This is a genomic window from Diaphorobacter sp., from assembly GCF_050251835.1.
GTDB lineage: Bacteria > Pseudomonadota > Gammaproteobacteria > Burkholderiales > Burkholderiaceae_C > JBFXIE01.
Map to the genome: position 1 here is coordinate 57,672 of NZ_JBFWLZ010000007.1, position 48,886 is coordinate 106,557.

General features: G+C 65.3%; 52 protein-coding genes, 1 tRNA gene and 1 pseudogene (1 of these 54 running past the window's edge). 17 read left to right on the plus strand and 37 right to left on the minus strand.

Annotated features, from left to right (window positions below; genetic code table 11):
• The 10 genes from clpA to AB7E35_RS04340 all read left to right on the plus strand — a co-directional run.
• Window positions 1-1,116, plus strand: partial view of an ATP-dependent Clp protease ATP-binding subunit ClpA gene (gene clpA / locus AB7E35_RS04295; protein ID WP_428163614.1) — the 3' end only. It extends 1,233 nt beyond the left edge of the window; 1,116 of the gene's 2,349 nt are visible here — the last part of the coding sequence; its start codon lies off the left edge, out of view; it ends in the stop codon at window positions 1,114-1,116.
• A gap of 354 nt (window positions 1,117-1,470) precedes the next feature.
• Entirely contained in the window at window positions 1,471-3,390 is a 1,920-nt protein-coding gene (gene thrS, locus AB7E35_RS04300; RefSeq protein WP_428163613.1) for a threonine--tRNA ligase, read from the plus strand.
• A gap of 78 nt (window positions 3,391-3,468) precedes the next feature.
• Window positions 3,469-4,080, plus strand: coding sequence for a translation initiation factor IF-3 (infC, locus tag AB7E35_RS04305; protein ID WP_428163638.1), 612 nt, complete (start codon window positions 3,469-3,471; stop codon window positions 4,078-4,080).
• Window positions 4,081-4,252: 172 nt separating this feature from the next.
• The gene (gene rpmI, locus AB7E35_RS04310; protein ID WP_011805603.1) at window positions 4,253-4,456 is read left to right on the plus strand and encodes a 50S ribosomal protein L35; all 204 of its coding nucleotides are present in this window, start codon (window positions 4,253-4,255) and stop codon (window positions 4,454-4,456) included.
• A 26-nt stretch (window positions 4,457-4,482) separates the two neighbouring features.
• A complete protein-coding gene (gene rplT, locus AB7E35_RS04315; protein WP_428163612.1) occupies window positions 4,483-4,842 on the plus strand; it encodes a 50S ribosomal protein L20 in 360 nt (119 codons plus the stop codon).
• 102 nt (window positions 4,843-4,944) lie between these two features.
• Entirely contained in the window at window positions 4,945-5,997 is a 1,053-nt protein-coding gene (pheS, locus tag AB7E35_RS04320) for a phenylalanine--tRNA ligase subunit alpha (RefSeq protein WP_428163611.1), read from the plus strand.
• A gap of 120 nt (window positions 5,998-6,117) precedes the next feature.
• Window positions 6,118-8,574, plus strand: a complete 2,457-nt coding sequence (pheT, locus tag AB7E35_RS04325) for a phenylalanine--tRNA ligase subunit beta (protein WP_428163610.1) — start codon at window positions 6,118-6,120, stop codon at window positions 8,572-8,574.
• Window positions 8,571-8,921, plus strand: a complete 351-nt coding sequence (locus AB7E35_RS04330; protein ID WP_428163609.1) for an integration host factor subunit alpha — start codon at window positions 8,571-8,573, stop codon at window positions 8,919-8,921. Before pheT ends, AB7E35_RS04330 begins: the two co-directional genes overlap by 4 nt.
• 107 nt (window positions 8,922-9,028) lie before the next feature.
• Window positions 9,029-9,436 carry a MerR family transcriptional regulator gene (locus tag AB7E35_RS04335; RefSeq protein ID WP_428163608.1) on the plus strand — a complete coding sequence of 136 codons (408 nt, stop codon included), beginning with the start codon at window positions 9,029-9,031 and terminating at the stop codon, window positions 9,434-9,436.
• A gap of 27 nt (window positions 9,437-9,463) precedes the next feature.
• A tRNA-Pro gene (locus AB7E35_RS04340) sits at window positions 9,464-9,540 on the plus strand.
• 261 nt (window positions 9,541-9,801) lie between these two features.
• Here the strand turns inward: AB7E35_RS04340 and AB7E35_RS04345 are convergent.
• On the minus strand, window positions 9,802-10,659 hold the full coding sequence (locus AB7E35_RS04345) for a S1 family peptidase (protein WP_016448312.1): 858 nt from the start codon (window positions 10,657-10,659) through the stop codon (window positions 9,802-9,804).
• Window positions 10,628-11,737 (minus strand): hypothetical protein, encoded by a 1,110-nt coding sequence (locus AB7E35_RS04350; protein ID WP_063460934.1) that lies wholly within the window; start codon window positions 11,735-11,737, stop codon window positions 10,628-10,630. The genes AB7E35_RS04345 and AB7E35_RS04350 overlap by 32 nt, the downstream gene beginning before the upstream one ends.
• 485 nt (window positions 11,738-12,222) lie before the next feature.
• Between AB7E35_RS04350 and AB7E35_RS04355 the strand changes: the two genes are divergently transcribed.
• Window positions 12,223-12,555 carry a hypothetical protein gene (locus AB7E35_RS04355; RefSeq protein ID WP_063460695.1) on the plus strand — a complete coding sequence of 111 codons (333 nt, stop codon included), beginning with the start codon at window positions 12,223-12,225 and terminating at the stop codon, window positions 12,553-12,555.
• A 4-nt stretch (window positions 12,556-12,559) separates the two neighbouring features.
• Here the strand turns inward: AB7E35_RS04355 and AB7E35_RS04360 are convergent, their stop codons facing one another.
• The 24 genes and pseudogenes from AB7E35_RS04360 to AB7E35_RS04475 form a co-directional block, all read right to left on the minus strand.
• Entirely contained in the window at window positions 12,560-15,334 is a 2,775-nt protein-coding gene (locus AB7E35_RS04360) for a conjugal transfer protein TraG N-terminal domain-containing protein (protein WP_016448309.1), read from the minus strand.
• A gap of 21 nt (window positions 15,335-15,355) precedes the next feature.
• A complete protein-coding gene (locus AB7E35_RS04365; protein WP_063460693.1) occupies window positions 15,356-16,804 on the minus strand; it encodes a conjugal transfer protein TraH in 1,449 nt (482 codons plus the stop codon).
• 9 nt (window positions 16,805-16,813) lie between these two features.
• Window positions 16,814-17,692, minus strand: a complete 879-nt coding sequence (gene traF / locus AB7E35_RS04370) for a conjugal transfer protein TraF (protein ID WP_063460692.1) — start codon at window positions 17,690-17,692, stop codon at window positions 16,814-16,816.
• Window positions 17,693-17,699: 7 nt separating this feature from the next.
• Entirely contained in the window at window positions 17,700-18,095 is a 396-nt protein-coding gene (locus AB7E35_RS04375; protein WP_016448308.1) for a hypothetical protein, read from the minus strand.
• Window positions 18,092-20,509, minus strand: a complete 2,418-nt coding sequence (gene traN, locus AB7E35_RS04380; RefSeq protein ID WP_428167156.1) for a type-F conjugative transfer system mating-pair stabilization protein TraN — start codon at window positions 20,507-20,509, stop codon at window positions 18,092-18,094. Before traN ends, AB7E35_RS04375 begins: the two co-directional genes overlap by 4 nt.
• Window positions 20,510-20,518: 9 nt before the next feature.
• The gene (gene trbC, locus AB7E35_RS04385) at window positions 20,519-20,956 is read right to left on the minus strand and encodes a type-F conjugative transfer system pilin assembly protein TrbC (RefSeq protein ID WP_374413561.1); all 438 of its coding nucleotides are present in this window, start codon (window positions 20,954-20,956) and stop codon (window positions 20,519-20,521) included.
• Window positions 20,957-21,142: 186 nt separating this feature from the next.
• Window positions 21,143-21,235 (minus strand): annotated as a pseudogene (locus AB7E35_RS04390) (type-F conjugative transfer system pilin assembly protein TrbC); the annotation flags it as partial.
• Window positions 21,236-21,257: 22 nt separating this feature from the next.
• Window positions 21,258-22,277, minus strand: coding sequence for a TraU family protein (locus tag AB7E35_RS04395; RefSeq protein WP_063460690.1), 1,020 nt, complete (start codon window positions 22,275-22,277; stop codon window positions 21,258-21,260).
• Window positions 22,274-22,903 carry a type-F conjugative transfer system protein TraW gene (gene traW, locus AB7E35_RS04400; protein ID WP_013722358.1) on the minus strand — a complete coding sequence of 210 codons (630 nt, stop codon included), beginning with the start codon at window positions 22,901-22,903 and terminating at the stop codon, window positions 22,274-22,276. Before traW ends, AB7E35_RS04395 begins: the two co-directional genes overlap by 4 nt.
• The gene (locus tag AB7E35_RS04405) at window positions 22,900-23,307 is read right to left on the minus strand and encodes a hypothetical protein (protein ID WP_428167157.1); all 408 of its coding nucleotides are present in this window, start codon (window positions 23,305-23,307) and stop codon (window positions 22,900-22,902) included. The genes traW and AB7E35_RS04405 overlap by 4 nt, the downstream gene beginning before the upstream one ends.
• An 11-nt stretch (window positions 23,308-23,318) precedes the next feature.
• Window positions 23,319-23,906, minus strand: coding sequence for a conjugative transfer signal peptidase TraF (gene traF, locus AB7E35_RS04410; RefSeq protein ID WP_013722356.1), 588 nt, complete (start codon window positions 23,904-23,906; stop codon window positions 23,319-23,321).
• Window positions 23,903-24,256, minus strand: coding sequence for a hypothetical protein (locus AB7E35_RS04415; protein ID WP_063460689.1), 354 nt, complete (start codon window positions 24,254-24,256; stop codon window positions 23,903-23,905). Before AB7E35_RS04415 ends, traF (AB7E35_RS04410) begins: the two co-directional genes overlap by 4 nt.
• A complete protein-coding gene (gene traC / locus AB7E35_RS04420) occupies window positions 24,253-26,835 on the minus strand; it encodes a type IV secretion system protein TraC (protein ID WP_428167158.1) in 2,583 nt (860 codons plus the stop codon). Before traC ends, AB7E35_RS04415 begins: the two co-directional genes overlap by 4 nt.
• 7 nt (window positions 26,836-26,842) lie before the next feature.
• Window positions 26,843-27,427 (minus strand): TraV family lipoprotein, encoded by a 585-nt coding sequence (locus AB7E35_RS04425; protein WP_428167159.1) that lies wholly within the window; start codon window positions 27,425-27,427, stop codon window positions 26,843-26,845.
• A gap of 62 nt (window positions 27,428-27,489) precedes the next feature.
• Window positions 27,490-28,335, minus strand: a complete 846-nt coding sequence (locus tag AB7E35_RS04430; protein WP_016448300.1) for a DsbC family protein — start codon at window positions 28,333-28,335, stop codon at window positions 27,490-27,492.
• The gene (locus AB7E35_RS04435; protein ID WP_428167160.1) at window positions 28,319-29,725 is read right to left on the minus strand and encodes a TraB/VirB10 family protein; all 1,407 of its coding nucleotides are present in this window, start codon (window positions 29,723-29,725) and stop codon (window positions 28,319-28,321) included. Before AB7E35_RS04435 ends, AB7E35_RS04430 begins: the two co-directional genes overlap by 17 nt.
• Complete coding sequence (locus AB7E35_RS04440; protein WP_227468466.1) at window positions 29,722-30,615, minus strand: type-F conjugative transfer system secretin TraK; 894 nt, start codon at window positions 30,613-30,615, stop codon at window positions 29,722-29,724. Before AB7E35_RS04440 ends, AB7E35_RS04435 begins: the two co-directional genes overlap by 4 nt.
• 85 nt (window positions 30,616-30,700) lie before the next feature.
• A complete protein-coding gene (traE, locus tag AB7E35_RS04445) occupies window positions 30,701-31,267 on the minus strand; it encodes a type IV conjugative transfer system protein TraE (protein WP_013722349.1) in 567 nt (188 codons plus the stop codon).
• A gap of 14 nt (window positions 31,268-31,281) precedes the next feature.
• Window positions 31,282-31,581 (minus strand): type IV conjugative transfer system protein TraL, encoded by a 300-nt coding sequence (traL, locus tag AB7E35_RS04450; protein ID WP_013722348.1) that lies wholly within the window; start codon window positions 31,579-31,581, stop codon window positions 31,282-31,284.
• A gap of 31 nt (window positions 31,582-31,612) precedes the next feature.
• Window positions 31,613-31,975 carry a hypothetical protein gene (locus tag AB7E35_RS04455; protein WP_016448297.1) on the minus strand — a complete coding sequence of 121 codons (363 nt, stop codon included), beginning with the start codon at window positions 31,973-31,975 and terminating at the stop codon, window positions 31,613-31,615.
• Between the two features lie 114 nt (window positions 31,976-32,089).
• A complete protein-coding gene (locus AB7E35_RS04460; RefSeq protein ID WP_016448296.1) occupies window positions 32,090-32,794 on the minus strand; it encodes an OmpA family protein in 705 nt (234 codons plus the stop codon).
• Window positions 32,791-33,306 carry a lytic transglycosylase domain-containing protein gene (locus tag AB7E35_RS04465; RefSeq protein ID WP_341274937.1) on the minus strand — a complete coding sequence of 172 codons (516 nt, stop codon included), beginning with the start codon at window positions 33,304-33,306 and terminating at the stop codon, window positions 32,791-32,793. Before AB7E35_RS04465 ends, AB7E35_RS04460 begins: the two co-directional genes overlap by 4 nt.
• Window positions 33,307-33,501: 195 nt before the next feature.
• Complete coding sequence (locus tag AB7E35_RS04470; RefSeq protein ID WP_063460933.1) at window positions 33,502-33,999, minus strand: hypothetical protein; 498 nt, start codon at window positions 33,997-33,999, stop codon at window positions 33,502-33,504.
• A 194-nt stretch (window positions 34,000-34,193) separates the two neighbouring features.
• Complete coding sequence (locus tag AB7E35_RS04475; protein ID WP_016448293.1) at window positions 34,194-34,502, minus strand: hypothetical protein; 309 nt, start codon at window positions 34,500-34,502, stop codon at window positions 34,194-34,196.
• A gap of 122 nt (window positions 34,503-34,624) precedes the next feature.
• On the opposite strand from AB7E35_RS04475, the gene AB7E35_RS04480 reads away from it, so the two are divergent.
• The gene (locus tag AB7E35_RS04480; protein ID WP_013722342.1) at window positions 34,625-34,870 is read left to right on the plus strand and encodes a helix-turn-helix domain-containing protein; all 246 of its coding nucleotides are present in this window, start codon (window positions 34,625-34,627) and stop codon (window positions 34,868-34,870) included.
• A gap of 14 nt (window positions 34,871-34,884) precedes the next feature.
• On the opposite strand, the gene AB7E35_RS04485 is transcribed toward AB7E35_RS04480, so the two are convergent.
• Genes AB7E35_RS04485 through AB7E35_RS04505 form a run of 5 tightly spaced genes read right to left on the minus strand, consistent with a single transcriptional unit; the run spans window position 34,885 to window position 40,196 of the window.
• Entirely contained in the window at window positions 34,885-35,508 is a 624-nt protein-coding gene (locus tag AB7E35_RS04485) for a DUF4400 domain-containing protein (RefSeq protein ID WP_016448292.1), read from the minus strand.
• Window positions 35,505-37,412: a conjugative transfer system coupling protein TraD gene (traD, locus tag AB7E35_RS04490; protein ID WP_428167161.1), complete on the minus strand. Its 1,908-nt coding sequence runs from the start codon at window positions 37,410-37,412 to the stop codon at window positions 35,505-35,507. Before traD ends, AB7E35_RS04485 begins: the two co-directional genes overlap by 4 nt.
• A 1-nt stretch (window position 37,413) precedes the next feature.
• Window positions 37,414-39,177 (minus strand): MobH family relaxase, encoded by a 1,764-nt coding sequence (gene mobH, locus AB7E35_RS04495; RefSeq protein WP_428167162.1) that lies wholly within the window; start codon window positions 39,175-39,177, stop codon window positions 37,414-37,416.
• A 53-nt stretch (window positions 39,178-39,230) separates the two neighbouring features.
• A complete protein-coding gene (locus AB7E35_RS04500; protein WP_016448289.1) occupies window positions 39,231-39,881 on the minus strand; it encodes a FlhC family transcriptional regulator in 651 nt (216 codons plus the stop codon).
• Window positions 39,882-40,196: a hypothetical protein gene (locus AB7E35_RS04505; protein WP_016448288.1), complete on the minus strand. Its 315-nt coding sequence runs from the start codon at window positions 40,194-40,196 to the stop codon at window positions 39,882-39,884.
• A gap of 311 nt (window positions 40,197-40,507) precedes the next feature.
• Here AB7E35_RS04505 and AB7E35_RS04510 point away from each other — a divergent pair, with 311 nt between their 5' ends.
• On the plus strand, window positions 40,508-41,194 hold the full coding sequence (locus AB7E35_RS04510) for a S24 family peptidase (RefSeq protein ID WP_227468464.1): 687 nt from the start codon (window positions 40,508-40,510) through the stop codon (window positions 41,192-41,194).
• A gap of 68 nt (window positions 41,195-41,262) precedes the next feature.
• On the opposite strand, the gene AB7E35_RS04515 is transcribed toward AB7E35_RS04510, so the two are convergent.
• The 6 genes from AB7E35_RS04515 to AB7E35_RS04540 all read right to left on the minus strand — a co-directional run bounded on the left by AB7E35_RS04515 (window position 41,263) and on the right by AB7E35_RS04540 (window position 45,090).
• Entirely contained in the window at window positions 41,263-42,327 is a 1,065-nt protein-coding gene (locus tag AB7E35_RS04515) for a DUF932 domain-containing protein (protein ID WP_016448286.1), read from the minus strand.
• Window positions 42,328-42,588: 261 nt separating this feature from the next.
• Complete coding sequence (locus tag AB7E35_RS04520; protein ID WP_016448285.1) at window positions 42,589-43,593, minus strand: DUF7146 domain-containing protein; 1,005 nt, start codon at window positions 43,591-43,593, stop codon at window positions 42,589-42,591.
• Entirely contained in the window at window positions 43,580-43,765 is a 186-nt protein-coding gene (locus AB7E35_RS04525; RefSeq protein ID WP_016448284.1) for a hypothetical protein, read from the minus strand. Before AB7E35_RS04525 ends, AB7E35_RS04520 begins: the two co-directional genes overlap by 14 nt.
• A gap of 62 nt (window positions 43,766-43,827) precedes the next feature.
• Window positions 43,828-44,157 (minus strand): hypothetical protein, encoded by a 330-nt coding sequence (locus AB7E35_RS04530; RefSeq protein ID WP_016448283.1) that lies wholly within the window; start codon window positions 44,155-44,157, stop codon window positions 43,828-43,830.
• Window positions 44,158-44,168: 11 nt separating this feature from the next.
• Complete coding sequence (locus tag AB7E35_RS04535) at window positions 44,169-44,417, minus strand: hypothetical protein (RefSeq protein ID WP_016448282.1); 249 nt, start codon at window positions 44,415-44,417, stop codon at window positions 44,169-44,171.
• Between the two features lie 70 nt (window positions 44,418-44,487).
• Window positions 44,488-45,090: a hypothetical protein gene (locus tag AB7E35_RS04540; RefSeq protein ID WP_016448281.1), complete on the minus strand. Its 603-nt coding sequence runs from the start codon at window positions 45,088-45,090 to the stop codon at window positions 44,488-44,490.
• Between the two features lie 493 nt (window positions 45,091-45,583).
• Here AB7E35_RS04540 and AB7E35_RS04545 point away from each other — a divergent pair, with 493 nt between their 5' ends.
• The 4 genes from AB7E35_RS04545 (at window position 45,584) to AB7E35_RS04560 (ending at window position 48,881) form a co-directional block, all read left to right on the plus strand.
• Window positions 45,584-46,363 (plus strand): DUF1845 domain-containing protein, encoded by a 780-nt coding sequence (locus tag AB7E35_RS04545; RefSeq protein WP_273624868.1) that lies wholly within the window; start codon window positions 45,584-45,586, stop codon window positions 46,361-46,363.
• A gap of 389 nt (window positions 46,364-46,752) precedes the next feature.
• Window positions 46,753-46,989 carry a helix-turn-helix transcriptional regulator gene (locus AB7E35_RS04550; protein ID WP_142085767.1) on the plus strand — a complete coding sequence of 79 codons (237 nt, stop codon included), beginning with the start codon at window positions 46,753-46,755 and terminating at the stop codon, window positions 46,987-46,989.
• Between the two features lie 498 nt (window positions 46,990-47,487).
• Entirely contained in the window at window positions 47,488-48,330 is an 843-nt protein-coding gene (panC, locus tag AB7E35_RS04555; protein ID WP_063460686.1) for a pantoate--beta-alanine ligase, read from the plus strand.
• Between the two features lie 128 nt (window positions 48,331-48,458).
• Window positions 48,459-48,881, plus strand: coding sequence for a GNAT family N-acetyltransferase (locus AB7E35_RS04560; RefSeq protein WP_428167163.1), 423 nt, complete (start codon window positions 48,459-48,461; stop codon window positions 48,879-48,881).
• Window positions 48,882-48,886 lie beyond the last annotated feature (5 nt).

Consider the following 48,886-nt stretch of genomic DNA (forward strand, 5'->3'; position numbering starts at 1 on the left):
GGTGCCGCGCAGCGCATTCTGGTCGCCAGTAAGCGCAAGAAGACCATCGGTAAGGCCGAAATCGAGGAAATCGTGGCCAAGATCGCCCGTATTCCTCCGGCCAACGTGTCCAACGATGACCGCAGCAAGTTGCAAACCCTGGAGCGCGACCTCAAAAGCGTGGTGTTCGGTCAGGACGGCGCGCTGGAAGTCCTCGCCTCGGCCGTCAAGATGGCGCGCTCGGGCCTGGGCAAGGGCGACAAGCCCATCGGCTCATTCCTGTTCAGCGGCCCCACGGGCGTGGGCAAGACGGAAGCCGCCAAGCAACTGGCCTACATTCTGGGAATCGAGCTAATCCGCTTCGACATGTCCGAGTATATGGAGCGCCATGCCGTGAGCCGCCTCATCGGTGCGCCCCCGGGCTATGTGGGCTTCGACCAGGGTGGCCTGCTGACCGAGGCCATCACCAAGAAGCCGCACGCGGTGCTGCTGCTCGACGAGATTGAAAAAGCCCACCCGGACATCTTCAATGTGCTGCTGCAGGTCATGGACCACGGCACGTTGACCGACAACAACGGGCGCAAGGCAGACTTCCGCAACGTCATCATCATCATGACGACGAACGCGGGTGCCGAAACCATGAACAAGGCCACCATCGGCTTTACCAATGCGCGACAGGCAGGTGACGAGATGGCCGACATCAAGCGCCTGTTCACGCCCGAATTCCGCAACCGGCTGGATGCCATCGTCAATTTCAAGGCGCTGGACGAGCAGATCATTCTGCGCGTGGTGGACAAGTTCTTGCTGCAACTCGAAACCCAGTTGTCCGAGAAGAAAGTGGAAGTCACCTTTACCGACAAGCTGCGCAAGCATCTGGCCAAGAAGGGTTTCGATCCGCTTATGGGAGCGCGTCCGATGCAGCGCCTGATCCAGGACACCATCCGCAAGGCCCTTGCGGATGAGCTGCTGTTTGGGCGCCTCACCGAGGGCGGACGTCTTACGGTGGATATTGAGCTCAAGACCGACGACAAGGGCGCCGAGACGTCCGAAGTGTTGCTGGATATCCAGCCGCTTCCCAAAAAAGAGCGCGCTACCAGATCCGAGCCGGCCGAGCCTGAGGAAGCCACGGCTGACTGAGGCGGGTGCGGCGGCGCGATCCGGTTCATCGCGCCGCCGTGCGGCTGATCTGATCACGTCTGCGGGCGCCTTCTTTATCTGGACGACCCGATCGGCCCTTTTCTGGTGCAGGGCGGAGTCACCGGCCTGGGGTTAAAATGCCGACCTCGTTGACCAACAAAGGCGAGAAAGGCATCTGGGTTATGACACCGCGAACTCGTACAAAGACAACTCACAGCCATTGGGGCTGATTGTTCGCGCCTGCACCAGATTGGCTCACGCCCCTTCCAAAGCGCGGATATCTACCGCGCTTTTTGTTTTCCAGATCCGGGACAAGCGCGGTCTGGCACCCGAAAAGACTCGACAAGGACTCCCATGATTCACATCACGCTCCCCGATGGTTCTCTGCGCGAATACCCTAGCCCGGTGACGGTGGCTGAGGTGGCTGCGTCGATTGGCACGGGCCTGGCCAAGGCTGCTCTGGCCGGAAAGATTGGGGATCAAGTGGTGGATACGAGCCACCGAATCACCCAGGACAGCGCGCTTTCCATCGTGACAGCCAAAGACCCAGAAGGGCTGGAGGTCATTCGGCACTCCACGGCTCACCTGCTGGCCTACGCGGTCAAAGAGCTTTTCCCTGACGCACAGGTGACTATCGGGCCAGTGATTGAAAACGGCTTTTACTACGACTTTTCCTACAAGCGGCCCTTCACGCCGGAAGATCTGGCGGCCATCGAGAAGCGGATGACCGAACTGGCTGCCAAGGACGAGCCTGTGGTGCGCCGTGTGTTGCCGCGCGATGAGGCGGTGGCTTATTTCAAGGGCCTGGGTGAGCATTACAAGGCCGAGATCATTGCGAGCATTCCGACCAACGAGGACGTCAGCCTGTATCGCGAGGGTGGCTTTGAAGACTTGTGCCGCGGCCCTCATGTGCCAAGCACGGGCAAGCTCAAGTTCTTCAAGCTCATGAAGGTGGCGGGTGCTTACTGGCGTGGCGATCATCGCAATGAGATGTTGCAACGCGTCTATGGGACCGCCTGGGCCACCAAAGATGAGCTGAACCAGTACCTGCACATGCTGGAGGAGGCTGAGAAGCGCGACCACCGCAAGTTGGGGCGTGAGCTTGATCTGTTCCACATCGATGAACACTCTCCCGGAACGGTGTTCTGGCACCCCAAGGGCTGGACGCTGTGGCAAGAGATCGAGCAGTACATGCGCCGCGTTTATCGCGACAACGGCTATCAGGAGGTCAAGGGGCCGCAAATCCTTGACAAGACGCTTTGGGAAAAGACCGGCCACTGGGATAAGTACCGTGACAACATGTTCACGACCGAATCGGAAAAGCGCGACTACGCGCTCAAACCAATGAACTGTCCGGGTCACATCCTGATTTTCAAACAGGGCATCAAAAGCTACCGTGACCTGCCGCTGCGCTACGGCGAGTTTGGTCAGTGCCATCGCAACGAGCCCACGGGCGGGCTGCACGGCATCATGCGCGTGCGCGGCTTCACCCAGGACGATGGTCACATTTTCTGCACCGAAGATCAGATTCAGCCAGAAGTGCTGGCCTTCACACAGTTGCTGCAAAAGGTCTATAAAGACTTTGGCTATGACGACATCATCTACAAAGTGGCCACCCGTCCAGACGCGCGCATCGGCTCTGATGAAAGCTGGGACAAGGCTGAAAGCGCCTTGATCCACAGCCTGGAGGCGTCCGGTTGTGTCTATGAAATTTCGCCTGGCGAAGGCGCTTTCTATGGCCCCAAGATTGAGTACACACTCAAGGACGCGATTGGTCGTCAGTGGCAATGTGGCACCATCCAGGTTGATTTTTCCATGCCCGAGCGGCTGGACGCGGAGTATGTTGGCGAGGATGGGGCGCGTCACCGTCCGGTGATGCTGCACCGTGCCGTCGTCGGTAGCCTGGAGCGTTTCATCGGCATTCTGATCGAGCAGCACGCCGGGGCGCTGCCCGTATGGCTGGCTCCGGTGCAGGTGGCTGTGCTCAACATCACGGACGCGCAGCAGGATTACTGTCGCGAAATTGCCGCAAAGCTGCAAAAAGCATTACCGAATCAAGACCTTAGGGTGACAACTGATCTGCGTAACGAGAAGATTACGTATAAAATCCGCGAGCATTCGCTGCAAAAGCTCCCTTATATCCTCGTTGCAGGTGACAAGGAAAAAGCGGCGGGCGCCGTGGCAGTACGTGCCCGGGGGAACAAAGACCTCGGTGTGATGTCGGTCGATGCATTTATTGGCCTGGTTTCACAAGACATTGCATCCAAAGCCTGACTCCAGATCGTAAAAACTGCTTAAAAGCGCGCCAAATGTGCGTGAGTGGCTATGCTTTTCATAGCTTTTTGATTGAAGGTGAGAACCATCGCTACCGAATTTCGTGATCGTCGCCAGCGCGAGGAGCGCAAGCACCGCTTGAACCGTGAAATCATGGCGCCCGAAGTGCGTCTGTCTGGCCCGGATAATGAGCCCCTGGGCATCGTCAGCCTGCAGGAGGCTCTGCGCATGGCGGGTGAGCTAGACGTGGATCTGGTGGAGATTGCAGCCACAGCCACTCCGCCAGTCTGCCGTTTGATGGATTACGGCAAGTTCAAGTATCAGGAGCAGAAAAAGGCGGCCGAGGCCAAGGCTAAGCAAACGGTCATCGAGATCAAGGAAGTCAAATTCCGCCCCGGTACGGACGACGGTGACTACAACATCAAGCTGCGCAACATCCGCCGGTTTCTGGCCGATGGCGATAAATGCAAGATCACGCTGCGTTTTCGTGGCCGCGAGATCACGCACCAGGAGCTTGGACTGGCTTTGCTCAACCGGCTTCGTGACGATTTGGCTGACAGCATCATGGTCGAGCAATTTCCCAAGCTGGAAGGCAGGCAGATGATCATGATGATCGCTCCCGCACGCAAGAAACCTGGTGGTAAACCAGCCGCCGACAACGCGGCGGCTACGGGCGATCACCCGGCATAACTGAATCAGGATTTGGCAAGCGCTTCTCGTGGGAAGTGCGGGCCGATAGGTGGTGCATATGCACCACCGCACGGCAGGCCAAGGCAGGCCGTTTGAAAAAGTGGCTCGGGGCCAACAAGGTTGCACAACGGTGTGCAAACGCCTCACGAGCACAATCAACAGGAGCATTTACATGCCCAAGATGAAAACCAAGAGCAGCGCGAAGAAGCGTTTTCGCGTTCGTCCGGGCGGCACGGTCAAACGTGGCCAGGCTTTCAAGCGCCACATCCTGACCAAGAAGACCACGAAGAACAAGCGCCACCTGCGTGGCATTGTGAACGTGCACGAAGGCGATATGGGTTCCATCGCAAAGATGTTGCCCTCCGCTGGCCTGTAATCAACTGACGAACAAGGAGAAAACATATGCCTCGCGTCAAACGTGGTGTAACGGCCCGCGCCCGTCACAAGAAGGTTCTCGCCCTGGCCAAGGGCTTCCGTGGTCGTCGCGGTAATGTCTTCCGCATCGCCAAGCAGGCGGTGATGAAGGCTGGGCAATATGCCTATCGTGACCGCCGCACCAAGAAGCGCGTGTTCCGCCAGTTGTGGATTGCCCGTATCAACGCCGCTGCCCGTGAACTGGGTCTGACATACAGCCAGTTCGCCAACGGCCTGAAGAAGGCGGCCATCGAGATCGACCGCAAAATGCTGGCCGACCTCGCGGTGCATGACAAGGCTGCCTTTGGCAGCATCGTGGAGCAAGTCAAGGCCAAGCTGGCCGCTTGAGTTCACGGTTGGTGGCTATTATTTGTATAGCTGCTAGCGCTCAAACAGCAAGGGCTAGAGCTTGAAAAGGCACTAGCCCTTGTTTCTTTTTCAAGAGTCGATATGAACGAATTGGATTCCTTGGTCGAAAGCGCGCGCGAGTCGTTCGCACGCTCCGCAACTCCCGCCGAGCTGGAAAACGCCAAGGCCCAGTTTCTGGGCAAGTCGGGCCGTCTGACCGAGCTCATGAAGGGCATGGCGCAGCTCTCGCCCGAGGATAAAAAGACCCGCGGCGCTGCGATCAACGTAGCCAAGCAGGCCGTAGAGGCCGCCTTGACGGCGCGCCGCCAGGCGCTGGCCGATGCCGAGCTGCAGGCGCAGCTCAAGGCCGAGGCGCTGGACGTGACGCTGCCCGGCCGCACGCAGGGGCGCGGCGGGCTGCACCCCGTGTCGCTCACGCTCGAGCGCATCGAGCAGATTTTCGGTTCCATGGGCTTCGAGGTGGCTGACGGCCCCGAGATCGAGACCGACTGGTTCAACTTCACGGCGCTGAATACGCCGCAAGACCATCCCGCCCGCTCGATGCACGACACCTTCTATGTGGAAGGCGGCACGCCGGACGCGCCCTATCTGCTGCGCACGCATACCAGCCCGATGCAGGTGCGCTACGCCGTTCAGCATGTCAAGAAACACCGCGGCCTGATCGACGCCGGCCAGGCCATGCCCGAGATTCGCGTGATTGCGCCGGGCCGCACCTACCGCGTGGACTCCGACGCCACGCACTCGCCCATGTTCCACCAGTGCGAAGGGCTGTGGATCGGCGAAAACGTGAGCTTCAAGGACCTGAAGGTCGTGTTCACGGATTTCTGCAAGACCTTCTTTGAAAGCGACGACCTGGTGCTGCGTTTTCGCCCCAGTTTCTTCCCCTTCACGGAGCCCAGCGCCGAGATCGACATCCAGTTCCAGTCGGGCCCGCTGGCCGGCAGGTGGCTGGAGGTGGCGGGCTCCGGCCAGGTGCACCCCAATGTGGTGCGCAACATGGGGCTCGACCCCGAGCGTTTCATCGGTTTTGCCTTCGGCATGGGGCCGGACCGGCTCACCATGCTGCGCTATGGCGTGAATGACCTGCGCCTGTTCTTTGACGGCGACATCCGTTTCCTGTCGCAGTTCCAGTAACGCAAGAAGTGAGCTGCCTGCGCTGGATTGCTCCGAGGATCAACCTGTTTTCAGGTTGAAAGACACGACAGAAAAGCGCGAAATGCTCTCTTTTTAATAGCACGCCAAAAAAGTCTGACTATGCAATTCCCCGAATCCTGGTTGCGCGAGTTCTGCAACCCGCCACTATCCACCCAAGAACTGGCCGACACGCTGACCATGGCCGGACTGGAGGTCGAAGGGCTGCAGCCCGTGGCGCCTCCTTTCACCAAAATCGTCGTGGGCGAGATCAAGGACGCCCAGCAGCATCCCAATGCCGATCGCCTGCGCGTGTGCCAGGTGGATGTCGGGCTGGGCGAGCTGCTCAACATCGTCTGCGGCGCGCCCAATGCCCGCGTAGGCATCAAGGTGCCCTGCGCCATGGTGGGCGCTGAACTGCCGCCCGTGGATGGCGAAGGTGGCGATGGCAAGCCCTTTGTCATCAAGGTGGGTAAGCTGCGCGGCGTGGAGAGCTTCGGCATGCTGTGCTCCGCGCGCGAGCTCAAGCTGTCGGAAGACCACGGCGGTCTGCTCGAATTGCCGCAGGACGCCCCGCTGGGCCAGGACATCCGCCAGTATCTGAATCTGGACGACACGCTGTTCACGCTCAAGCTCACCCCCAATTTGGCGCATTGCCTGAGCGTTTATGGCATTGCGCGCGAAGTATCAGCTCTGACGGGCGCGCCGCTGAAGACGCCGCAGTTTCCGCAGGCCGCGACCACCATCGACGACCGCCTGGCCGTGCGCGTGAATGCTCCCGACCTGTGCGGGCGTTTTTCGGGCCGCGTGGTACGCAACGTCAACCCGCGCGCCGCCACGCCGCAGTGGATGGTGGATCGGCTGGCGCGCTGCGGCCAGCGCAGCGTCGCGCCGTTGGTGGACATCTCCAACTACGTGATGTTCGAGCTGGGTCGGCCGTCGCACATCTTTGACCTGGACAAGATTCACGGAGACCTGGACGTGCGCTGGGGCCGGGCCGGTGAACAACTCAAGCTGCTCAACGGCAATACCGTCACCGTGGACGAAAAAGTGGGCGTGATCGCCGATGAGCGTGAGGTGGAATCGCTCGCCGGCATCATGGGCGGCGATGCTACGGCTGTGTCTGACGACACGCGCAATATCTACGTAGAGGCCGCTTTCTGGTGGCCTGAGGCCGTTGCCGGCCGTTCGCGCCGGTACAACTTCTCGACCGACGCAGGCCACCGCTTTGAGCGTGGCGTGGATCCCGAGTTGACCGTGGAGCACATCGAGCGCATCACGCAGCTTATCGTGCAGATCTGCGGCACGCCTGATACCGCCCTGGGCCCTATCGACGACCTGCGCGTGAACATGCCCGTGCAAAAGCCCGTGCGCTTGCGTGTGGCGCGTGCCGCCAAGGTCATCGGCATGCCGCTCACGCAGGCGCAGTGCGTGGACGCGCTCAAGCGCCTGGGCTTGCCGCTGGAAGAGGGCGATGGTTTCGTGACCGTGTTGCCGCCGTCGTTTCGCTTTGACCTGCGCCTGGAAGAGGACTTGATTGAAGAAGTGGCGCGCGTGGTGGGCTACAACAATCTGCCCACGACTCCGCCGCTGGCGCCCATCACCCCCAAGCTGCGTGCCGAGTCGCGCCGCAGCAATTTTGCAGTGCGCCGGGAGTTGGCGGCGCTGGGTTATCAGGAGACGATCAATTTCAGCTTTGTCGAAGAGCATTGGGAGAAAGAGCTGGCGGGCAACGCGGCGCCGATCAAGCTGCTCAACCCCATCGCCAGCCACCTGAGCGTGATGCGCTCGTCGTTGCTGGGCTCGCTGCTACAGGTGCTTAAGTTCAACCTGGATCGCAAGGCCAGCCGCGTGCGCGTGTTCGAGCTGGGCCGTGTATTCCTGCGCGACGCCAGTGTGCAAAACACCGACCGTACGGTGGAGGGTTTTGCGCAGCCCATGCGTGTCGCGGGCCTGGCTTACGGAGCGGTCGATGCGCTGCAGTGGGGGCGCAAGGACAAGGCGGCGGACTTCTACGACGTCAAGGGCGATGTACAGGCGCTTTTTGCGCCGCTGCGCCCCACATTCGAGCCCGCGACGCACCCGGCCCTGCACCCGGGTCGCTGTGCCCGGGTGCTGCTGGACGGGCAGCCCATCGGTTTCGCGGGCGAATTGCATCCGCAATGGCGCCAGTCGTGGGATCTGCCTGCGGCACCGGTGATGTTCGAGCTGGAGCTGGATGCCGTGGTGCAGCGCAAAGTGCCCAGCCTGCGCCCGGTGGCCAAGCGCCAGTTGGTGGAGCGCGACGTTGCCGTGGTGGTGGCCGAGCGCGTCACGCACGACGAAGTGATGCGCGCCATTGGCGGTGCGCTGGCGGCCGACCTGCTGCGTTCGGCGGTGCTGTTTGACGTGTTCCGTCCCCAGCCGCTGCGCGCTGGCGAGACTGCGCCTGCTGCCGGTTTGGCCCAGGGTGAAAAGAGCTTGGCGATTCGGCTGACGCTGGGCAGCGATGACGTTGCGTTGACCGATGCGGAGATCGAGGCGGCCGTGCAGGCAGTGCTACAGGCACTGACACATCAGACTGGTGCGAGGTTGCGATGACATCCGGTGCGCAGCCAGACGCGATCGAGTTAGCTGTGGAAAGCCTGGAGTCCCCTGCGCTGACCAAGGCGCAATTGGCGGATCTTCTGTTCGAGCACATCGGTTTGAACAAGCGGGAGTCCAAGGACATGGTGGACGCTTTCTTCGACCTCATCGTGCAAAGCCTGGTGGATGGGCGGGATGTGAAATTGTCGGGGTTTGGCAACTTCCAGATCCGCACCAAGGCGCCGCGGCCTGGTCGCAATCCTCGCACGGGGGAGGCAATTCCCATAGATGCGCGACGCGTGGTGACCTTTCATGCCAGTACAAAGCTCAAGGAGCAGGTGCAAACCCCGCCCAAAGCCTGATGTGGTTGCCTACGGCCCATGTTGATGGGTTGCGCCCTGATCAAGTGAGCGGTACCTGTAGTACTGCAGTACGCTAACCACTTCTTTTTCGCCCCTGCGCAACTGACATGAGTACCTCGCTGCCTTCCATTCCGGCCAAGCGCTATTTCACGATCGGTGAAGTGGCTGAGCTTTGTGGGGTCAAGCCGCATGTCCTGCGTTATTGGGAGCAGGAGTTCACGCAACTGCGGCCCATGAAGCGACGGGGGAATCGGCGCTACTACCAGCACCACGAGGTGCTGATGATCCGGCGTATCCGCGACCTGTTGTACGACCAGGGCTTTACCATCAGCGGTGCTCGCAATCGGCTGCAGGATCAATCGCTTGATGTCACTGACTTGCCCGCTATCGCGCAGCAAGAGTTGGCCACGCCCGCAGCCCAGCCGGGTGATGTACTGCTTGTCGGGGAACCACTGGGGCCGGTTCAATTAAGAAAAGAGCTGGAAGAAATTCGCTCTATTCTTGTCGAAGGCTGATTTTTCAGTATAGAATTTGCGTCTTGTCGGCGTGTAGCGCAGCCTGGTAGCGCACTTGCATGGGGTGCAAGGGGTCGCGAGTTCGAATCCCGCCACGCCGACCAATAACGATAAGGGCTCCTAGCTATCAAGTTAGGAGCCCTTTTTCTTTGTTCGGCAGCCAGGGGTCCACCCAGGGGTCCACCAGTTCTGGGACGGGATGGGCTTCCCTTGCGACATAGATGGGTGCAGAAACCCGAAGCGCACACGTATTCCCTGCATGCTGTAGAGGGTTTTGCGCTGGATGGGCTGGTGAACTGGTTACGTGCCCCGTGTCCGGTTTCGTTCTTGCGCGTTGCATTGGCCTGGTAAGAAGCGTCTCACCTTTAGCGCTGCTCGATTTCTCCGGGATCGGCGTGCTTGGCGCGCATTGTGGAGATCCAAGTGCTCAGGGCGCGAACTCGCGTGTAGATGCCGGCTCCCTGATGCTTCGCGCAGTCGACGCCGCGGCTGACGATGCCGATCACGAACTGTCGGCCGCCCAGCTCAGCCACGAGCGGTCCCCCGCTGTCGCCGCTGCATGCGTCCTCGACGTTCCCCCCTGCACAGATCATCAGCGTGTCCGCCAGCGGAGGTATCCCAGGACCCGATGCTTGGCATGTCGCGCCGGGATGGATGGTGACGTTCGCTGCCAGCAAGTCGGTGGAAAACACCCCCGATTCCGTGATACCCCAGCCGAAGACCTGGGCCTTCGCTCCTACGGCGTCCAGCGACGCTTCGGCCGCGGAGGCGAGTTCCAGCGGTTTTGCCGCGATGGGCTGGTCGAGCTTGAGCAGCGCGGCGTCGAAGCGCCGGGACGAGGCGCTGTATTCCAGTCCCTGGTGGTAGTAGGTCTCGAGTTCGTTGACCCGGCGCACGGTTCGCGCCGGATCATTGAGATTCCGCGTATTGGCGATGACGCGGACGTCGGAGGCGTCGATGCCATCAAAGCAGTGGGCGGCGGTGAGAACCCAGCGCGATGCAATGACCGCGCCTCCGCAGCGGATTGCATCGGGGGTCTTGCGCAGCACGATTGCCACTTGCCAGGATAGCTCCAGCGATGGATCGGGCTTGAAGCCCTTGTAGATATAGGGCTTGGTGCCTTCCTGCCAAGCGGCCGCGAGGGCGAGGCCGCCGCAGCCCGCCACAGCGAGGCCGAGGAACAGCCGCCTCCTATTGGTTGCGGGCCTTGTCGAAGGAGCCATACAAACTGTCCAATGCGCTCAGATCCTTGGTGGCAGCGAACAGCGCGTCAACCAACTCGCTGGGGCTTGACGGACCGGCCTCGATAGCCCGCGTGTAGGTCCAGTACCAAGTGCGCAAGCTGGCTAGAGTCCGGTCGGCGATCGTGAGAGCGCCCAGCACCTTGGCGTGCGCTGCTGCGGTCTCGGCGAACGCGTCTGCGGCCTGCAGGTTGAGAGTGCGGGGCAAGGCCGGGTTTCGTGCATCGCGTAGCAGTAGCAAGGCCTTGCGCTCAAGGTATTGAAGGTGCTCGCGCAGCATACGGGAGTAGGCGCTGCGCGCACCCGGTGGTACTTTGGACTTGCGCAGCTCCGGATCGTTGGCGATGGCGCCTTGGCTCGTGCTGGAATCGAGTTGGTCCAAGGCGACAGCCACCTCTGCCTTGTAGATGGCGACGTACTGGCGTAGCGCGGCAGCGCGAAGCTCGCGGTCCGCGATCTGCTCGATCTTGAGGATGAGCGCGCCGACTGCTTGGATCACAGCTACCGAGCCCAACGCCTTGACATCCGTGCCGAAATCAGGCCCAGTGATCTCCGCAGCAAAGTTCTGTCGGATCACAGTGCCGCAGTCCAATTCGCGCTTCACGATATCGGCCTCCTGCTCGGCCGCGTCCTTCCGGCGTTGTATTTCCCGGGCCTGGTAGTCGCCCAGTGCAGTGAGGCTGTTGAGCGTCTTCTGTGTGGTGGCGATGCTCTGCTGATAGCCCGAAAAGCTGGCATCGGGTTCCTTGCTGAGCACGGTCAGCTGCCGCTGGAATGCGTCCAGCGCATCGAGCGCTTCTGCCGGAATCGGTGGAGGCGGCGCGCACAGCGCGCTGATCATGCCATTTAGTTCAGTGGCGTCCACCTGGCTGTTGAGAATGGGCGCGGCTGCGTAGAACGCCATCCGGGCAGCGTCCGCCTCGGCCTGACGTTGTCGCAGTTGTGAAATGACGGGGCTCACTTTCTCCGTGAGCGCCTTCTGCTGGCTGAATGTGGCACAGCCGCTCGCTAGCAGCGAGAGACCAGCCGCCGCCGCTGCCTTTGAGATCCGCTTCATCATCCGCCCCTCCGTTGGTTGCATTTCCGATACGAAGGGAATGTAAACGTCATTGCCAAAAGCGACAAAGAGGATTTGTCATCGGGAAATCCGCCCGTTCACGCTCGCGGCACCTGTGCCATTCGCGGCCCGCGCAAGTGCCTCAGTCGATTCAAGCGGTTCGGCAGCGCTCTCAAGCTGTGGGGCACGCGCGAGCCATCGCAGTGACACCGTGCTGGCGGTCATCTGCCTGGACAACGCCGAGGTGATCTCCATCAAAGAGCGCAAGCGTTAGCCGACCGTGTGCCGACGGTCGCTTTCGACGTGATCGAGGCTGCAGTCCGCGAGACGCAGACGGCAGTCTAGGATTCGCAGGGCTCCCAGGAAGATTGAGGAACTCGGACATTCGACGGCGCCAGCCGACCATATCGTGTGGTGAGAGGCTGGAAGGCCCTTGGAGGTCTTGACATGAAGGTCGCCGCTGATAGGGTAACTGTCAGGAGGTGCTCATGCGAAAAGCCATCTTCCTCTTCTTCCTGCTGCTGGGCGTCGGCGCTGGGTACCTGCCTGCACGCAACGACGACTGGGGCCTGCGCATCGTCATGATGGCCGTGGGCGCGCTGTTCGGCGGAGCAATCGGCGGTGGGTTGTCGCAGGTCGGGAAGCGGCGACGGCGCCTTCCACTCCATGCGGAAGAAGAACTTGAACCGATTCCTGGAATGGGCACGTCAGGTCGAGATCTCGCTGCCAATTACTGGCGCGATGAAGGCCATCCACAGTTCATGAAGCCACCTCGGCCCGAGTATGGGAACCACATGCTCGACGCGGACAAGAACCTCTGATCAGCTATTTTTTCAGGGCCTTCTTTACAGCTTCTTTCGCTTCATCGATCAACGGCGCGGCATCCTCTTTGACCTGTTTACCCGTTTGCATCATCAGGGAGCGCTCGGACGCCAGGGTGCCGTCGGGCGTCCTCGTGATCTGTGCCTTGCGGTCGAATGTTCCCTGATCGGCCGAAGTGGTTGCCCGGATACGTTTGCCTTCCTCCCGAACCGTGCTGCGCATTGATGAAGCCGAACCCGCCGTCGGCGTGGGTGGCGTGGCACCGCCACCGAACCGGCGCACGTCACCCTGATTTGATTGGTGGCGTCCTGTGAGGTCGGGTGCCAATGCCGGATCGCCGGAGTTCCGCAAGTGCTGGGCCTGAAGGTCCCCAAAGGCCATGGGCACCGCAGTGCCGTCCGAGAACACGCTATGGGGGCGCAGGGACTGCCGGGCCAGTTCCGCTTCCATAAGCACGCGCGCCGAGGCGCTGTTGCCGCCGTACTGCTCGGCGTAGCGGGTGAACATGGCGAGGTTGTGCGGGTCCTGGGCGATGTCGATGGCGATAGTCTCGCCCCGTTCGTAGGCGGTCGAGACGCGCTCCGCAAAGGCGCTTCGCTCCGCGAGGCTTGCGTCGGCACGCTCCGAACGTGCCGCAGTCGAGGAAAGGCGGGCGGAAAGATCCTGCGCTTCGCGCGCATCGCTGGCGATGACGTTCATGAAGCTCCTGTCCTGGGAGGCTCGGTCGCCGAACTGCTTGAACTCGGCGAGTTGCTCGCTGTTCATTGACGTGAGGACTTTCTGTTCGGCTGCTGACAGGCCCGACATGTAGTTCTTGTCGGCTGAGGCTGTGCCGTTGAGGCTGGCAATGGGGGTGTTGACGCCCAGGCGGCCCGATGCGCCAAGAGCAATCCGCGCAACCTGCGATTGCGTGAGGCCGGTGGTATCCGCCACGCTCTTGCTGATTTGGTCGAGCCGGTTGAGCGTCTCGCCGAACTGCTCGAAGCTACTTGACGTGGAGCCGTTGCTGCTACGCGATGACCGCAGCTTGGCCACGCCTTTCGTGAATGCCTCCGCCAGCACGGACGAGCGCTCGCTGCTGGCTGCCACAGCCTCGCTGCGCGCGGCATCCACCTGCCGACTGGCGTCCTGCACGTCCTGTTCGGACACCCGCATCGACACGACCCGCGAGGCGTAGCCCTGGTTGCGCAGCAGGCTCACCGCCGTCATGCCCGTGAGAGCGTTCGACGAGAAGGTGTTGCCGCTCAGGTCGTGTTGCCAACTGCCCATGAAGGCCGAGGTGCGGTTGGGCGCGAGCTGCATCTGGTCCATGGAGACGTTGCCGAGCGACGTGTTGCCCACCGTAGCTGCCGAGGTCGAACCCGACAGCGTGGCCTGCAGCCCCGACAGCCCGCCCACCAGCGCCGTGCCGAAGTTCTCCATCCTCTTCAAGGCGGCCCAGGCCACGAACGGGATGCTAATCGCCAGGTACCCGACGATGGCCTCTCCCGACAGCGCACGTGAGTAAATCACCGAGGCCGTTTGCAGCGCCAGCGCTTTCGCGCCGGTACCCAGGTCCGCCGCGGCTGCCAGGTCGTAGGCCGCGTAGATCGAGGCCATGTAGTTGAGGATGGCGTACAGCGGCGGCCAGAGCTGGATCCAGATCAGGATCGACGCATACCCCTTGAACGCCATCATCGTCTCGCGGCCGCTGGTGAGCAGCAGCAGGAGCACGAACAGCGGGAACATTGCGTAGGTGACCGCTTCGATCACGTTGCGGAAGACGGGCAGCGCCTGCTCGGCCACCTTGCCGTAGTTCAGCCATGAAGCGTTCATCTGAGCCACGGCCTGGGCCCGCCCCACGGCCAGCACCATGGAGGCCGGGTCGTTGACCTTCTGCCCGACGATCTTGCCGGTGTCCTCCAGCGCGTTGAGCATCGCGTTTTGCCGGATGATGTCCGCGGCAGTGGCCGATGCGTTGGCGATGCTGTTCTTGAGGTAGGCCTGCTGGATCTGGCCTGCGATCGCGGCTGCCGCCGCGGTGCCGGGCAGCGTCGGGTTAAGCTGGAAGGCCAGGCGCCTCTGGATGCGCTGCAACTGTGCCGGCAGCCGACCATTGAGGCTCTGGTACACGTTCGGGCAGGTGTCCACGCCCACGGCTCCGCCTGCGCCCGTGAGCGTGCTGAATCGCGCAGGGTTGGGTGAGGCCATCAGCGGCCAGACATCGTTGGAGGCGGAGAATGTGGCCGGATCGAGCGAGCCGTCGATCAGGTCGTACATCGCGCAGTTGTGAATGAAGTTCACGAGGTCCGTGCGGAAGGCGGGATCCTGGAACACCACGTTGCCGGTCTCCCTGACGAGGCGGTTGCCGAACATCAAACCGTTCTGCTGGTAGGAGAGCTCCGAAGGCAAGGCCCCCGCTCCAGGGATCACCTGGAAGGCGGTCTCGAATAGCCCGGTGAGCGTGTGTCCGATGGTGCTGGTCAGGCTGCCCAGCAGCGCCACCCCGAAGGGCACGTTGTCCACGACCTTGACCGGCGAGCCGCCGGTCTTGTCGACGATGCCCACGGTGACCTTGGGCACAATCAGGATGCCGAAGACCAGCACCACGGAGGCGAGCCACTTCCAGCCTTGGAGCTTTTCAGGGGCAAACGCGTAGGCGATGAGCGCGGCGACGAAGCCGCAGAAGGCCACCGCCGCGACGGCTGAGGCGTAGTCGCCGGAGGCGTGAATCGCGGCGGACGCGTTGAATACTCCGAACAGGCTGTCCGCGTTCTGGTAGGCGTAGATCTCCCACATGGTCGTGCCCTACCATCGGCGTCAACGCGACAGGTGGGCCGCCTGCTGGCCCAGCATGTCCATCACATGCTGGGGCATGCTCGAGCGCAACTGGCGCTCCAACTGCTCCAGGTGGCTGGCGACGGCGCGGTAGGAACCGACCTTCGCATACAGGAGGTTCTTCTCCTGGGAGATCTGCAGCAGGATGGCCTGGGCGCGCTGGCGGATCTGGTTGGCCTGGTCGCGCTGCGTCTGCTGCAGCGTGTAGTCCTTCGCCAGGGCCGCCATGCCCAGGCGCAGGTTCCTTTCGAGAAAGACGTGGGCGTAGTCCGCCGCGATCACGTCGCGGTACTGGCCGATCAGGCTGTCGGCCAGACCCGAGCCCGGGATGCTGGTGCCCACCGAGAGCATCTTGTAGACCGGCTCGGTGGTCTGGTTGACGAAGCCGACCTCGGCGGAATTGTTGGGGATGGCCGTGCGGGTGGCGATGCGGTCGGCGATCGAGCGCATCATGGTCTCCACGCGCGCCGTGAAGGGCACGTGGTCGTAGGCGGTGTTGGTCGAGACGACGTCGCAGGTCGAATAGTCGTTGCAGCGCAGCAGGTGCTGGATGACGTTGTTGCCCGATCCGGCGGCCTGGCCGTAGAGCAACTGGCTGATCGACGTCAGGGTCGGTGCGATCGGCTCCGGGTCGCGTCCCGATTCCTCGGGGTAATAGATGACGGTGCCGACCATGCTCATGATCAATTCACGCCCTGCGTCGTCGAGGGAGGAGCCGGTGTACTGCAGCGCCTTCCAGGTCAGGTTGCCCACGAAAGGCGCCTTGTTGCGCACATTGGCATCGCCCGATGAGCGGGCAGAAGACAGGATGCTGGGCCGGTCGGTCCAGCAACGGCGGCGGGCAGCGTCGCGGTCGCTCTCAAGGCCCATCTCCATCGCCAGGTCCGAGCAGGTTTCCTGCGAGCTGTAGCCCACAGCCTCGGCCGCGCTGCTGACGATCGCCTTCGCGGTCTCGCAAGAATTGATGCGGGCATTGTTGATCCAGGTCTCCAGCCCCTTCGCCCACTTGGTCAGGCCCCCGAGGAGTGGGGACACGGCCTCGAGCGCGAGCTGGAACGCAATGCCGGGCAGCGCGGCCGTGATGTTGCGCAAGAGGTTTTTGAACTCCTGTGCGGAGATGTGCGAGAACGAGCCGCCGAACACGTCGATCCCGCCGCAGCCCGCCTTCACGCTCGGAAACTGGATCGCCGCGAGCTGATAGACCTTGTTGGGCGATCGCATCATGAGCGAGCCGCCGGTGTAGGTGTTGTAGGTCTGCCCGCGAAATGCTCCCGGTGCGGTGTAGTTGCCGATGGCGCCCAGGTTGTTGAACATGTCATTGACCTCGCTGTTGAGGTCGGCGCGGGCGGGCAGCGTGGCGGATAGCACGACCAGGGCCGCGGCCAGCGCGACGGCCTTGCGAGCACGGACAGGGCGGGAGGGACGGGACATGGAAACCTCCTAGGGCAGGGCCAGGTGCTGGGTCGCGCCGGGCAGCATGGCCTCGCCGGTGGGCGAGGAGACGATGGCGATGCGCTCGAGCAGCTGCGACTCGGAGAGCACGCCGGATCCGATCGGGGTGATCTTTCCGGTGGTGGGCTGGGCCAGGAAAACGGCCGGCACCTGGGTCACCTGCAGAGCCGTGGCGATGCCGTTGTCGGGGCGGGCGCGCGGGAAGCCCGGCATCGGGCCGCCGTCCACGCTCACGGGTACGACCTGGATGCCGTGGCGCGCCTCGAATGCCTGCAGGGTGGGCGCGAAGGCGTGGCAGTAGGGGCAGTCGCTGCGATAGAAGAAGATGATCACGTGGTCGCGGCCCAGCTCGGCGACCGAGGCGGAGCGGTCGGTCCGCTGCTGGCGCTCGAAGACCTCCAGCGCCTGGGCGTTGACGGGCCGGCCCTGCAATGTCGGATCGAGCTCGGGCGTGGCCCAGGCCACGCGCTGCGCCACGTCGGCGAAGTAGGAGGCGCGGTTCACCACCTGCATCTCCAGCTCCATGTAGCGCCGCACGTTGGACTCGGTCGGTCGCATGATCGCGATGTTGCGCAGGTCTTCGAGGGACTTTTGCAGCCGCTCGAATTCCACCAGCTCGGGCGGGCGGGGCGGATCTGCCGGTTTGGTTGGCCTTGCCGGGACGGCCTGCGCGCGTGGCGGCGCGGGCTCCTCCAGCGGAGGGTCTTCGTAGAAGTGCCAGCCGCGCCAGCGGTCGGACCAGTAGGGGCGGGGCTCGACCTGCCCAGCGGCAGGGGCTGCTTCCTGGGCCGCGGCCGTGACCAGCGCCATTGCCAGTGCCAGGATCGGCAACAACCGCAGGTACGCGTAAGTGGGGCAGCTCATCATGGCGTCCTCACAGCAGCGACTTCGGCGGCAGGCCGTCGAGGCAGTAGTTGATACCGAATTCGATGGTCTGCTTGCGCGGCACCGCAACGTCGGGCAGCTTTAAGCCCGCCTGCCAGAAGAGCACCTTGAGTCGGCTGCAGCCCGTCTCCCGGTAGCGCTTCACGGTGGACACATCGATATAGATCGGCGAGGTGGCCTGGAAATGCCGGGTGATCGCATCCGCCACTTTGCCGATGAGTACGCCGTGGGCTGCCCCGTCCGTGGACTGCAAGGCCGCCAGCAGGACGGGCCGTGCATCGGTCACGGGCGTGCGGATCGGCTCGGCATGCGCTCGCGTGGCGAGAAGGAGGATCACGACGATACCTGCGAAGCGGGATCTGGCGCGGGTGGCGGTATTCTTCATTGGCATCTTCCTTCGCCGTAGTAGCAGTTGCTCGCGCGACCGACGGCGCCGCCTTGCATCGCTCCTGCGCTAGGCAGGTTTGGCACGATCGACGCGTAGAACTCGGTGAGATCCATCTGCGCGAAGTTCAGGCTCTGCAACTGCGCGATCGTGAAGCCCGAACAGTCCGGCGCTTCGGCCGTGCCCCACCACTTCGCGACCTGCAGCCGACCCTGCTCATTGATGATCCTGGCCAGGGCCGAGTTGAAGCAGCACTTGGTCGTGGTGTGCGTGATGCAGGAGACGCATTTGCCCAGGATGCGGATGCAGGATGAGCAGTAGGTGCCGACCGTATGGCACAGCCGTGCGCCTTCCTTCATCGCCAGCTTGCCTTCCTCTTCGTCGCAGGAGATCGCAGACATCACCACGTAGATGACGATCGCGATGACCAGGCTCCATGGGTCGAAGGCCACCACCACGCTCTCTCCGGCATAGAGCACCGACGAGCCGGCAGGCAGGGCCGTGCCATTGATAGCCACCGTGACGCCATAGGTGGTAAAGCTGCCTGAGAATCCGCCGCTCATCAGCAGCGCCTGCATTCCGTGGTAGAGGAAGTCGCGGTTGCCGGAATTCATCAACACATCGAAAACCAGTCGCGAACCCACCCCGAATAGACTCTGGTTGCTCATGCCCCGGCCCGAGGCGTCCGACATGCAGCAGTTGTTGAGCAGGCGGTCGCGGCAGCGGTTGGCTTCGCCCCGGAATACCTGGAGGTTGTCCGTATCGAGGTAGACCCCTGCCTCGCGTCCCGCTTCCAGGAAGGACATGGCCCTCGCGAAGTCGGCGTCGTTGGTGTACGTGGTATTGAAGCAGCTGCCCGCGATGCAGAAGACGTCGATCGGGCAGTTGCGCGCCGTCACCGCCGAGCCCGGGGCCACCGGGCAGCTGTAGGTGTTCTCCGCGATTTCGCAGGTGCCCGTGGCCGGGTTCATCTGGCGGCAGACGGTTCCCGATGGCGTGCAGCCTGCCGCGGCCAGTGGCGCGCACTCGTCGGTGGGCGTCCCGTACTGGCAGGAGAGCGAGGTCTCGTAGCGCCAGCACGCGCGTGTGACCGAAGCCCCGTCGATCACCTTGGTGGCCGGCCCGTCGGCGCAGCGCGCCGCGCCGGTGACGGCGCAGCGGCCGTCGCTGTCGAGTGCGGGGCACTGCTCATCCCATTGGTCCGACTCGGTCACCGTGGTGTGGGGCCGCTCGAAGCTCAGCGTCATCTGCGGGATCGGGCCGTACAACGCGTTCAGCCGGAAGCCCACGATGGGGCGGTTGCTGCCAAACCGCCAGTAAGAGGCCGAATAGGTGCCCGTGACGTCCTGGCCCGGCGCGTCGTTCGGGTCGGTGCTGGGGGCATAGCAGCGGCCCTCGTCGAGGTAGGTGGTCTGGATGTCGCCGGCATCACCGCCCGAGCCGGTCGTGTGCGCGATGCGGTCGCCGCTCTGCGTGCCCGAAGGGCAGGCGCCATACACCTCCAGGAACGGCCGCTCGTTGGTGCAATTCATGTCCCCCGAGTCGCCCCCGCCGCCCGTGCAGACCTGGCGGTACTCCTGCGCGATGAAGCCGGTCAGCCGGCAGGCATCGCCATCACAGCGGTTGTTGACGACCCAGACACCGTTCTGGCCGCCCGGCGGCCAGGCGGGGTTGGGCAAGGGGGCCACCATCTGCGGGAACACCAGTCCCGAGCCCACATCGACGTCGAAGAAGGCCACCGGCACACCGGCGTTGGTCACCCGGAAGCGCTGGCCCGAGGCCGGCTGGTCGGGCTTGCACTGCACGCCCAGTGCGACGCTGCCGGAGGCCGCCTGGGCGAACCACTCGCCCGGCGGGCAACTGCTGGTGCGCGAGATCGATACCGACAGCGTGCGGGCGCACGACTGGGCAGTCGCGCCGCTGTACTGCCGGCACACGCGGGTCTCCGTCGCGGGCGTGGCCACGGTCTCCACCTGGCAGCCGCTGTAGTAGCTCGCGATGTCCTCCAGGGCCGTCGAGGGGTTGGCCGCCACGCGGCGCGCGTCGAGGACAGCCGGGTCGTAGGGCGAGACGGGCTCGCGCGGTGTGTTGGCCGAGGCCCGCGCGCCCAGCAGCGCCTGGCACACAGGATCGTTCGGGGTGGTCGCGCAGGCCGCGAGCCGGGCGCTGGTCTGGCCCGAGAGGTTGGGCTGGCCGTAGTAGCCGCGCTCGGGCGGCGTCGTGGTGTAGCCCGGCACCACCGCCGATGCGTCGGGGGCGTTGATCGTACCGCGGATCACCGGGTTGGCGGCCTGGCCCGCGGCTGTGCCCTCGGCATGCGGACCGGTTTGCGCGACCGTCTGCGTCGTGACGAAGCAGGCCAGCGTGAGCCAGACCACGGCACGGCGCAGGAGGAGGACGAGGGCGGGGCGCATGGCGGGCTCCTACTCCTTCAGCCGTTGCAGGAAACCCGCGGCATCGCCCTGGAACGCCGGGGCGGTGCGCACCATGTGCTCCAGCGCGTAGTCCAGGCTCACGTCGCCCGCCGTGCGCAGGAAGGCCTCGGGTGGCGCGCAGGTACCGCTGGCGCAGGACACCGGCCGCGTGCCGTCGCGCACGAGCACGAAGCTGGGCACGCGCACGATGGAAAAACGGTCGAATGCCGGGGGGTCGATCTGCACCGCCACCTGGCGCGTACCGATGAGCGGCTGCAGTTGCGCCACGGTCTCGCGCAGCGATCCCTTGACGAGGCCGCGTAGGATGACCGAGGCGCGGGCGCGCGCGGCCTGATCGATCAGGCGCTGCAGGGCGGGCCGTGGCATCGACAGGCTCACGAAGACGAACAGGCCCGGCCCGCGCGCCAGCCCTTCGGCGGCCTGCATCGCGTCGACCTGCGAGGCGTAGCCTCGCGCCAGCGCTTCGAGGTCTATCGGCGTGCGCGTCGCCGGCTGGGGCAGGGCCTCGATGGCCGGCGCCGACGGCACGGGTGCCGCTTTCAGCTCGGCCTCGCCCGGCTCGCGATGCCTGCGCCGCGCCTGCTCGATGTCCTGCTCGGTGACGGTGGGCTGCTCGCGGCGCACGCGCTCGAGGTCGGCCTCGGTGATGTCGGGTCCGGCGGCCGTTGCCGCCGTCGCGTGCAGCGCCAGCGCCAAGGCCGAGGCGATCCGGTGTCGCGAGAGAAGGTCAGTAGCCCACACAGCAGTTCCTCTTTCTGAACAAGATGAAGCTGAAGTCCTCGCCTCGTACCGGGTACTCCTTGCCAGCGCTCCAGGTGACGGTCTGGCGGCCGAAAGGCTGGCAGCACTTGCCGGTTTCCTTTGACGTGGCCGGGATTGGATGGGTGAGCTGGGTCTTGTAGGCGGCCTTGTCCATGACGGGCAGGAAGTACGGTCCGCACAGGCCGGGTGTGCCGTGCCAGCCCCAGGCGATCAGCTCGCGGTGCATCTTGGCCGTCAGCCGCTGTGCCATCAGCGCGGCGGTGCGCACGCCGCCCAAGTGGTACGGAACATGGCCGTTCATGGGATAAAGGCCGCCCTGGCAGCCGGCGCACCAGAACATCTCCCGGATCCCGAAGCCAAGCGAGGCCGCCACGCAGTCGGCAGCGCAGGCCGCGATGGCCACCGGATTGGCGAACAGCACGGCGTCCGGGTTGATGATCAGCGTGAGTTCGTCGTCGGCCCAGAGCGGGTCGACCTCCGTGAGGTAGGCCAGGTCGAAGCTGCCCTTTTCCAGGCAGGGGAAATCGGTGACCACCTCCAGGTAGTAGAGGACGGGGTTCACGTAGAAATGGGCCTGGTAGAAACTGCCACCATCGCCATCGCCCTCGGACCGTGTGAATCGCGCGGCCTCGGGTGCCGGGATGCCGGGATTGAGGTCGATGCCGCCGAGCGAGGTCAGGCAGAAGGGCTTGCGCACGGCCTCGACGTGCCGGGCCGGCTCCCAGAAGCCGACCGACAGGCCGATCACCGGGTTGACGCCGCAGGTGCACAGCGGGCTGCCGGGGTTTTCGATGTCTTCCTGCGAACCGAAGTCGCCGATGCGGGCGCTGCCGATGCTCAGCGGCAGGATGCAGCTCCAGCAGATGTCCGTGATGGGGTTGGGGAACTTGCCGGTGCAGGTGGTCGCGCCTGCGGCAGCGCCGCCTGCAGCCAGGGCCAGTCCGGACAGCCATCGGAGCAAGGAGGTGAACCAGGGGCGCTTCATTGCGTCACCTCCATTTCGTCGATGCGCAGCCGCTTGCCCTCCTGCGAGACGAGGGCGGGCACCTGTGTGATGCCCAGGCGCCGCGTGAGCATCCCCTGCTGGTCGTAGTAGACGGGGACGCGCCAGGACTTCATGAGATCCAGGTAGGAGCCGCCGGTCAGGATCGGCTTCACCTTGCCCTGGTAGTGCGTCATCAGCTCGCGTGCGCGGCGGACTTGGCGGCTGTCGCGTGCGTCGAAGAACAGCAGGTGGCGCGAGAGGGACACGATGTCCAGCGGATTGGCCTTTGTGCCCGCGGCGAACAGCAGCTCGCCCTGGGCGCCCAGGAGGTTGCGGTCGAGCGTGTACGTGGGGTTGAAGTAGAAGGTGCGCGGCGTGGCGGTGGTCCGCACGCTGGCTACCGGCACGGGATTCCTGACGATGTCGGTGCCGCGGGCGCGCGCCTCTTGCTCGATGCGGGCCAGTTCGCCCGAGCGTTCCTTGTCCCGCAGGCGCTCCTCGATCATGCGAAGAAGGTGGGGCTCGGCGATCTCGTAGGTCGGCCCCAGGGTGCCGAGGTCGGTGGCGAGCGTGGGCAGGCCGGTCCCGGCCAGCAGGGCGATGGCGAAAGAGGCGGTGCGCTTCATCGCGCAGCTCCCCGCGGGCACGGGATCTGTGCGATCCACCGGTCCCGCGCCGCCTTGTTTTGCTGGTGGGCGGCGCGAATCAGCCCCATCAGCGCCGGCTGGCCGTCACCCTCGGACAGGGCCTGCCGCAGCTCGGTCGAGGTCGGCGCGCGGCCGCAGCGCAGTTGCGCGGCGGCGAGGTAGGTGCGGGCTCCCTGCTCGGCGGCCGGGGCGATCTGCCGCAGCAGGCCGAGGTAGTCGGCCAGCGGCATGTCATCGGCGGGCGCGGCCGTGGAAGGCGTGCTCACCGGACCGAAGGCCGGGCTGGTCTGCGCCCGCCCGGGATTCGAGGCCGCCGCCAGAATAGCCAGCAGGAGGCCGAGGCTGGCGCCCACGCGGGGGGCGATGCTGGATTTACGGGGCATGGTCCGACTCCTCAGAAGATCGGCTGGACGATGCCCAGCACCTGCCCATCGCGCACCAGTCCGCTCTCGGCATAGCGCGAGTCGAAGCTGTGGAGCCCGATGCCCTGGACGTAGTAGTGGCCCGGCGGGATCACCACCGGGGCGATGGGCGCGAGCGGATGGCCGTCGTAGGCGTGGGTCTTGGCCCGGCCCACGGCTTCGCCGTTGACGAAGACCGTGCGGTCCGAGACCGTGACCACATCGCCGGGAACGCCGCGCACCCGCTTGAAGAAAGGCTGGCCGCGCAGGCCGCGGTAGTGCGCCTGTGCCTCGCCAGCAAAGGCGAAGACGATCAGGTCGCCGCGCCGCACGGGCCTCTGCTGGAACTGCATCAGCGCCACGTGGTACGGCAGGCTTGGTGTCCAGTTCACGAGCAGCGGCACGCGCGGCGTTGGGTCGACGAACAGGCGCACGTAGGCGAAGCCCCAGATCGCGAGTACCGGCAGGTACAGGTACCAGCGCCGCCGCATGTGGCGCAGGAACTCCGCGAAGGATCGGACGTGGAGGCGCCACCAGCCAGACGCCTGGATGGCCGCATTGGTGGAGACGGGTTCGGTCATGGCTGGTCTACCTTTCTGCGTAGCACCGGCGTGAGATCGCGGCTGTTCGGCGCACCGGCGATCGCGCTCTTGATCACCACCAGGCAGCCGCACTCGCGCGGCAGTTCCTCCAGCGCCGCGGGCAGGCGCTGCGAGAAGCGGCGAGCCAGTGCGAGCGCCTGTTCGCGTTCGGCCTCGGTGCCGGTGCTTGTGAGCATCTGCGTGAACTCGGCTTCCTTGGCGCGGTAGACCTCCGACAGGTCCACCACGCCGACGACGAGCGTGGGCCGCAGCACCCAGCGGTCGTAGGCCGCGATGCCGGCAGCGGCGAGTAGCGCGGCGACGAGCGCATGCAGCAGGAGCGCCCTCATAGCGCGTACCCCCGCTGCCGCAGCAGCTCGGTGATGGCCTCGTCGATCGACAGGCCCTGGGCGCGCAGTTCGTCAATCGGGGCGTTGTCCTCCAGCTTGTTGGAGAACAGCAGATGGGTCGCCGGGTCGAGGATGTTGCGGGCGACACCCTCGCCGACGGGCGAGGAAATGTAGAGTTCGGAAAAAGCGCCGGCCTCGGTGCGCAGCGAGTTGAGCAGTCGCTTCTTCGGCTCGTCCATGGACAGGCGCCCCTTGCGGTCGAGCATCTCGATGGATTCGGGCTTCTGCCGCAGCAGGAACACCCAGTCGGAACAGTTGAACGCCGCTTCCATCTGGGCGCTGCCGTAGTAGTCGTCGGCGCTTTGGGTAGCAGTGCCGAGCGCGCCCCCGTACTTGCGCGCACGGCGTGCTGCCTCCTCCACCACGGCCGCCTTGACGGGATCGTCGGCGCCGATGTCCCCCAACTGCTGTTTCAGCTCGTCGATGAAAAGCACCTTGCGCCGGTTGCGCGTGAGGTACATCTCCCCGGTGATCTGGTGCAACAGAAGGATGTTGACCACCGCGTGCAGGTCGGGCCGGCGCTTGAGTTCCTCATTCTCGACGACTATGAAATCGTTGCTGAAATCGACGTTGGACCGGCCCTCGAAGAAGCGCTCGTACTGCCCACCCTTGGCGTAAGGGTTGAGCATGATCGCCAGGTCCCGTATGCGCTGGTCACCGTTGACGCCAAGTTCCTCGATGGTCCCGGTCTTGAAGGCGTCGCGCACGCCGGTGATCGTGAGGTCCGGGCCATGTTCGCGCCAGAGCTTGAGCACCATGGCGGAGATGGCCTTGTACTGCACCTCCTCCAGCGTATGCTGCATCGAGCACATCTTGGCGATGCCCGGCACGAGCATGTCGATGTCTTCGTTGATGTCGCGCACGATCGTGAACGGGTTCAGGCAGATGTTGGAATCCGCGCGGAACTCGATGTAGGTGCCCTGCGCTTTCCTGCAGAGCTTCTCGAAGCTGCGGCCCAGGTCCAGCATCCAGACCTTCGCGCCGATCGCGCGGTAGGACCAGGCCAGCTCGTTCATCAGCACCGATTTGCCGCTGCCGGGGGCGCCGATGATGGCGAAGTTGTAGTTCCCGAGATCGTTGTCGTAGAGGTCGAGCGTCATGACCTGGCCGCGACGGCCGCCGAAGACCAGCGCCGGCGTGCGCGTGCCGCGCCACTCCGCAATGAGCGGCGCCATGTGGATCGCGTTCGACATGGTCTTGCGCGTGACGCGGCGCATCTTGCCCAGGTCCTTGTGCATCCTCGGCGTCAGCGTCATGGGCAGGCTCGCGAGCAAGGCCTGCCTGTGCATGTAGGCGTCGGAATTGAGCTGAAAACCCCGTGCGCGCCAGATCGCGTTGGCGGCCTCGTGCGCCGAGGCGGACTTGTCCGGGTGGGTGAAGATCGCGAGCTGGTGGTACAGACTGACGAGGCTGCCGCCGGTGTCGATGGCGTTCGCCGCGGCGGACCAGTCGTCGAGCTTCTTCCTCACATCCGGCATCACATCCGCCATCTTGCTTTTGGCGTTCTGGGTGGCGCGCACGTGGTTCGCGGTGACGACGGACTTGGTGGCGTTGGGGTCCAGGATGTGCACGCCCAGCGTGATGAGGAAGGGCGCGCTGTACTGCAGCGCCGGCTGCATGAGGTCCCCGATCAGCGAGCCCATCTGCCATAACGCGAATTTCTCCGGGAAACTCTTGATCGAGTAGAAGCGCGCTTCCAGCACCTCGGCGCTGGTTTCCTTCCATAGGGTGATGCCGGAGGGATGCGGATCCTGGATGGTGTCGAAGTCCACGATCTGGTCCCGAATCTCCCGGCCATCGTCGTAGTGCAGCCACCGATCGTCATCGAACTGCAGGTCTTCCGCGTCCGAGTGCGCGATCCGGTCGGGGTTCGTGAAGAGGGCGCACCAGTTGATGAGGTCGGCCGCGTCGCACACGCGGTTGGGCAGCATGGCCGCGCGCAGCGTGGCGGCCATCGAGTCGCGCAGCGTCAGCAGCGCCTCGCGGCTGTTCAGATCCGCCGCATCGCCGGGGAAGGACACGCTCAGCATCAGCCGGAAGTCCCGCAAGGTGTAGTGGAAGCCCGCGGTGAGCGAGGTCTGCGTGCCGCGCAGCAGGTGCTGCACGCGCTGTCGAGCGAGCTTGCGGAACAGGTTCTCGTTGGGCACGGGCCGCCCGAAGGGGCGGGCCTTCTCGGCCTGGTCCTCGTCTTCCACGCGCAGGTTGGTGTACTGGCGCAACTGGTGGCGGATGTGCGGCGAGGCGAACAAGTGGAACTGCAGGCCGGTGTCCGGCGGGCAGTTGGCGTAGAGCGAGACCAGCACCTCGGCCATGCGCTCGTCGGCGCCCGACTGCGGCATCACTTCCAGAAGGAAGCCCATGCCGTCGCGGTTCACGAAGAGCTTCTCTTGGGCGAGGTAGGCCGAGTAGGGCAGCCAGCCAGCGAACTGTTCGGCCGGTGTGTCCGCTGGCAGTGCGAAGGGGAACAGCGGCGCCGCGCGGAACTCGCCGGACGGGGCTTCGGTGGAGGGTATGCGCATGGTGGCCTCACTGCGGATGGGTGCCCAGGCCCGCCGGGGGCCGACTGAGCGAAGGGAAGGGATTGAGGGACGTGGGCCGCTGCACCGCGCCCTCGGAGGGGGCGGGCGCGTCGGTCTCGGTGGGTGCCTGGCCGGACGAGGATGGGGCGGGGGAGGGGGCCGCGGGCGGTGGGCGCAGCGGCGCGTACTGGTCGCGGATGCGCTGGCGGACGTGGTCGATCTGCCAGCGCCCGGTGTCCACCTGGACGTAGACGTAGCCCTGGTCCCACAGGTCGCCGTCGGCGTCCTCCCAGGGCTTGGTCCACAGCCGCAGGACACGGGCCTGGGAGCGCAGCGCCAGGGCGGGCGCGTCGCCGGTGCCGGCCAACGCATTCGCGGCTGTGGGAGCCGCGAGCGGCTGACGGGCCGGGGCCGGTGCGACGGGCACCGCGCTCCTCGACGGCGCCGCTGCATCGCCCGCGGCGGTGCCCGACGTCCGCTGGCTGGGAAGGTTCTCGTGCAGCGCGTTGGCGTAGGTGCCCGACACCGAGTCGCAGGCCACGCCCTCGGGCGCCGCGCAGGCGTATTTGGACCCGCCGCTGAGCCCAGACATGTTGACGCAGGCGGCCAGCGGCAAGAGCAGGGCCATGGCGCAGAGGCGCAGCGTTGTCGTGCTCATGGCCGTTTCCCCGTGCTGGCCGGCTTGGATGCGGACTTGGCGGCTTCGGCGAGCCGGGCCTCCAGCACCTGGCGGCCGACGTAGCCGTCGGTGCGCGTGCCGTCGGCCCAGATCAGCGTGGGTGTTCCCTGCACCCCGAGCCTGCGTGCCAGTTCGAGGTTGCGCGCGATCGGGTGCTCGCAGCTTGCAGTCGGCTGCTGCAGACTCGCGTCCGCTTGCAGCATCCATTGCCGCCAGGCGCGCTCGCGGTCGGCGGAGCACCAGATCGCGACCGGCCGGGCCTCGCCCTGGAAGGGCACGAGGAAGGTGTAGACAGTGACGTTGTCGATGCCAGCGAGCTCGGGCTCCAGCTGCTTGCAGTAGATGCAGTTCGGATCGCTGAAGACCGCGACCTTGCGCTGGCCATTGCCGCGCACGGTCTTGATCGCGTCGTTCAGCGGCAACTGGTCGATCGAGACGGGTGCTGCCGACGTCGACTCCGACTGGAGTTGAGCACCTTGGGCAGCGCTGCGCTGTGCGATCCTGGGGCCCGTGATGTCGCGCATGCTGGCCGTGTCGAAGAGGCGGCCGAACACGAAGAAGCGCGGGTTGGCGGCCGTGACGTAGGCCACGTTGCCGTTCATCCAGACCTCGTAGAGGCCCTCGACCTCGGTGCGTGCCACCTCGGTGAACTGGGTGCCGGGATGGGCCATGCGCAGCGCGCCGAGCAGGCGGGTTTCGTCGGGCGTCGTGGCTTGGCCGGGGGTGGCGGCGGCCAGCAGCACCGCGCACAGCGCCGCAGGGAGAAGCCTTGCGGCGAAACGAGGGCGCCGCGCGCGCACGGGGTCAGTAGTTGCCATCATCGGTGGCCTCCAGGTAGCGGGTTTCGGGGGAAGGGGAGCGGCGGGTGGCCTGCCCGGCCATGGCGGTCATCGGCACGTCGATGCGCACGCCCTTGGTGATCACCACGTCGATCTGCCGGCCGGCGTCGACCTCGATGACCGGAAAGGTGTTCTCGGCCAGCTTGATGTAGTACTGGGCCAGGCGGTCCAGGGCCTTGCCCACGCCTTGCCCGAGGCCCGCCCGGTAGGCGTCGGCATTGCCGTCCGCGCTCGCGATGGTCCCGAGGGCCGAGGTGCTGTAGGTGGTGTTGGCGGTAGACAGACCCTGCCCGATGCCGCTGACCACCCCGGCCAGGAGCGCATTCGCCAGCATCTGCCCCTGTTTGGTCACCAGCCTGCCGCGCATCCCGACTTTGCCGTCCTCGCCGTAGACGCTGCCCTGGATGCGCACTTCGAGCGTCGCGCCGTCGGCGCGCACGCACGACAGGTTCTCGGTGCGCAGGTAGGCGCGCTCGGAGCTGATATCGCCGTAGCCGGCCGCGATGATGAAGCACTCGCGGTACTCGCCGCGGAACTGGTTGGGCAGGACGCTGTTGTCGGAGAGCCGGATCAGCACCGGGTGCGGATTCGATTGCGACTGCCCGCCAGTGGGGGCGTCCAGGCCGCCGAGCAGGATGCCGCGCGTGAAGCTGACGGGCAGGAAGGTCGAGACCGTCTTGGGCGTGGTGGCCGACGCAGGTGGGCCGTCCCGCGCGGCGGTGCCATCGCCACCGGCGGGCGGGCGGGCGCGCTCTGCCAGTGTTATCCGGGAGATCACGGGCGTCGGCGGTGCTGGCGGTGCGGGCGGCTGCAGGTGGGGCGGTCCGGCCGGTATCGCACCCAAGCCGCTGGCGGTGGGCGGCGGCGCTGGCGGCAGGCTGGCCGCGGGCGGCATGGCCGTGGGGCTCGGGTCCGGGGCTGTGGGGGTCGGTGGCGGCGGTGCGGCGGGCTTCGGCGCGGCTGCCTGCTGGCTCGCGGTCAGGCGTTGCTCCAGTTCGGCGAAACGCTGCATCGTTCTTCCCTCGAAGGCCTGCCGCTCCTTGTTGAGCCGGCTCTGTTCCTCGCGCTCGGTTTCGTACTGGGCCAGCTTTCGGCCCGCGGTACCGACCCACTGGTCCACCGGATTCACCTGGCCGCCGGGCGGCAGGACGCCGATGTTGGTGACGTCGCCGGGCTGCGTTGGGCCCGCCCGCCCGTGCGGCTGGTGGTTCGTGGCGGAGAAGCTGAAGATCAGCCACAGCAGGCCGATGCCGCCGCCCAGGATGGCGGCCAGCAGGGCGTACTGACGCTGGCGCGGCGAGAGGCGATCCAGCAGCCCGCGCACGGCATAGCCGGGCGGGCGCCCGCCCGGTGGCATGGAGGGCGTGCTCATCGCGTGCCTCCCCGCCGGATCACGTAGATGCTGGTGGTCTCGCCCGGACGCAGGTTGTGGTGCTCGATCGCGATACCGGCGACCGCGCCGCCGGCACGGCTGTCCGGACGGTCGAACTCCTGCTCGGCGAGCACCATCGGGGCCGTGCCGACGTTCTGCAGCGTGTATTTTTCGCCGGTGAGTCCGCGGCCCTCGTACAGGCGCAGCAGCGTGAAGCGCGCCTCGGCCCAAAGCTGGATGGAACGCGATGTTTCTTCGACCCGGACATCCGGCGGCACGCGATCCGAGGCCATCGCCACCAGCAGCGCCTTCATCGTGCGCACATGGCTGGGGGCCGGGCCGGAGGGCGCCGCGTCGGGCGTGGCCGGGCGTAGCGCGCGCGGCGTCTTGTCGCGGATGACGATGGTGTCGGCCGGCGTGTCGGAGCGCCGCAGCAGAAGCGTGTAGGTGGCGCTGGCCGAAGACACGAAAAGGTTGATCGGCCGCGTCGCATCGCCGACCGGGCGGATGTAGACCTCGCCCTTGTCGCGGTCGCACTCGACGATGACGTCGCCGGCCGGGTTGACCGCGGGGGACGTCAGGGCGGCCGGCGTGGCCGGGCCGGGCGTGGTGGAGGGCACCCCGGGGGATGCCGCAGCGGCCGGCAAGGGGGAGCCGCCGCAATGGCTCGAATAGATGTTGCCGAACACGTCCGTGATCGGCGTGCCCTCGATGCGGATGCGCGTGGGCTCTTTCAGGGAAGCGATGGCCTCGACGGCCACACCGTCACTGGCCTCCACGACCTGCAGCGCATGCGCCTGCAGGCCGAAGGACAGGGCCGTGACGGCGAGGATGCGGCGTGCCGCCGGGGACAGGCTATCCCAGCGCTGGCGCGACGGTGCGCTGTGCAAGGGAGGCAGTTTCGCGAGCCTGGTCGGGGCGGGCCGGGGTCCGGTGGGCGCGGGGCCGACCAGGCGTGGCGGCGTGCATGCGATGTCACTTGACCGCATAGGGCACCTCCTTGAATCCGATGACGTGCATGCGGGCTCCGGCGTGGCCGAAGTCGATGCGGTAGGCTTTGAGGTCGTTCGCGGTCTCGTAGCCGTTGACGAGGGTGCGCAGGCGTCCCCGCACGACCAGGGACTGCGTGTCCTCGCTGGACACGAGCTGCTGCGGCGCGAAGGCCGTGGTGGCGTTGATGCGCTTGAGGCGCTCGGCCTCTACTTCCTGGCGCGTCTTGAGCGCGCCGTACTGGGCCGGATCGACGTAGCCGAGCAGGATGTCCTTCTTCCAGTCGATCGTGCTGGGAGTGACATCCAGGATCAGCCAGGCAACGAAGCTGCCCATCTGCTCCAGGTACTCGCTCGATGCCTTGTCGCCGCTGACCCAGAAGGTCTTGTTGAGCGATGGCGGCACGATCACCGTGCGCACCGTGCCCAACAGGTTGAGGATGACGATGAGCGCGAGCACCACGCCCGTGGCCAGCGCCCCGACGGCCAGGGCAAGGCCGCGGTTGCGCCGGCGCAGGTCCTTGAGGTCGCCGCTGAGTCGGTCGAAGTCCATGGCGGTGCTCCGGCTCAGCCCACCATGCGGCGGATGTGCGACGGCGGCGTCGCGCGCATCGACGTCGCGGGGTTCGTCGGCAAATGCCAGTAGAGCCAGTGCAGCGCGAAGGCGGGGTGCTTGTCCGCCTTCAGGCGCGAGATCCAGCGCGAGACGGCGATGCCTGCGGCCATGCAGGCTGCGAATGCCGCCTTGCTCGAGGACAGGTAGCCGATGAAGAACGCCAGGACGATGGGCGCGGCGACGTCGACGTCCCAGAAGCCGATCTTCCATTGATCGTCCAGACGCCGCGGGATGTAGGTGTCCGCTTGCATGTGGGCCTCCGGGATTTCGACGCGCCGGGGCTCAGACGACCGCGCCCATGATCGCGCCGGCGATCACCAAGCCCACCGCCGCAAAAATGGCCAGGCCGACATAAAAAAGCACGGGCCCGAAATTGCGCAGCGCGGACAGCGAGATGAGCGCGACGACGAAGCCGACGAAGCCGACCAGGGCCTTGATGCCGGGCCCCAGATCGGCGATTTGCGTGAGTGCCGAGGTCAACGGACCGGTGATGCCCGTGAAGGCCACGAGGTCCAGTGCGTGGCTCGGGAAGGCGAGGGCCAGGCCAACGAAGGCGATGACCATCAGGCAGAGGAAGCCGGCGAGCTTGCGCGTGGGTGAGCGCAGAGCGGCCGGGATGGGAGTGGACAGGATGGCAGTGCTCATGAAAGTGCTCCAGCGAAAAGGACGAGACGACGGGTGGGATCGGGTGTCGGTACGGGTTGGCGCGTGGGCGGGGTGGCGGACCGGGGTCCAGTGCTGGTGAAGGCTGTCTGCCGCTCAGGGCGGGTCGTGGCCGTCGATGCGGTAGCGGATCTCGACGCGGCGGTTGTTCGCCCGGCCGGCCGGGCTGTCGTTGGATTCGGCGTAACAGCACGCGCCTTGCGCGTCGACGCTCACGCGCGGCGCGATGGCGGGCGACAGAGCCAGAAGTTGGCGCAGTACCGCCTGAGCGCGGGCCTTGGCGAGGCCGTCGTTCGTGGCCGCAGGGCCGGTGCTGTCGGTACGGCCGCTGAGCGTGATCTCGCTCGCCTGGGCCAGCCGCGGCGCTACCTCGCGCAGCGCCGCGCGGGCGCTCGGCCCCAGCTGCGCGCTTGCGAACGGGAAGTGCACGGAGACCTGCTCGAAGGCCGGCGGCTCTGGTGCCTTGGCGGGGACCGAAGCGATGGGCGGCGGAGTACTCTCTTCGAGCTCGACGTCGGCACTTCTCGGCAAGGCGGGCGTTGCCGACGCGGCCGGGGCTGTGGATTGCACAGCGGCCGGTGCCAGGGTCTTGGGCGTGCGCTGCGGGCAGGCGTCGCCGCGGCACAGTGCGAATGCCGCTCCGTCGCCATGTCCCCGCTGCGCCAGCTGTGCCCGTGCGATGGGCGTTGCCGGTGCGGGCGGAGCGACCGGCGCGGGCGGTGTCGCCGCGCACGCCGCGATGGCCAGGCATGACGCTGCGGCGCTGGGGCGCCACGCTGGCATGTGCGTCCTGCGCGTCATGGCGCGACCCTCACGTGCAGGTCGCGGCGCTGCGACGGAACCGTGGTGGCGGTCGGCCAGGCGGCCAGCGGCGTGCGGTTCTGACGTACCGCCGGCAGGTGCCGGTACACCTTCCAGGCGTAGGTGGCGCGCGCCTTGGTGCAGGCCTCGCCCTTGAGCTGGCTGCAAGCGGCGTTGTAGGCACCCACGGCATTCCAGGTGATGCCGTGGCGGGCGAAGCTGTCAGCCATGAGCCAGGCGCCCACCTGCAGGTTGATGCAGGGGTCGTAGAGATCGGCCTCGCGGATGCCGAAGCCGGCGAGCTTGGGCAGGTGCCGGCTGTTGATCTGCATCAGTCCGATGTCGTAGCTGCCGGTGCGTTGCGCATGTGCGCGGTTCACCGCCTTCGGGTTCAGGTTCGACTCGGTGCGTGCAATGGCATAGAGCAACTCCGGCGCCACGCCGTAGCGCTGGGCCGCGGTGTCCCAGCACGGTGTCGCCAGCACCGGCATGGCACACGTGATCGACCACACGAAAACGACAACCGGACGCATCGAAGCCCCCCGAAGGTGTTCAGGACCAATCCGCCACTGGACGAGCGCAGGGCGGGCGCGGGGTGGGGACCGGCAGTGCCGGTCAGGGTCTAGTGCGGGTGGGGCCGTGGAGGCGGCTGGCGGGAGCCGTGGCCCGTTCGGGTCGGTGCGGGTGGGCGGCGTGACGCCGCAGGGTCAGCGCCGCTGTTGCGGCGCGCGTTGGACCAGATGGCGCTCCACCATGTTGCGGCGCGCCTGGCCGAGTACGGCCGCGCCGGATGGATCGTCCTGCTGGCACAGGGCTACGCAGGCGGTGGTGATCTGGTCGAGTCCGAACTTGGGGTTCGGATGCCTGTTCACCGGGGAACATTGCAGGTTATGGAGCAACTCGTACTGGGATCGCCACAGTGATTCGCGTCGGCGCGGCGTGGTCGGCGAGCGCATGACCAGATCCGTTCCGAGAAATCCGAAAATGCGCTCGGCGGCGTCGCCGCGGGTGAAGACGATGGCCACGCAGGCACTGAGCAGATCCGGGATGCGGAACGTGGGCGATACGTTGTCGCCGCTGCGCAGCAGCGCATACAGCCAGTTGTGTTCTTCCGTCCACAGGCGGGTTTCGACCACGTCGGTGGCGTCAATCCCGCCCGCGGATGGCAGGTCTGGAAGGTGAATGTTCGGCATGGCAGTCAGCATGGCGTCGGTCCTCGTGTCCCGGAGTGCAATGAACACGCTCATGAGCGCATGGACGTAGGGTATGAGCGGGCGGCGCGAACGTCGCCTCGCAATGCCGCTCTTCTGAGGGGTGTTTCGCGATCAGCGTCCCAAGGCGCCCGGACAGGCCGGGGCCTGAAGGCGGATGGTGTCCGGCACGCGAGGCTCCGCGCGCGTCAGGCTTCGGGCAGTTGCGGCGCGTACAGCGGAAGCTCGTCGAGGGTTGGGGCCTCGGCATCGAAGAGCAGCCATTCGACTCCCGCCTGCGCCGCCAATTCGCTGATCAGGGCCAGGTCGTGCTCGACCGGCGCACGGTGCGGCGCAGTGCCTACATGGACCAGTCCGCCGAATTCGGTGGGATAGGCGTTCACGGAAAGCGCGTTGGTCTGCAGTTTCGCGCGTGTAGTGGGCAACAGGTGCGATAGCGAAACGACGGCAATGGTTTCGGCCAGTTCCCGTAGGCGGCCGATGCCGGCAGTGTTCATGCTTGGGCCTTCGCAAGGGTGGTGTGGTTCGAGGATGAAACCCATGCGCCAGGAAGATCTGCTGAAAATTCTGTGGGTGATCGTCCGTGGTGCGATTGCCATCATAAATCCACTATGCGGGAATGCCTATTTCCTCGCCACGGCACGCCCACGACCCTGTGCTCACTGCACTGGGCGATGCCATTCGCCGAAGCCGGCGCGCGCGAGGCATCTCCCAGGAGGATCTCGCGCACGTCAGCGCCGTGGACCGTTCCTACATGAGCAGCATCGAGCGCGGAGTCCAGAATCCCGGCCTCGTCTCCATCGTTCGCATTGCGCGCGCGATGGACATGACGGTCACCGAACTGATGGCAGAGGCGGAGTTGTAGCGGGTTCCCCCGGCTCAGGCGCGTCGGTGGAAATGAGCGATGGCGCGGCCGAGCAGCACGGCCATTGCGATGGGAAACCCGGCCAACGATGCCGGATGCAGGTGCACCGGCAACACGAAGGCGACGATGGTGGAGCAGGCGGTGATGATCAGCAGCGAGCACCACACGGCGAACATCTCGGGGTCGTGCTGCAGGAATTCCTTGGACCGGATGACGCGCACCAGCGCGCCGTCGGTGGCCGCGACCAGCACCAGGGGGAGCAGCCAGGGCAGCCATTCGAGCAGGCTCGACAGGCGATAGCTCGCGAGCATGAGCAGGGCGTCCACCGAACGGAAGTAAGGGTTGTCGAACAGGCGCTGGTTGACCGTGGCCATCTCGACCGCCACCGCGCCGTTGATGCCGGGCGTTCGGGGCATGTCGCGGGCCGCTGGCAGCGGACTGGCTTGCGCCGCATCCGACTGCAGGCGCATTGCGCGATCCAGCATCCGATGGGCCGGCTGCGGTCCCCAGAACGCGACGGCCGCTTCGTGCTCGCTGCGCAGCTGCCCCAGGAAGCGCACCGGCGGATGCGCCGAGGGTACGTAGAGCACCAGCACGAGCAGCATTACCAGGGAGACGACTGCGACGGCACGGATCATGCCGCGACCTCTTCAGTATGAACGTCGGCGTCAAGATCGGGGTCGATGATCGGGAAGCGGCCCTTGATGATGCGTCCGCCCGATACCGATGCGAAGTACTGCAGATTGGGCAGCTTGCCCAGTACCTCGGCGGGCACCACCTCCTCGAAGCTCTCTGTGAGTTGCGTCGAATAGCTCGATGAGAAGTCTCCCAGGTGCGCGTCGGCGCCGTGGCTCAGGCCGACGCGCACCGTATGGATGGCGGTCTTGCCGAAGGTCTCGGTGACGAAGTCCTGCGTCGGCCGGTCTTTGGTGCGCAGGGCGATCAGGTTGTTCAGGTTTCCGACCGCCATGCGCGCAGCGTCCTCGCTGCCGAGGCGCTTGGCCAGGTCGGCCAGGGTCTGCATCGCGCAGGTCGTGAAGATGCCGCCCTCGGCGCCCTTGTTGAGGATCTCGATCAGCGGCTGGTTGATGACGTTCGAGACTTCATCCACGAACAGCGAGATGCGCTGGTAGGTGCCGAGGTTGTAGCGCATGCCCGCGCGCGCGGCCTGGTCGGCCAGGGCCAGCGCGCCGATGGCGGAGGCCACCGAAGGATCCGGCAGCGAATCCAGACACATGTAGAGGACGTGGCCGCCGCGTTCGATCTTCTCGAAGTTCATGATCGGGCGTTCGTCGTCCGCATCGAACGGGTCGGGCGACAGGCTGCGGCCCAGGTCGCCCGAAGTGAGCATCGAGAGGATCGGCAGCAGATTGGCCGTGATCTTCTGGTAGTGTTCCCTGTTGTGCCGAAACGTGCGGACCTGGGCGTCGAGCGTCTTGTTGCGCTGGTTCTGGGCCACGTGGTGCTCGTAGTAGGCGACGAAGGCCATCAGGTCGGCGCTGGCCGCTTCCGAAGTGCGGCGCATGTTGCCCTTGTGTGCGTCATGCAGCAGCTTGCGCATCTCGGGCTGGTCGCGCCAGCCGTTGCCGAGCAACTGCTCGTAGAAGCGCCGCAGCGAGGCCTCGAGGACCGGCTCGATGCCGCCTTCGATGTACTTGGTGAGCTTGATGAGGTTGGGGCGCTCTTCGAGTTCGACGAGGCCCTGCACCACGACGTTCACCGCATCCCAGCCGAAGGCCGAGAAGGCGCCCGCGGTGTCGGGCGGCATGATCGACTGGATGCGCGACGCGATCTCGGTCGGCTTCTGCCAGTTGAACGTGAAGTCCAGCCGGACGCCTCGGTCGGGGAAGGCGGGGTGGAACTCCATGAAGGTGTCCGGCTCGCGGTAGTCCGCGCAGGCGCGCTCGACGATGCGCTTGAGCCGACGGCTGTTCTTTGGGTCGATCACGATCACGACGTCGCCGCGGCGCACGGCCTGGGTGATCAGGTTGGCCAGCGCCACGCCCTTGCCGGATTGCGTGGTGCCCACCAGCAAGGTTCCGCCTTCGAAGTTCTGCAGTGGCCGATGCAGCGGGTGCTCGACGGGCTCCACTCCGTGGATGTACGGCAGGCCGATCTCGGCGTCGGGCTGGGCGGCATGCCCCTGGCCGAGCAGGCGCTGCAGCCAATGCGGGACGGTGAACTCCCGGTAGTCCACTTTCGAGAGTTCGTACAGACGCTGCGCATGCACCGGACGCCATTCGAAGCCGAAGCCGAGGAACACCTGGGCGGCGTCCTCGCTCAGGCGGGCGAGCTGCCGCGGGCCGATGACCTGGATGCGACGGCCGCTCAGCGAACCGCGCAGGCGCAGCACGCGCACGGCCTGGCCGAAGCGGTGCAACGCCATGGTCGAGCAGGCGCCAGCGATCGCCAGAGACGGAAGCAGCGGCAGCGTTCCCGCAGCGGCCACGCACGTGAAGTAGCAGGCGGCGACCAGCCAGGACATGCCGGCGTGCGCCTCGAAGGCGGTGCGCCAGGGCATCTCGTAGCGACGGACAAGCATGTCATTGGCTCCTGCGCCCCGTGCGCAGGGCGGACGCCCCCGGGGCTTCGGACGCGCCCGAGAGGGCAAAGGCATGCGGGTCGAGGCCTTCGACGTGCGTGGACATGAGGACGATGCCATGCACCGTGGTATCGCGGATCTGGCGGGTTACCGCGGACGGGCCGCCCGAGGGCGGGCGAAGAATCATCCGGGCATCGTCGAGGGCGCGGATCGCGATGCCAGGCTGGACCCCGCGATGCTCGAATTGCGTCAGAGGAATGAAGAAGCCTTCGGCCTCGGTGATGATGTCCGGTGCTTCCGTGCCGTCGTCGAGGGCTGCCAGGATGTCGACAAGCGCTGTGCGAACGGCCGGGTTCAGCCTGAGCGGCGCCAGCAACTTGACAGAGGGGCGGGGGGCCAAGGGTTGGGCCGGCGCCGTGGAAGTCCCTGTTTCGTTCGGACCTGCGATCGTTGGAGGGGAATCATGTGCCGTGCTTTCGGCGGGGGGATCGATCAGCGACAACTGCATTGCCGATCCGCCCGATGCTGAAGATGGTGCAACCGTGGGCGCGGCCGGGGCCGCTGGCAAGGCCTTTGCAGCCGGCGGTGCGTTGTGCTGCGCCTTTGAGTCAGATGGTGTTGGAATAAGGTTGGCCTCCAGTGCACTAGGCGGCGGCTCAAGACCTGCTAGCAGGATGGCGGATCTGGTGAGCTTGACGGCCTCCATGGGTGCCTTGGCACCTGGCGGCTGGATCGTCCAGGTTTGTCGCGCCGCTTCGGCTGCCACAAATACGCCTGCCTCCAGTAGCAGCTCCAACAGGGTCTGCGGAGATTTTGGGATACCGACGAGTTGGTCGTTCTCGAGAAGAGCCAGCACATCTTCGGCCGCGCCGGGCCAGACCAGGAAGAGCCCTTCCGGCCCCAGCCAGACGCGGCTTTTGTCACGGTTGGCCGTCCAGGCCGAGTGGCCGGCCGCGAGGCGGCGCAGCGCATCCACCAGGTAGCGCTCGAGGTGCGAGCCGTACTGAGGCTTGCCGTAGCGGTCGGCGCTGGCCAGCAGGTTGCGGTCGATCACCAGCGCCAGCGAGCGGCGCACAAGTTCGTCGAGCACGTTGTGTTCGCGGTACTGCGGGATACCGCCGATGCTGGCCATGAGTTGCGGCACGATGACGGCGTTGCTGCTGCCCAGCATCTGGAGCACCGTGGCCGGAACGACATGCGGCAGCGCGAAGAGTCCCAGGCCACGCGACTCGCGCGCGTTTGCGCGCCAACGCACGAAGTAGCGGTCCACGCCCCGGGATTCGAGCCACGGCGCCAATCCTCCCAGGAATGCCGGCCATTCCTCGCCGTCGGCGGTGGTCACGATCAGGTGCGACAGTACCCGATGCAGTTCGCAGCACAGGCCGCCGATGAAGGTTGCTATCCGCCAGCGCGGCTCCAGCTCGCGGCGCTCGGAGATCGTCGAGCGACCTGAGAAGATGTGCGCATCGGTTCCCTGCAGACTGAAAAAGGCGGTCTCCAGTCCCAGTTGCAGCAGGCCACCCGGCGTATGGAAGTAGTTGCCGGCGGTCGCAGGCAGCAGGTGCACGAAGCGCGCGTAGCCTTGGATCAGCGGCAGCAGATCGCGCTCGAAGGTGGCGCGGTCCGCGCCGAAGCACAGCTTGATGCGCGCCAGCAGTCCTTGGTGGAGCGCGAGAACGGGGACCAGCGGCAACGCCTCGAAGCCGGGATCCGAGGAAGAGAACGAATGTGCAGCGGTGCCTGGTGGCGAAGGGCTTGGAGCCATCGAAGAATCTCCGTGCCTGTGCGGTCGGATGGAGATCCATTGTTCAGGGTTGGCTATGGCTTGGCCGTTGGCAATGGGGCCGGAGTGACGGGGGTTTCGCCATCGGCACCCCGAATTGGAGCGAGGTGAACGATGATGTCCGCGGAGATTGGGGGTGGCACGACATAGGACGCGGTCAATCTCGGATCCCGACCATGCCGGTCCAGCAATTGGCAGAACGGGCAAGAGCGCGATGCCGTATCCATGCCGCCCAGCGTGTCGAGGAACTCGCTGCCGCAACGGGGGCACGATGCCAGCTGGAAACTCGCCGCCTTCGCTATCCATAGCCCTTCAGTATGGGCAGCAAGGTCGAAGGCGCGATCGAAGCTGATGCGCAACGGTTGCCGGTGCATCGACTGGTAATAGCGGTACGCCTCCACGAGGGCTTCGGCCGCAGGGCACCCCAGTTGGCGCAGCCGGCCGAAGTTGGCGACAATGACGGACGCTTCGATCCGGTGCGGCAGGTTCGCACCGTGATACCACTCACGGGAATCCGGTGCGCGGCCGCGTGGCGGGAGTGCCTGGCCGCTGAAAAGCAAGTGCAACAGTTCCCGCGGACGCAGGCCGGTGAGGTGATGAATGGTTCGGATGCGTGCTCCCAGCGTGGCGCAGTCTCGGGCCAAAGCCAGCATCCGCATGCGATGGCCGATTTTTGTTCCCGGCATTCAGCGGGTCACCTGGATGGGATCCAGCGACGGAGGGAAGGGCGGGCGCACCGCAGCGAGCGTGCCGACCAATGAGGGCGGCGAGTCGACCAATGCGAGAAAGTCGTTCCTGGGCACGAACAGCGATGTGTCGCCGACGGCATGCACGAGAGACCAGATCTCGGACGGCTGCATCGTACGCAGGCGCTCGGCCTGGGTGGCGTGCAGATGGAATTTGCGGCAGGTCTCCACCAGGTCTCGCTGCGCACCCACGAGGATCACGTGGAGCAATTGCAGGTTGGTGGATTGCACATCGGACAGATGCAGGTGGCGCATGATCGGTTCCTCATATCCCGGTTGTGTGGTTCAACGATGTTTCACGACGTCCTCGGAGCGAGTTGATGGGGGCTTTTGGGGATACAGCATATGCTGCGCTTTGCGCGAAATCCCGCATCCCAAGCTGCGCGCGGAGAGTCCGCAGGACTTGCCACCGACAAATGGCAGCTTTGGAGATTGATTTCGCATTCGCGCACATCCGGTAACAAAAGTAGCAGTACAACACGCGATTTGCGATCGGCAAGGAGACAAGCGTGACACCCATAACCACTGCAGCGCGCTGCCCCACGAGGCGCGCGCCTACCCCGCGAATGAAAGGGCTTGAAGGTGGCCTGCGTGCCAGGGCTGGGCACATAGGCCGCGAAGCCGCAGAGGTCGATCTCGACCTCGTTCCTGGTGTGCGTGATCGTCTGCATGCCAGACTGGTCGCCATGGGCATACCCGCCACGAAGGAGGTGTCCTATGTGGCCGGCATCACGCAGCGAGCCGCGCAAAGCGTGCGCCGCTGGTTTGATGCACGCGAGCCCGGGTTACCGGACCTCGAATCCTTTGCTCGGCTGTGCATCGGCCTGGGGTGCAGCGCGGACGAGATCATTGGGGCCCTTCATCGCGAAGGGCACGATCCGGCTCGCTGCGCTCACATGGTCCAGATGGCCAACTGCATTCGCGCGATCACCGATTCGCTGGCCCGCAGGGGCGAACTGGGAATTCCGGTCCGTGTGCCTGGCGACGAAATGGCACCACGCCTGAAGGCCGGGGACATCGTGTTCGTGAAAACGGCCATCACTCGTATCGAAGGCAATGGCATCTACGCATTCACCCGCGACGACGAACTTCTTATCCGCCGCGTGGAGCAGCGAATTGACAAGAGCATCGTGCTTCAGTGCGACAACAAGGCCTATCGGGATCATGAATGGAAAGGGGCGGCAGCAGCCGCGCGTTCCGGCGTCAAGCTGCTTGGCAAAGTCCATGGCGGGATCAGCGTGCAGGTGTTCTGAAGGAAGCCATTCTGTGCCAATGGCGGGCTGCAGGAGGGATTGACCCTCCTGCAGCCGCGACACGTTTCTCAGGCGGCTTCGGCCAGCGGCTTCCACTCGGATGCCGACAACTCGATGAGCTTGCCGCCCAGGACCTCGAACTCTGTGGCCCGGTCGTAGTCCTCGACTTCCTGGCTGAAATGCGTGACCGCGTTCACCAGGCCGTAGCCCGACAGATCGCCACCTGCCACCAGGTGGCGCAGCACCCCTGACCGTTCCGCTTCGTTGAGCGTATAGCGCTGGGCCAGCACCTCCACACTGTGCACCGGGTCGCCGACGAGCTTGATGCCCATGGTCCTTTGCATCTTGGCCGCAGCTTGATGGAAAGTCACTTCCGACACCGCTGCCTGCACGACGTCGCGGACCTTGAGGAAGAACGCTTTGTCGTCGGCCTGCAGGGTGTCGTCCTGGTAGACCGTCACGCCTTCATCGTCCTGTGCGAGAGAACGCCCGACGTGCGTCTTGCGCAGGGCGCGGTCGGCGACGATGAGGCCGTTGCGGCACACCAGGCGATAAAGCAGCGGCTGCACAGACAGCGTGCCCTGGCCCACCTCGGAATTCGAGATAGCGATGCCTGCCTGCACGATGTCGCCGGGCGCCATCTCGAACTTCAGCTGCGGCGTGACGCACTTGATGTACATGCGCGTCTCGGTCAGCTCCACGGACTCGAACCGGAGGTCGGGCAGGCCCTTGAGGATGGGCAGGACATGCACGGCCAGGTCGTAGTTGTCCAGACGCCGGTAGCGGTCGGACAGCACGGCGCGCACCTGTCCGTCGAGGGTGCGCAGCAGGCGCCGGTCGGGCTCGCTTTGCAGCCAGGTGTTGACGTTGCGGTCCAGCAGCGCCGGCTGGCTTTCGCGCATGCGTTCGAAATAGGCATACGGGATGTTCAGCTTGTCGGCGAGTTGTCGGCGCGCGAGCGATGTCACGCCATATGCCGCCGGTCCGCTTGCCTCCTCGACCACGAGGGTCGTTCCACCGCCTTCGCTAGTGCTGTGGCGCACGAGCGGCGAGGACACCACCAGATCCTTCTTGGTGTCGAGCTGGCGCTCCAGCTCCTGGGCCAGATTCAACAGGGTACGTCCACTTCTCATGACAATCTCCTTCGGAAAGAAAGAAGCGGGAACGGCAGAGCCCCGGCGGGGATGCGCATCCCCGCATGGGCTGATGAAGGACCGGCGTGAGCCGGCCCGCGATCGCGCAATCTGGTTGCGCGCAGAACTCCCAGGCTGCCTTCGCCGCGTGAACGGCCTGGTCTGGCAGCGACCAGGGGAGAAACCTTTTCAGCGCAGACGCGCGGGAGGCGAATCTGCGTTGAAAAGGCGGGATGGGCGAGATGCCCATCCCAGCAAGGGTCACGCGGCCTGCAACAGCAGGGCTTCCTGCCGCTGCCGCCAGACGTCGGCCCAGTCGGAGCCGATGCGCCGGGGCAGATGCGGGCGCACTTCGCGGCGACCGCGGTGACAGGGCTCCCTCATGAGCCGGCGGGCGAGCGCGTAGGTGCTGGCTTGGCCGGTGAAGTCGCCGTCGGCATCGTTGTCGCCGTAGATGCCCACGCTGACGACTGTCTCGGGGATCCAGATCTTTTCGAGGTTGCCTGCGCTGAGTGCGCACCACACGGGCCTGCCGGTCGCCAGGAACACCGCGATGCCGGTCTCGATACCTTCGCAGACCGCGAGGTCTTCGGTCGCTTCGGCCAGCCGCACGGCGGCACCAGCAAAGCCACTGCTCAGCACCTTCTTTGCATCCGGCGCATCGAGCTTTCGGCCATCGCGCAGATAGGTGCGGTGCAGCGTCACCGCGCCCTGCGCGTCCTGCACGCTGGCCAGCATGGCGGGGTATTCCGCGACCTTGCGGGACTTGGCTGCCCCCTCCTTCTGGTAGTAGCCCAGCGCGGGGTGGAAGCGCAGCGAGGGCGGATAGTTACGGAGCGCGAGTCCTCGGCCACGCAGGTAGCGGTCCACCTCGTCGCCGAGGGTGATGGGCCGCGCCTCGTTCCAGATGCGCTGCGCAAGCTTCTTCATCCGGTCCGGTGTCGGCTCATCGGCCGGCCTGGCCGGAGGCAGAACCCCCAGCAGTTTCTCGACGGCGCACAGCGCGGTGTGGAAGTCCATTCCCTTGCATGCCTGCAGCAGCTTGAAGCCGCCGCCTGGACCGCACTTGCGGCAGTGGTAGTTCCCTTCGCCGAATTTGTCGGTGTACTGGAACCGGTCCTCTCCGTCGCAGCACACGGGGCAGGCCATGGGCTTGCGTTTGAGCATGCGTTCGTCCAGCCCCATGGCACCGAGAATGTCGGTCCAGCGCCCGTGCGCACGGCGTTTGGTCGCGTCCACACGGGCGGCGTATTCAGCGTTCTGCATGGCGGTCTCCGTCCTGCTCCCGCTCTTCGGCCGGGTGCCCAGTCGCGATGTGATGCGCGCCTGCTAGCCGGGCGCTCTTCAGCACTTTGGTGGCCGGCGTGAACCGGTCGGCGAAGGCGCGGCGCTCGGGGCGCAGGGTGCCTTCTTGCTCGATGCGTACTTGGATCTTCATGGAGATCTCCTGTGAGGCCAGGACTCTGCCCCAGCGGGACGGTCCGCTGGCTGTGGCGAAAATCAGGCAGTGCCATCGATGTCGCGGGACACCGATGCAGTGAACAGCTGGCCGCAGGCCAGTGCCTGGGCCAGGCCGTGCTGCTCGAAACTCGAGGGAAGCAGGTGCCGGCTGTCCAGGATGTCGCCGTGCATGTCCAGGCGCTCGACCTTGAAGCCCAGCGGGTGCCAGTGCACGCGGTAGATCAGCCTGTCGGCACCGGCAATGACGAAGGCCCTGCCGGCCTGGCCGGTCACGACTTCGCTTTCCTTGACGAGGTATTCGATGTCGTCCAGCGCCCTGACGGGGAGCAAGGCCTCCGACGGCTTCGGGTGGCGTGCGGCGTAGTGCATGGTTTGACCCTTCATTCGTTGTCCGGCCCACAGGCCGGACGGGAAATCGCCGCCGTGGCGCCGAGGCGGACAGTCCGTGCGTCGGCCGCAAGCGGCGGCTTGCCTTCCGCTGCCACGCCCGCAGGCGCGGAGCAGTGAGGTGGCGTGTCCTCGCGCATGGCTTCTTCCATCGCGATGGCATCCTGGTAGTCCAGGTGGCTGGCGAACCCATAGGCCACGAAGATCGCCAGGAGGCAGAGAACGTCCTTCCATTCGGTCATGGCGGACTCCTTTCAAGTTGCAGGGTGGGGCGGGGCGCGCCCCAGGGGTTGGGGCTTCAGGCCGGAGCAGTCAGGCGAAGAGATCGCCCTCGAGGGCGGTGCGCCGGATCGCTTCGTTGATCCACTGAGGGTTGCGGGCCAGACGGGACTCGATCCATTCGGGGTGGTCCACGATGGCCTCACGCACCCAGCTCGGGTAGCGCATCAGGGTTTGGCGAAGCCAGCTGCGCACGGCACAGCGGATGACGTCCCGGACTTCCTCGACGTCGACCAAGCCGCAATACGGCAGGGGCGACAAAGGGCTGCAGCCCACCACGCGAAGGCAGGAGACGAAGCTGAATGGCTTGCGATCCTTCTCGCGCTCGGTGAACACCCAGCGCAGCGTGTCGAACTTCTCTTCGAGCGGTGTCTCGGGATCTGCCAGTCGGCCGATCTCCTTGAGCAGCCGCCAGTGCAGCAGCACGATGTCTTCCTCGCTCCATTCGACGGGGGACCTGTCGTCCGGGTCATCGAGCATTGCCGCGGCAGTCGCGGGTGGAACGACGTGCGCATTTCCAGCCTGCAGCCGTTCAAGCAGGACCTGGAAGGCCGTCCGCTCGGCGTGCATGCCTTCGGGCAGGATCCCGATCGGCGGGCAAGTACGGATCTCGGATGAGATGCTGGGGCTCAGCATGGTTGGCTCCTTGGGATGACGGCAGGAGCCAACGCACCGATCTAGAGGCTGTTAGCCCCCAGGGGGTGGATGAATGAACGGATCCGTGTGGCGGATCAGGGATTCCAAGGCTGGCTTGGACACGGCGCGATGCGCCGTGGGGCCGGTGCGCCAGCGACCGGCAGGGAGAAAGCTTTCGGCACCAGGCCGAGGGCGTGGGAGCCCCCGGGGCTGGCCTCGAAAGCCGCCGGCGGGAAGCATGCGTAGAGACAGCGATCCCGAGCGTGCCGTGCTCAGACCGTGCCGACGGAACTCCAGGGCTTGCCAGGGGTGCAGGGCCAGCTACTGCATGGCTCCCACGGTAGGGGCCGAACCCTTATGCGTCAATGCCCGAAGCGCCATCAGTCCGCCCCGATGCCGAAAGCAGCCTGACTTCGTGGCCGTTTCGCGTGGCGATGCGCCAAGGTCTTGCCGATCATTTCTCCGAAGCTCGTTGCACCAGGAGAAGATGACTATGGCCGACCTCGATTTCGTCAAGCACGACCAGGGGGGTGTCAATGCCCGCATCCTTGCCCGAGAAACCAAGGCCGACTTCCGGCGAGTGGAGGCCGCGAGCCTGAAAATCAAGGCCAGTTTTGCGAGCGCCGAGGGCAAGCGCCTGTTCATCCGGTACTTCAATACCTTTCAGCTGGGCATCCATTTCATCTCGGTGATCTCACGAACCCGGCTCAATCATGAAGACGTCGCGAAGGTCGAGACGCTCATCCGAGAACAGGTGGACAAGGTTGCCGAGCAACTGAACCAAGCTATTGACGGGGCCGAGGCTCTGTTTAAAGCCAACGGCATCACGAGCGTCGCTACCTATGACACGGTTGCCCTGGAACTGGAGGTGGGCGTGCTGTCCTCCAGCAGTCGCAGGTATCTTGAGATCCTGGGCAAGTTGGATCAATTGATGCCTTTGCTGCAGACCCTGGAAATCCATGAGGTCATCACAGCGCAGGCAGTCGACATCGAGCGGGCTGCGCTCAAACGCAGGGTGCGCGACGTCGCGAACGGTGCCCGAAATCTGGCGTCGCGGTTGCGGCGCGAGATGAATGCACTAGATAGTCGTCGCCCAGCCAGCGACATGGAAACGATGGCAGATGCACAAGAGCCTAGCGGTGGAGCAGGACAGGGTGACGTCGGCAGCCTGACTGAGTTTCCAAGGGAACACGAGGGTCTTGCCGGGGCTGGCGCTGCTACTGGGAGGTTGGAAGACCCAAAGCGCGATGAGCTCACAGCGGATCCCCAGTAGAGAGAAGGCATCGCCATGCACAAACGGAAGCGCTTGCGAGGGTTTTTCTCCGCACTGCTCATACTAGGGCGCCAGCAAGCACGTGAAGCTTGTAGAGTAGACGGCAGCAATGGAGATGCTCATCGGGCCTTCCATTGCCCGCCCAGCAAGATGGGCACGTCGCAGTCGTCACCTGCCTGCTGACAGCCTTGGGAGGCTTCCTGAAGTGTGCTGGCGATTCGTGCATGCGCGCGCGTCGTCCCACGTCTCCCCCTCTTTGCCCGACCGGACCGTCGGCAAAGATGCGTAAGTCCTGCGTTCCTTGGCAGCGGAACCCTTTCGACCAACACCGCTGCGACAGAGCTGGTTATCCCTCAGATCTCGGACATAGATCCGGGAAAGGAATGATCATGCAAGACACTTCTTCGCTTAAGCCCGTGCGCTCCGGCCAGTACACCGATCTCATGACGCTACCCCACACTGGCTTTGTGCGCCAGAGCCTGCTGCTCAGATTCGTACCATTTTCCAAATCAACGCTCTGGAGGCGGGTGAAGGCGGGTCTGTTCCCTGCGCCTGTCCGGATTTCCGTCGGCATAACGGCATGGCGGGCAGAAGATGTCCGTCACTGGATCGCGGAGCAGAAATAGCCGCGTATTGATAGCTTGGTAGGCAAGAGGTACATCCCCATTCTCCTGCAAGGTAAGTAGGGGAGGCGGGGCGATACAGCCTCGAATCTATTGCATGAAGGGGCGGAGTAAGACTTGGATCGCTGGCGGTGCAGGGCGAGCGCGAGGTGGAGCCAATCCTGAGAGCCTGCGCAAGATTTTGTTTGCAGCGCGAAGTAGAGGGAGAGATCGCTGAGCACACAGTCGGTTGCGTGTCAGCGTGCAAGCGGTCTGTCCGCCTCTGAGAGGAAGTCGGATGATTTCCTTGAAGAATTCCGAGAAAATTCCATATTTGCCAAACTCACGTGCAGGCCCTGCACCCGATCGAAGGCCCCATCGGCGACGAAACGCATGATGTCCCAGCTGCCGCGCAGGGCCGTCCAGCCCCCCGCCGTCCTCGTCGAACGCTAGTCCGTTGACGCGGCCTGAGCCCTTGGCCACCTTCCCCGACAATTAGCTCCGCGCCTGATGAATCCACCCATGCAAATCGTCCACACCATCTCTGACCTGCGCGACGCCCTGGCGGGTCGCGGCCGTCCCGCCTTCGTGCCCACCATGGGCAACTTGCACGACGGCCACTTGGCCCTGGTGCGCCAAGCCAAGCCGTTGGGCAGCGTCATGGTGGTCAGCATTTTTGTCAACAGGCTGCAGTTCCTGCCGCACGAGGACTTCGACAGCTACCCGCGAACGCTGGAAATAGACGCTGGCAAGCTGCACGCCGAGGGCTGCGACGTGCTGTTCGCGCCTGCCGAAAAAGACTTATACCCGCAGCCGCAAACCTTCAAAGTGCAGCCCGATCCGCGACTGGCTGACATCCTGGAGGGACACTTCCGTCCAGGCTTCTTCACCGGCGTGTGCACGGTAGTGATGAAACTGCTGGCCTGCGTGTTCAGCGGCGGCCCGGGCACGGCCGTGTTTGGGCGCAAGGACTACCAGCAGGTCCTGGTGATCCGCCGCATGGTGGAGCAGTTCGCGCTGCCCATCGACATCGTGACCGGCGACACCTGCCGCGCCGGCGACGGTCTGGCGCTGAGTTCGCGCAACGGCTATCTGGACGAAGCAGAACGTGCCCAGGCCGTGCAACTGAGCCAGGCGCTACGCGCGCTGGCCGATGCGGCGCTGCAGCTAGGCGCCAGCCTGCCCGCGCTGGAGGCCCAGGCGGTGGAGCGCCTGCGCAAGCAGGGCTGGCAGCCCGACTACCTAACCGTGCGCCAGCGCGCTGACTTGCTGCCGCCTGCAGAGGCTCCGCAGCCGGGCCAACTCGTGGTTCTGGGCGCGGCGCGCCTGGGCGGCACGCGGCTGATCGACAACTTGGAATTCTGAGCACCGCACCCCGGCCCGTCCTACTCGCGGTTCATACCTTTCCAGTTTGGAAAAGGACAGTTTTATGGAGCCGCACAGGGGGCGGCTGTGCACACGAACATGAGCAATCAACATACGATGGATACGCCGTGACCCTCAAGATCCGCAACGAAACAGCATCCGATGTAGCGGCCATCGAGGCCGTCACGATAGCGGCGTTCCATGATGCCGAGCACACCAGCCACACTGAGCACTTCATTGTGAACGCGCTGCGTCATGCGGGGCAACTCACGCTGTCGCTGGTGGCTGACGACGATGGAGCGGTGGTCGGCCATGTGGCGATCTCGCCGATACGGCTCTCCATTGGCCCTGCGGATTGGTTCGGCCTGGGGCCGTTGTCGGTCTTGCCGCAGCGGCAGAGGCAGGGGATCGGCGTGCAACTCATGAACCTGAATCGCCCAGGGTTTTGTAGACAGTCAAGAGCCTCCTATTTCCTGTCCAATAGGAGCCCGTATGAGCAGTCAACGTTACCCCGAAGAATTCAAGACCGAGGCGGTCAAACAAATCCTTGACCACG

Bases quoted from the DNA above. Each gene is read 5' to 3' on its own strand.
- thrS (WP_428163613.1), top strand. From the start codon at position 1,471: ATGATTCACATCACGCTCCCCGATGGTTCTCTGCGCGAATACCCTAGC.
- rpmI (WP_011805603.1), top strand. From the start codon at position 4,253: ATGCCCAAGATGAAAACCAAGAGCAGCGCGAAGAAGCGTTTTCGCGTT.
- rplT (WP_428163612.1), top strand. From the start codon at position 4,483: ATGCCTCGCGTCAAACGTGGTGTAACGGCCCGCGCCCGTCACAAGAAG.
- pheS (WP_428163611.1), top strand. From the start codon at position 4,945: ATGAACGAATTGGATTCCTTGGTCGAAAGCGCGCGCGAGTCGTTCGCA.
- pheT (WP_428163610.1), top strand. From the start codon at position 6,118: ATGCAATTCCCCGAATCCTGGTTGCGCGAGTTCTGCAACCCGCCACTA.
- AB7E35_RS04330 (WP_428163609.1), top strand. From the start codon at position 8,571: ATGACATCCGGTGCGCAGCCAGACGCGATCGAGTTAGCTGTGGAAAGC.
- AB7E35_RS04335 (WP_428163608.1), top strand. From the start codon at position 9,029: ATGAGTACCTCGCTGCCTTCCATTCCGGCCAAGCGCTATTTCACGATC.
- AB7E35_RS04345 (WP_016448312.1), bottom strand. From the start codon at position 10,659: ATGGCTCCTTCGACAAGGCCCGCAACCAATAGGAGGCGGCTGTTCCTC.
- AB7E35_RS04350 (WP_063460934.1), bottom strand. From the start codon at position 11,737: ATGATGAAGCGGATCTCAAAGGCAGCGGCGGCGGCTGGTCTCTCGCTG.
- AB7E35_RS04355 (WP_063460695.1), top strand. From the start codon at position 12,223: ATGCGAAAAGCCATCTTCCTCTTCTTCCTGCTGCTGGGCGTCGGCGCT.
- AB7E35_RS04360 (WP_016448309.1), bottom strand. From the start codon at position 15,334: ATGTGGGAGATCTACGCCTACCAGAACGCGGACAGCCTGTTCGGAGTA.
- AB7E35_RS04365 (WP_063460693.1), bottom strand. From the start codon at position 16,804: ATGTCCCGTCCCTCCCGCCCTGTCCGTGCTCGCAAGGCCGTCGCGCTG.
- traF (WP_063460692.1), bottom strand. From the start codon at position 17,692: ATGATGAGCTGCCCCACTTACGCGTACCTGCGGTTGTTGCCGATCCTG.
- AB7E35_RS04375 (WP_016448308.1), bottom strand. From the start codon at position 18,095: ATGAAGAATACCGCCACCCGCGCCAGATCCCGCTTCGCAGGTATCGTC.
- traN (WP_428167156.1), bottom strand. From the start codon at position 20,509: ATGCGCCCCGCCCTCGTCCTCCTCCTGCGCCGTGCCGTGGTCTGGCTC.
- trbC (WP_374413561.1), bottom strand. From the start codon at position 20,956: ATGCAGGCCGCCGAAGGGCTGGCGCGCGGGCCGGGCCTGTTCGTCTTC.
- AB7E35_RS04395 (WP_063460690.1), bottom strand. From the start codon at position 22,277: ATGAAGCGCCCCTGGTTCACCTCCTTGCTCCGATGGCTGTCCGGACTG.
- traW (WP_013722358.1), bottom strand. From the start codon at position 22,903: ATGAAGCGCACCGCCTCTTTCGCCATCGCCCTGCTGGCCGGGACCGGC.
- AB7E35_RS04405 (WP_428167157.1), bottom strand. From the start codon at position 23,307: ATGCCCCGTAAATCCAGCATCGCCCCCCGCGTGGGCGCCAGCCTCGGC.
- traF (WP_013722356.1), bottom strand. From the start codon at position 23,906: ATGACCGAACCCGTCTCCACCAATGCGGCCATCCAGGCGTCTGGCTGG.
- AB7E35_RS04415 (WP_063460689.1), bottom strand. From the start codon at position 24,256: ATGAGGGCGCTCCTGCTGCATGCGCTCGTCGCCGCGCTACTCGCCGCT.
- traC (WP_428167158.1), bottom strand. From the start codon at position 26,835: ATGCGCATACCCTCCACCGAAGCCCCGTCCGGCGAGTTCCGCGCGGCG.
- AB7E35_RS04425 (WP_428167159.1), bottom strand. From the start codon at position 27,427: ATGTCTGGGCTCAGCGGCGGGTCCAAATACGCCTGCGCGGCGCCCGAG.
- AB7E35_RS04430 (WP_016448300.1), bottom strand. From the start codon at position 28,335: ATGATGGCAACTACTGACCCCGTGCGCGCGCGGCGCCCTCGTTTCGCC.
- AB7E35_RS04435 (WP_428167160.1), bottom strand. From the start codon at position 29,725: ATGAGCACGCCCTCCATGCCACCGGGCGGGCGCCCGCCCGGCTATGCC.
- traE (WP_013722349.1), bottom strand. From the start codon at position 31,267: ATGGACTTCGACCGACTCAGCGGCGACCTCAAGGACCTGCGCCGGCGC.
- traL (WP_013722348.1), bottom strand. From the start codon at position 31,581: ATGCAAGCGGACACCTACATCCCGCGGCGTCTGGACGATCAATGGAAG.
- AB7E35_RS04455 (WP_016448297.1), bottom strand. From the start codon at position 31,975: ATGAGCACTGCCATCCTGTCCACTCCCATCCCGGCCGCTCTGCGCTCA.
- AB7E35_RS04460 (WP_016448296.1), bottom strand. From the start codon at position 32,794: ATGACGCGCAGGACGCACATGCCAGCGTGGCGCCCCAGCGCCGCAGCG.
- AB7E35_RS04470 (WP_063460933.1), bottom strand. From the start codon at position 33,999: ATGCTGACTGCCATGCCGAACATTCACCTTCCAGACCTGCCATCCGCG.
- AB7E35_RS04475 (WP_016448293.1), bottom strand. From the start codon at position 34,502: ATGAACACTGCCGGCATCGGCCGCCTACGGGAACTGGCCGAAACCATT.
- AB7E35_RS04480 (WP_013722342.1), top strand. From the start codon at position 34,625: ATGCCTATTTCCTCGCCACGGCACGCCCACGACCCTGTGCTCACTGCA.
- AB7E35_RS04485 (WP_016448292.1), bottom strand. From the start codon at position 35,508: ATGATCCGTGCCGTCGCAGTCGTCTCCCTGGTAATGCTGCTCGTGCTG.
- traD (WP_428167161.1), bottom strand. From the start codon at position 37,412: ATGCTTGTCCGTCGCTACGAGATGCCCTGGCGCACCGCCTTCGAGGCG.
- mobH (WP_428167162.1), bottom strand. From the start codon at position 39,177: ATGGCTCCAAGCCCTTCGCCACCAGGCACCGCTGCACATTCGTTCTCT.
- AB7E35_RS04500 (WP_016448289.1), bottom strand. From the start codon at position 39,881: ATGCCGGGAACAAAAATCGGCCATCGCATGCGGATGCTGGCTTTGGCC.
- AB7E35_RS04505 (WP_016448288.1), bottom strand. From the start codon at position 40,196: ATGCGCCACCTGCATCTGTCCGATGTGCAATCCACCAACCTGCAATTG.
- AB7E35_RS04510 (WP_227468464.1), top strand. From the start codon at position 40,508: ATGAAAGGGCTTGAAGGTGGCCTGCGTGCCAGGGCTGGGCACATAGGC.
- AB7E35_RS04515 (WP_016448286.1), bottom strand. From the start codon at position 42,327: ATGAGAAGTGGACGTACCCTGTTGAATCTGGCCCAGGAGCTGGAGCGC.
- AB7E35_RS04520 (WP_016448285.1), bottom strand. From the start codon at position 43,593: ATGCAGAACGCTGAATACGCCGCCCGTGTGGACGCGACCAAACGCCGT.
- AB7E35_RS04525 (WP_016448284.1), bottom strand. From the start codon at position 43,765: ATGAAGATCCAAGTACGCATCGAGCAAGAAGGCACCCTGCGCCCCGAG.
- AB7E35_RS04530 (WP_016448283.1), bottom strand. From the start codon at position 44,157: ATGCACTACGCCGCACGCCACCCGAAGCCGTCGGAGGCCTTGCTCCCC.
- AB7E35_RS04535 (WP_016448282.1), bottom strand. From the start codon at position 44,417: ATGACCGAATGGAAGGACGTTCTCTGCCTCCTGGCGATCTTCGTGGCC.
- AB7E35_RS04540 (WP_016448281.1), bottom strand. From the start codon at position 45,090: ATGCTGAGCCCCAGCATCTCATCCGAGATCCGTACTTGCCCGCCGATC.
- AB7E35_RS04545 (WP_273624868.1), top strand. From the start codon at position 45,584: ATGGCCGACCTCGATTTCGTCAAGCACGACCAGGGGGGTGTCAATGCC.
- AB7E35_RS04550 (WP_142085767.1), top strand. From the start codon at position 46,753: ATGCAAGACACTTCTTCGCTTAAGCCCGTGCGCTCCGGCCAGTACACC.
- panC (WP_063460686.1), top strand. From the start codon at position 47,488: ATGCAAATCGTCCACACCATCTCTGACCTGCGCGACGCCCTGGCGGGT.